The sequence below is a fragment of the Planococcus donghaensis genome, from assembly GCF_001687665.2.
GTDB lineage: Bacteria > Bacillota > Bacilli > Bacillales_A > Planococcaceae > Planococcus > Planococcus donghaensis.
Map to the genome: position 1 here is coordinate 2,364,003 of NZ_CP016543.2, position 57,671 is coordinate 2,421,673.

Sequence of the window (57,671 nt, forward strand, 5' to 3'; positions counted from 1 at the left end):
ACACTGTGAAAAAACAACTGTTTTTGTCATAGAGACATTATAGTATTATCTATTAGTTAAAACAACCCTTTTACAGACTATTAAAAAAGATGGGACTTGATTGGATGAAAGTAAGCAAATTTGGCGGGACTTCAGTAGCTAGTGCACAACAAATAAAAAAAGTGGCAGCCATCGTTAAAGCAGAGCCATCTCGTAAAATTGTCGTTGTCTCTGCACCAGGTAAGCGATTCGCTGGAGACGTCAAAGTGACAGATTTGCTGATTAACTTATCAGCAGCGGCTCTTCGTGATGAATCAACAGATGAGGCGCTTGCCAAGGTTGTGGAAAGATATGCACAAATCACAGACGAATTAGGGCTAGATCACAAGGTTACTCATATCATCGAAACAGACCTCTTAAACCGTCTTCAATCAGATAAAAGTTCTCCACCTCTTTTTGCGGATTTGATCAAAGCGAGTGGTGAAGACAATTCTGCAAAACTAATAGCTGCGTACTTAACGTCTATTGGTATGCCAGCAGAGTACGTTAACCCATTTGATGCGGGTTTATTTGTCAATGACTTACCAGAGCGTGCACAAGCACTCCCAGAAGCTTATGAGCGACTGGCTGATTTAAAAAATAAAAAAACCATTTCAGTGTTTCCTGGCTTTTTCGGATATACAAAAAGTGGAACATTACGGACATTTGAACGTGGAGGCTCAGATATTACCGGGTCTATCATTGCCGCTGCTGTAAAAGCAGAACTCTATGAAAACTTTACCGATGTTGACTGCGTTTTTGCAGCAAATCCCCAAGTTGTTGAAAACCCTGCTGCTATCGAACAAATGACGTACCGCGAAATGCGAGAACTTTCATATGCTGGATTTGCCGTCTTGCACGATGAAGCCCTTATGCCTGTTTTTAAAGCAGCTGTTCCGTTATGCATTCGCAATACAAATAACCCTTCTGCACCCGGGACAATGATTGTGGCAGAACGTGATCATTCGCTTCGCCCCGTAACAGGCATTTCAGCAGATAGCGGGTTCTCTACTTTATATGTTAGTAAATACTTGATGAACCGTGAAATTGGTTTTGGTCGCAAGCTTCTTCAAATTTTGGAAGACGAAGCGATTTCATACGAGCACATCCCGTCCGGTATCGATAACTTGTCTGTGATTTTACGTAGTCATCAATTGTCGTCTGATAAAGAACAACGCATCATAGATCGTGTGAAATCTGAACTGAACGCTGATGATGTTCATATCCGTAGCGATTTCTCAATGGTTGTTTTGGTGGGCGAAGGCATGAACAACCAAAAAGGTTTAACAGCTCGCGCAGCGAATGCTTTTGCTAGAACAGGTGTTAATATTGAAATGATTAACCAAGGATCTTCCGAAGTAAGTTTGGTGTTCGGAATTTTGAAAGAAGATGAACAAAAAATCTTGAACGAACTGTATAAAGAGTTTTTCGAACCTGCTTTGGTTCATTAATACGATTGAAACTATAAATTGAAAGCCCTTTGCTAATACTCGGCAAAGGGCTTTCAATTTTTTATGCCCAGTGTTCGGTAACCGGTCCGGAACTACCAAAAACGGGATCTGTTTTTGGCACCGGCGTATTTTGGATATCATCCAATACAAAAGGCCGTTCTTCCACCTTCCCCGTTTTTAAATTGTGAGACTTGCCCTCTGGATAAGCGCCTATTACTTGAAAGTCTTGACTCGACTCTAACAGTTTATGACCTGTCCCAGCAGGTAACAGGACAACATCACCTGTACTTACACGAAAATTTTCGCCATGGTCTCCGCCAATACGCAGCACGGCGGAACCGCTGCGAACTCCTAACACTTCATGTGTATTGCTATGGTAATGATGATAGTTAAAGACCCCGCCAGTCCAGCTATTTCGCCATCCATGGCCATTAAATACTTGTTCAATTTTTTCGGGGTTCGCTTTAAAAACTGCTGGGTAATAAATTACGCTAAGCGTTGAATTATTCGGGATACTGCCATCGTCTTTGAAATAAAAATAGTGTGCGTTAACGATAGGGATCAGCTCCTATTTACTTAAGATTAGTCACTTGAGTTTAACGTCTGAATAAACTGTTCAAGTCGATTCATCCCTTCTTCAAGAACAGTCATGCTATAAGCATAAGAAATCCGTACAAATCCTTCACCATATTTTGTAAATGCAGAACCCGGCACTGCTGCTACTCCGCCTTCTCTTAATAACCGCATCGCAAAATCAAAAGAAGTCATACCAAATTTTTCAATGGAAGGGAAAATATAAAACGCACCTTTTGGCAAAATTACGTCGATGCCCATATCCGTTAAACGTTTATAGACAAAATCCCTTCGTTCAATATATTCTTTGTTCATTTCAGCAGGTATATGACGCTGATTTTTCATGGCTTCAAGTGCCGCGTATTGACTTGGTACAGCCGCACAAATAGCATTGTACTGGTGAACTTTCAACACGTGTTTCATATACATTTCGGGTCCTAACACAAAGCCAATTCGCCAACCTGTCATCGAATGCGATTTCGATAAACCATGTACGAGAAATGTTCGGTTACGCAATTTTTCAAAGCGCGCAAACGTTGTATGCTTTTCACCATATGAATTTTCACTATAAATTTCATCGGTAACGATGAATACCTCATGTCTCTCAAGAACTGCTGCAACTTTTTCGAGTTGAGTCGATTCCATGGTGACACCTGTCGGATTAGAAGGGAAATTCATCAATACCGCTTTTGTACGATCTGTGATTAACTCTTCAAGACGCTCAGGGTCTGGTTGAAAACCAGTATCTGAAGTATCCAAATAAATGACTTTTCCTCCACAAAGCTGAATAATCGGCTCGTAGCCCGGATACGCTGGAGCAGGTATGATAACCTCGTCTCCTTCTTCTAAAATCGCTCGAAAAAGCGAGTCTAATCCTTCGCTGGCCCCGTTGGTTACAATAATTTCTGTTTGCGGATTAAATTTCAACGCATACGTATCTTGAAAAAAAGAAGCGATTTCCGCTCTTAACTCAAACAATCCTGCATTATGTGTATAGCTAGTTTGATTGTTTTGAATGGCTGTGACTGCTGCTTGTTTTACCGCTTCTGGCGTTGGAAAATCAGGCTGTCCGATTGTTAAATTAATCGCTTCGGGATAATCGATTAATTGATTTGAAAACTGACGAATGCCGGAAATTTGAATAGATTCAATGCGTCTATTAATTGAGATGCTCATAGGTGACAACCTTTCTCTTAACTAAATCGACCATAAGAAAAGAAAGCTCTTCTTTAGCTCAATTGATAGTGAAAATTTTCGTTATTCATAAAGCCCTGGTAACCATAAAGATAGCGCCGGAATAAATGTAATAATAAGCAAACAAACAATCATTGAAAGCAAGAATGGAATTACCGCAAAGGCAATTTTCTCAAAACGAACGCCACCGACACTCGATGCCACAAATAAGTTAACACCAAGAGGTGGTGTGACAAATCCAATTGCTAAGTTGGCTACTAAAATAACCCCAAAATGCACAGGGTCTACGCCCACACTCACCACAATCGGCAGTAAAATGGGTGTTAATACCACTAATGCTGAAATGGTATCGATAAACATTCCGACTACAAGCAGCAATAAGTTAATCGCCAGTAAAATAACGAGGGGATTACTCGATAACGCCGTTAAATAATCAGAGATTTCTCCAGGAATTTGTTCAATGGTCATAAAATAAGCAAATGATACAGATAATCCGATGATGATCATAGTGGTGGAATTTATCACAATCGCTTGTCGAAAGCTTTCGTAAAGACCTTGCCAAGATAATTCTTTATAAACGAATTTGCCAATTATTATAGCATAAACGACCGCTACTACGGCTGCTTCAGTTGGCGAAAAGATTCCCCCATATATCCCACCAAGAATAATAACAGGAATCAATAATGCCCATTTTGCATCCCAAAAAGTTACTAACACATCTTTAAATTTAAAAGTCGAAGCTTCCCCCGGCTCAGGCTTATAGCCACGTTTTTTAGAAATGATGTATGCAGTAAGTAATAATCCGGATCCAATAATAATGCCCGGAATGATGCCTGCTAAAAACATACTCCCCACTGAAACCCCACCAATAACACCATAAAGAACAAATGGAATACTTGGGGGAATTATGACGCCAATCGATCCTGCAGCTGCAGCAACTGCTGAAGCGAAGCCACCGTCATAATTTCTGGCAACCATTGCTGGAATCATAAAGCCGCCAATCGCCGCTACAGTTGCAGGACCAGAACCTGATATGGCTGCGAAAAACATACATGCCACAATTGTCACCATTCCTAAACCACCTGTCATCCAACCAACTAAGGACGCGGCAAATGCGAGCAAGCGTTTAGAAACACCACCTTTGCCCATCAATATTCCAGCAAGCATGAAGAAAGGAATCGCGAGAAGTGGAAATGAATCGAGAGAAGTAAAAGCTTTTTGCGTAATAATGCTAAGTGGCAAAGTTGTACCAAAATAAATCGCTGTCAAAGCTGAAACGCCTAAAGCAATCGCGATGGGTACACCAATTAACAAACAAACAAATAAAGTGCCAAATAAAAGAGCGATCGTCATGTCGGAAGGTCCCCTCCCTTATGCATCTCATAATCACCTTGCCAAATTTTAATCAATTGTTGTATTAGACGAATACACATACCAGCACCACCTATTGGAATCGCTAAAAATGGAATCCACATCGGTAATTGCATCGCTGGCGTAACTTGTCCGTTGGCAATACTGCTTAATACTAAATCTGTTCCAAAATAAGCTAAAAATAATGCCATGATAAACCAAATGACAAGCGTGATTGTTTCAAAAATTTTTCTTGGCAATCCTTCAAATCGGGTAATAAAAGCTTCTACACGGATGTGCTCTCGCAATTTCACGGCGTAACTTGCGCCAATCCATACTTGAAAAATATGTATATACCGGGCCATTTCTTCTGTCCAACTTGGCGCATTCGAAAACACATACCGACCAACAACTTGCCCGAAAATTAAGGCAACCATCAGCACTAATGTCAAAACTAGAAAGGCCTCTTCTGCTTTCTCAAACTTCTTAATCATGCATGCACTTCCTTTCATAAAACGAAAAATCAAGGAATTTCTTCCTTGATTTTTCAACTGTTATTCATTTGCTGCTAATGCTTGATCGATTAATTCTTGACCAATTTGATCTTCGTATTTTGTGTAAACAGATTTTGCTGCTTCACGGAACTCATTGCGTTGCTCATCTGTTAAGTCGTTAATTTGCATTCCTTCTTCTTTCAGTTTATCAAGGAACTCACCGTCTTGTTGCTGTGCTAATGCACGTTGTTCTGTACGGAATTCTTCTGCTGCTTCAGTCATAATTTCTTGCAGATCTTCGGGAAGGCTGCTGTACACGTCGTTATTAATCAATAACGCTGTTGCTGCATATACGTGACCCGTTAGTGTTAAGTAATCTTGAACTTCATAAAATTTATTGGTGTAGTAAAGGGAGATCGGGCAATCCATTGCATCATATGTACCTTGTTGCAATGCTGTATAAAGTTCACCAAATGCAAAAGGCGATGCATTGGCACCAAATGCATTAAAAGTATCTGTATGCAATGGGCTTTCTAACGTTCTCATCTTCAAGCCTTCCATATCTTCTGGAGATTCAATAGGTCCTTCATTGTTAGAAACATGACGGAATCCATTTTCACCAAAAACCAATCCTTTTAAGTCATTGTTTTCAAGGTCTGCCATTAAGTCTTGACCAAGTTCCCCGTCCAATGCTTTATAAGCTGCTTCGTTGTTATTAAACAAGAATGGCAAATCAAACACTTGGAATTTTTCGTTAAACGAAGCCATTGCTGCAACTGCCGGAATTGTCATTTCGATGTTTCCGAGTTGCACGGCTTCAATCGCTTCTCGGTCAGAACCGTATAATTGACCATTCGGATACAACTCGACGATTAAGCGACCATTTGATTCTGATTCTAATTTTTCTTTAAATGCTACTGCTGCTACATGGGAAGATTGTTCTTCCGGTACTAAATGAGCAAGTCGGAGTGTATAAGTTTCTTCCCCGGCTTCTCCATCTTCTGTAGTAGTTGTTCCACTGTCTGGTCGTCCGCAAGCTGATAAAATAAATAATCCAATAAGAAATAATCCAAGTATTTTTTTCATAGTTCCTCCTGTGTGCTGTATTTCAGTAGCCGGTTTTCAATATTATCCAAATGAGTACCTAACTGCTGTTTGGCCTTTTTCAAATCTCCTTGTTCTATCGCTTGGAGTATGGCTAGATGTTCTTCATATGCTTTTTTTGAACTGTCGGTTGCCGTATCAGATAGCAACAAAAAAGCTCTGCTTCCTCCGCTATTAATAGTATTTATCATTTCTTTCAAACGGTTATTGCGGTGGTTTCGATATAACAAAGCATGAAATTCTTGATCTAAATCCATAAATTCCACCACTTTTTCTTCTTGCACTGCCTGCCATTGACGTTCTATATTTATCATTAACTCATCAATATTAGGTCGCTGCTCCATATCCGTTAAATTTTCAAGACCTTTGATTTCTAATAATCGTCGAAGCTCCATAATCTCAATAATATCTTGAGAAGTAAAAGCTGCTACTACTGCAGGCTTAAGGTTTCTCAACTCAACCAATGCATCCATGGCTAACCTTTTTAAGGCTTCTCGTAAAGGTGTTCTACTTATACCCAGTTCATGTGCTAATTTTTCTTCTGGTAATTCTTGACCAGGCTTTAGTTCTCCTGCAATAATCATCTTTTTGATATATTCGTAGGCGCGATCTGCCAACGTAGCTTGTTTTGGGATCTTTTCCATAATTCCTCCTCTCTTTATATTTACTCCACAGAGTGTATACTGTATACAGAGAGTATAAAATAGACTATTTCATTTGTATAGAGGAGATCTAAATTTTCTAACTATTTCAGTTGCTCTATAAACAAACCAAAGAGTGAATAGCGAAATTTACAAGTTATTAAAAGGAGATGTGTGCACTTGACAAACCATTGGAGAAACGCGTTACAAAAAACATTGAAGGACGACCAATATTCAACCAGTGTTAGTGAATTATACCGACATAGCCACGATGAGTCTGATCATACACCTGTAGAGCCTGAAATTGTCTGTTTCCCAGAATCCACAGAAGACGTGTTAGCCATTATGAAAATTGCTCGTGAAGCCTCGGTTCCTGTTACGCCATTTGGTAGCGGCTCTGGTTTAGAAGGACAATCCATTCCAACAATGCACGGCATTTCACTAAATTTCGAGCGAATGAATCAAGTCGTGAAATTCTCACCGGAAGATTTACTAGTGACTGTCCAACCAGGCATCACTCGCCTTCAATTGAATAGCATTATTAATCGACATGGATTGCAATTCCCGATAGATCCAGGAGCAGACGCTACAATTGGTGGCATGACAGCGACAAATGCTAGCGGAACGACCGCAGTTCGTTATGGGGTTATGCGGGATCAGATTGTCGATTTAGAGATTGTTTTAGCAGATGGGACACTTCTACATACGGGAACAAAAGCAAAAAAATCGTCTTCTGGCTATCATTTAACGGGGCTTTTTACTGGGTCAGAAGGAACACTTGGCATTATTACAGAGATCACATTAAAGCTTCACGGTATTCCGGAACATACGATTGCTGCTAGCTGCACATTTGAAACACCTCACCAATGTGCAGAAGCCGCTCATATGATCTTGCTCAGCGGCATTCCTGTTCAACGCATGGAATTTGTTGATGCATACAGCATTGCGAAAGTAAACGATTATGGCAATTACGGACTTCCTGAAAAGCACTCGTTATTTTTTGAGTTTGCTGGCATGAAAAGTGCAGCCGAAGAAGAAGCTGCATTAGCACAGGAACTGTTAACAGATATGAATTGTGAAAACTGGCGAATTGCGGCGGATTCTGAAGAACGCGCATCGATTTGGAAAGCGCGTCATGAAATGGCTTACGCTTACCGGCATCAAGCAGGCATGACGATTACAGGTGGGGATGTGTGCGTTCCAATTTCTAAATTGCCCGAACTGATTGACTATGCTCGCGAACTAATTTCCGATAGTGGATTACAAGGGGGCGTATTAGGCCATATTGGTGACGGTAATTTTCATACTTCGATTGCGTATGACGCCAAGGATCCTAAACAGCAACTTGCCGCTGAAACGATTAACGAAAAACTAGCTTATCGTGCCATTGAACTCGAAGGAACTTGTACAGGTGAGCATGGTGTGGGGCTTGGCAAAATTAAGTATCAAGAGGCTGAACATGGAGCTGCCGTGGCCATTATGAAAAATATGAAGCAAATGTTGGATCCAACTAATTTACTAAATCCAGGGAAAATATTCGCATAAAAGCCAGCTGGGAAGCTCTCCTAGCTGGCTTTTATACATACTATTAGAAGCCGAGGCGTTCTCTAACACTTGCCGCATAATTTTGACTAACAGGTAAAATCGAGCCGTCTTTAAGTGTTAACTGATAGTTCGATGCAATATCTCGAGAAATTTCTTCTATATAATCGATATTAACGATATAAGACCGATGAATAGGCAAAAAATTATCTGGCAATTGATGTTTTAAGTTTTTCAACGTATGTATTGCACAATACGTTTCCTCGTCTGAATAAAACCACGTTTTCTTTTGACTGCTTTCAATATGAGAAACTTTAGATACAGAAACAGGACGCCAAGTATCTTCATACTTGCCTGTTAAAAATCGAATTGGCTTGTTTTTACGAACTAAATAATCTGGCGGCAAAATAATAACGAGTACGCCCTCTTTCTCACCTAGCTTGACCGGGTAGCCAATGCCGTAATAAGGTACACCAAAAATAGACTCTTCGACAAACATTTCAATTCGCTGTCTTTCTTTTTTCGCACGGGCAGCAATACTACCTGGAAGAACGGGCTGACCTTCTCGAATCTGCAAGTCATGAACTCCCGCTTTATAGTAGATATAACTATCTTCTACTGCAATGGCAATCGATGCTTCTTTCGGAATCCAATCCCCAATAATAAAACCCATTTGTTCCAATACGGTATTTTCCATACCTGACTCCCCTTTCAAATGTGCTTATCGCCACATAGCCGCTTTTGTCGCTGAATAATCTCTTTTATCTTATTTAGAAGACAGTTAGAATTTTCTGTTATATATTAATATACATCAAAACAAACTGTATTAATACAGGAGAATAAATTTTTTTCAGAAAGGGATGATTTATTTGTTAACAAAATCGACTATGACGATAAAAGGTGAAGAAGTTCCAGGAATGGAAACCATTTTAACTCCTGAAGCATTGGACTTTATTGAGAAGCTGCATACTACTTTTGATAAGCGGCGCGTCAAACTTTTGGAAAAGAGACAAGTACGTCAAAAAGAAATTGATGCCGGAAAAAAATTAGATTTTTTGCCAGAAACAAAGCATATTCGCAACAACAATTGGACAATTGCTCCCCTTCCTGAAGATATGCAAGATCGCCGTGTTGAAATCACAGGTCCGACAAATCGCAAAATGCTGATTAACGCATTAAACTCAGGAGCCAAAATGTTTATGGCAGACTTAGAAGACGCAACTGCACCCAACTGGTTTAACGTTATTGATGGCCAAATCAACTTACGAGATGCGGTTCGGCGACAAATTGATTTTGAAGTTGCTGAAACCGGAAAAAAATATGCGTTAAATGAAAAAACAGCAGTTTTAATGGTTCGCCCTCGTGGTTGGCACTTAATGGAGAAAAACATTCTTACTGATGGACAGCCGATTTCCGGTAGCTTAGTCGATTTTGGATTGTATTTTTTTCACAATGCGCAGGAATTGATTGAACGCGGGACTGGTCCTTATTTCTACCTCCCAAAAATGGAAAGTCATTTAGAAGCACGTCTTTGGAATGATGTGTTCGTTTTTGCACAAAACGAATTAGGCATTCCCCAAGGGACGATACGTGCAACGGTATTGATTGAAACCATTATGGCCGCTTTTGAAATGGACGAAATTTTATACGAATTACGCGAACATTCAGCCGGCTTAAACTGCGGACGTTGGGACTATATTTTTAGTGTGATCAAACGTATGCGGAATTTACCGGAATACATTTTTCCGGATCGTTCACAAGTAACCATGACGGTACCCTTTATGCGTGCATATACACAACTGTGTATTAAAACGTGTCACAGACGTAATGCACCGGCGCTTGGCGGAATGGCAGCACAAATTCCCGTTAAAGGAAACGACGAAGCCAATGCCGCGGCTTTTCAAAAAGTGGCGGAAGACAAACGACGTGAAGCCATGGACGGTCATGATGGCACATGGGTCGCTCATCCTGGCATGGTCGCGATTGCGATGGAACAGTTTGACGAGCACATGCCTACGCCAAACCAAATTGATAACAAACGTGAAGACGTTCAAGTTACTGCTGAGCAATTAGTAGAAGTGCCTACTGGTACGATTACGGAAGATGGATTACGCTCGAATATTTCAGTTGGGATCCAATACATTGCCTCTTGGTTATCTGGAAACGGTGCAGCTCCAATTCATAATTTAATGGAGGATGCTGCAACGGCTGAAATTTCCCGTTCGCAAGTATGGCAATGGATTCGCCATCCAGAAGGAGTTTTAGAGGATGGACGCAATATTGACATTCCTCTCTTCCACAAAGTGATTGAAGAAGAAACAGCTAAGATCAAACAAGCTGTTGGAGACACAAAGTATTCAACCGGTAATTATGCGGAAGCCCGTGAGTTGTTTACAAATCTTACTTTACAAAGTGAATTTGCTGAATTTTTGACACTGCCAGGTTATGAACAACTAAACTAAACTATTGGAGGAGATCAAAATGAAAAACACTCAAACTTTCGAAACGCGGACAAAAAAAGAATGCCGGGAATGTGGCTGTGTGATCAAAGAACGCCGCGAATCTATTATTTATGAATGTGAACGTTGCATTGCCAATGCAGAAGAATAATGCAAAAGAGGAAAACCAGTAAATATGGTTTTCCTCTTTTTTTCGTTAGTATGTTATTTTCTCTAATAATCTCTGTTGATTGTTAACTTGAATTTTGCCGATTTTACCTGCTGTTGGAACGATGGCCTCCCCCTCTAAATCAAACGTTTCGGGTTTACCTGTTTCGCTTTCAAACAGTACTTGGAATGTGAAAGTATACAAAGTCTTTTCGGTTTCATTTTGGATGATTTTTATATTATCCGAGCTTACTTTGTATTCACGATCCGACAAGCTATACATAAAAGCATCTGTATTCTTATATGTTTCATACGCATTATCGGTAAAATAAAGAGCATACGTATCGTCCATGTACGCAATTAATGCTTTATATTCCAGTGAATTCAACCAAGCATTATACTGTTCTTCATCCATATCACCTGTTTGACTGTCCATTGCAGCATTCCATAATTCGCGGTACTTTTCGTCTGGACCGTTAAATTGTTTTTCAATAACAGCTTGAATGGCCGCTTTGTCTTGTTCAATAGAATCACCCACTTTTTCAGTTTCTGTTTCTATTGCTTGACCATTTTCTGAACATCCAGCAATGAGTAAAAAAGAAACAATCATTAAAAATAGCCCGATAAGTCTTTTGGTCTTTATAAAGTTGTCCATGCTTTATTCCCCCTTTTTGTGTGATAAAAGTAGAATTAACTAGTATACGAAGCAATTCTCAAAAAGTTCCAGTTTTATTGTATTAATCATTTTCGTCCACTTTAACGACCATCAAGCTCTTTGTTCACAAAACAAAAAAATCACCTTTAACGTCATGCTAATGACGTTAAAGGTGATTTTCTCTTTACTCTTGGTTGGATGATTTAAAACGATAACGGTTGTCATCTTCAAGTTTGTTAAAAACTTCAATATAGCGAGTGCCACCTTGTTCGCGTGCATTTGGTGTATCTTCACCTTCTAGAATTTCGTCAAGCGGGCGCGCTTCGGGTTCAATGATGATTGAATCAAAGTCATCCATCAATCCTTGGAGTTCACTGTAATTTTCAATATTCTTATCTTTTTTTACTTCTTCAAATAGACGGTCTGATTCGTCTTGTGTTAATTCTACATACCCGACCGTGATTTGTTGTTTTTCCATCGTAAAACCTCCTGTAGCTTAATCCACTATTTCTTTTTCCATACCCGTAAAGTTAAAACACGTAAACCTGCTACTGGTATCTACTGGAAGAAAATCCGGATTTCAGCTATGATGAGAGCAATAGAAAAAATGAGAACCGGAGTTGATTTCTTTGCGCGTAGCCATATTTGATTTTGATGGAACTTTATATTCAAAAGAAACTTTCCAGCTAATGATGAGTCATTTAAAACACCATCCAGAACATAGCCTACGTTATCGTCAATTTTACCGGGCAATTATGCCTCCTTACATTGGCCATCGCTTAAAAATCTATCCGGAATGGAAAATGCGTGAACGTTCGGTTCAAGCTTACTTGTCTTCGTTGGAAACTTTTACAAAAACTGAACTCGAACAATTTTTCGGAGAGATTGCAGATCGAATGCACGGGGATATGAACCCAACGGTGGTAAAGCGTTTAAAAGAACATGTGGCAAATAATGATTACGTCATGCTCGTTTCTGGAGCCTTTACTCCATTACTTCACGCCGTGACTGAACAATTACCCATTAAAACCATTATTGGGACAGAAGTTCTCTATAACAATAATATATTAGATCACCAGACACCTTTGTCACATATACAAGGTACGCTGAAAACCAAAAAAATTAAAGAAGCACTAGAAGGCTGGGATATTGACTGGGCTAACAGCTATGCATATGGCGACAGTCCTTCAGACTTACCTGTGCTTGAACTTGTCGGTCACCCTGTTGCCGTTCAACCAAAGCCGAAATTACGTACAGTTGCAGAACGTCGTAATTGGGAAATCATTTAATCATAAAAAACGGACCGCAATTTGCGATCCGTTTTTCTATGCTTCCTCTAACACTTCAATACAAATTTGAATCCCCTTTACAAGGTCCTCATGCGACCAACTAGGAATCCGGCCATGTTGAATGGCCAATTCATGTGACGCCGGAATGTGAATAAAACCCGTTTTCAATGAGGGTTTATTATGTTTGGCATAATGCAGCCCTTCATACATCACGTTATTACATAGATATGCACCAGCTGTATTTGAAATTTCTGCGGGCAAGCCATTCGTTAATAGATGATCAACCATTTTCCGAACGGGTAAAGTAGACATATAAGCTGCCTCTCCTTCTTGTCGAATCGGCTCATCAACTGGTTTGTTGCCTTCATTATCAACATCCCCATCTTTGACATTCAAGGCGATTCGTTCTGGAGTAATTTTATACCTCCCTGCTGCAAGTCCTAGCGAAATCACAGCATCCGGATTTTCTTCTTCGATAAGCTTGAGTAAAAATTCTCCGGACAAATTAAAGTCTACAGGCATTATTTTGCCGACAACTTGGTAATTTCCGATTGTTTTCCCATCTAACACTTCTACTATTTTCATCGTTGGATTAACTGTATAATCCAAAAATGGCTCAAAGCCAGTTAACAGTAATTTTTGCAATCTAATCTCCCCTTTATCGCTATTATACGCAAACTCCTTTTTCTTGCCTAACCCTCTCTTTTACCGCTCTTGAATTATCAGAAAATATAAACATTAATTTTATCTAAAAATAGCTTTCCAAACGTTTTTCAATGTGTTAAAATTCATTAAAATGAATAAACATACATAATACAGGAGGAATATACATGATTAAGAAACTATCATTCATCACATTATTTGCATCATCTGCATTACTACTAGGAGCTTGTGGAAGTGCTAGCGAAGACGAAACTGGAGCTTCAGAGAAAAAAGAAGTATTGGAAATGGGAACATCTGCAGAATTTGCGCCATTCGAGTCGCGTAACCCTGAAGGCGATATTATTGGATTTGATATTGACCTTGCAAACCACATTGCAGATGAACTAGGATACGAACTTGAAATTACTGATATGAAATTTGATGGCTTGATCGGCGCTTTGCAAAACGACCGTGTTGATATGGTTATTGCGGGTATGTCTGCAACCGACTCTCGTAAAGAAAACGTCGATTTTTCAACAGAATACAATCATTCTGGTGAAATGTTCGTGACCGCTAAAGATTCTGAACTCTCAAGTCTTGAATCGTTAGAAGGCAAAACAGTTGGTGTTCAACTTGGAACGATTCAAGAAGAAGGTGCGAAAAGCATCATCGCTGACGAAGGCATCAATTTTGAATTAAAAGCTTTAGACGATTCGGGTGCATTAATACAGGAAATTTTATCTGGCCGTATAGATGCTGCCTATATGGATAAACAAGTTGCACTTGGTTATATCGAAGCCCAAGATCTTGGTGCATTTGATGACCCAACTACAGCTTCACCTGGTATGGCCGTTGCTTTCCCTAAAGGAAGCGAGCTTGTTGACAAGGTCAATGCAGTACTTGCTGAAATGGAAGAAAGTGGCGCACTCGATGAACTAAAAGAAAAATGGTTATCTGAAGAAGAGTAAACTTACCTGTAGAAAAGAGTTGTAATTTATGAATCTTGATTTTTCACAAATCGTTCCTTATATCCCTTTCATGTTGGAAGGGATATGGGTTACGTTAAAATTCGTGTTTTTCGCTATTATACTTGGTTCAATTCTCGGAACCTTATTGGCTTTGTTCAAAATTGGTAGCATTAAACCGTTGCGTTGGTTTGCTGACGCTTATACATCCATCTTTCGGGGAACCCCTTTAATTTTGCAATTAATGATAATTTACTATTCCATCCCCCAATTGATGGGATTTGATATTTCACCATTTTTGTCAGCAATATTGGCATTTGGCCTTAATTCATCTGCATACATATCAGAAATAATCCGTGCTGGAATTCAAGCTGTCGATAAAGGTCAAGTGGAAGCGGCTCAAGCTCTTGGCATTCCTTACAGCGCCATGATGAAAGACATCATTTTACCTCAGGCCTTGAAAAACATCTTGCCTGCTTTAATGAATGAATTTATCACTTTAACCAAGGAATCTGCCATCGTCTCTACCATCGGGTACCTCGACCTTATGAGGCGTGCACAAGTAGTTGGTGCTGATTTGTTCCGTAATTTTGAGCCTTTACTGTTTGTCGGTGTCATTTATTGGTGTCTTGTGATGGGCTTAACGATGATTGGTAGAGTGTTTGAACGGAGGTTGAAACAAAGTGATTAATGTACAAAATTTATACAAGAAGTTCGGCACGAATGAAGTACTTAGTGATATTTCAGCTACTGTTAACAAAGGAGAAGTCGTTTCAATCATCGGTCCTTCTGGTTCGGGTAAATCGACTTTCTTGCGTTGTTTAAATTTGTTGGAAGTTCCGACTTCTGGAACCATTGAAATTAACGGCAAAAGTTTAACTGCTTCTAAAAAAACAATTCATAAAATCCGCCAAGAGATTGGGATGGTGTTTCAACACTTTCACTTATTCCCTCATTTAACGGTACTTGAGAATTTAACGTATGCTCCGATAAAAGCAAAAGGGATTAAAAAAGCGGAAGCAGAAATGAAAGCTCGGCTTTTACTTGAACGTGTGGGCTTATCTGAAAAAGAAAAAGCATACCCAAACAGCTTGTCAGGCGGCCAGAAACAGCGCGTAGCCATTGCTCGTGCCTTGGCAATGGAACCAGAGCTTATGCTCTTTGATGAACCAACATCAGCACTTGATCCTGAAATGGTTAAAGAAGTTCTTGATGTTATGAAAGACTTAGCACAATCAGGGATGACGATGGTTGTTGTTACGCATGAAATGGGCTTTGCTCGTGAAGTTGCAGATCGTGTCATCTTTTTAGATCACGGTGTGCTAGTCGAAGAAGGTCAACCTGTCGAATTTTTCAGCAATCCAAAAACCGAACGTGCAAAAGATTTTCTCGATAAAGTATTGTAACAGGTGTCCTTTGGGCACCTGTTTTTTTATGACTATTCTACGTTTTTTTTATTTGTTCATTCGATGCTCAAATGTCAAACAGATTCCCCGCCTTTCACATGTTATAATCAGATCTGGCAATCTTGCAGAAAACAGAGGTGGAAAATGTGTTTAGAAAGATAATTATTTTGATAAGCGTTGTATTTTTCATGTCGCTGTTTATTTTTACAGCAGTCATGTTTTTAAAAAATGAAGTAGAACTTTACTCCGACAACAATTTAACGTTAACGCTTGAAAAACCAACATTCATTTCTCTTAAAGAGCCTGAGGTTAGTGAAAATGAATCAGACTTAACACAGCTTTACCAACTGACATTCCTCGGCTTGAATGTGGGGACCTATACCCTTGTTGACCGTTCTTTTTCGAATGGGACTTCTATTATTTTTGAAGAGATTAAAAATACAAGTTGGGTCCCTTATACATTTTCAATGAATATTAAGGGCCTAAAAGACGCAGACTTTAAATCTTGGAATCCTCAACCAACTGTCCGACTCGACGAAGACGTCTATGGTTCCGATCCGACTACCAATCCTTATGGTATTTTCACGACTCCGGATGGCGAAATGTTGATTGGGAATGTGTATGTATCACGGAACCTTCAACTGGGTAATGGCAACTGGGTGCAGGAGCTCCGCCATGAAATTACCGAAATGACAGTAGAAGAAGGTGCTCTCTCAAAAAACCTTTGGCTTCCTCCTAAGCACACAAGTCAGACTTGGTTAATGGCTTCGCCAGAACCGTTATTTGATACAGAAGAACTGGAAGAGGAGTGGATTGCCTTCACCCTTGAAAATCGTCTATCTCAGTTAAACTGGTTAACCCCTGAAGGTCCTTTAGTGAAACTGGAATTGACGGATGACCCTCGAACACAGCTGGCTTATGGGTATATTAATAAACGGACTGCAGATTTAACTTCCTTGGAATGGAATGAAAAATCCTCTGCTGCGTTTTTTGAATCCATGATATTAAATGCAGAAATCAATAAACCTTAATATAAGGTCAAGCTCTTCTTTGGATATTAAACAAAATATTCTGTATAATAGAAATGAATTAAAATTCTTGTTTTTTGTCAGGTGGCTGCTGATTATTAAATAAGGAGGTTGGTCATAATGGAACGTAAAGTACTTGATCCGCAAGAAGTCGAACGTCGACTAGATGAAGACTTTAATGCAATTCTGAATATGATTGGCGAAGGTTCACCCGATTTTGCAGCCGATGAGGAAAACGAGATATTAAAAGAACGGCGCCGCGAAGAAGTTAAAGCTAAAGATCTTCATTAACATTAAAAATCACCTCTCTATAAATAGAGAGGTGATTTTTTGTACATATTTTTTCTTAGTGCATCATTTCTGCTAGATAATCGTATGACTTCAGGCGCTCTTCGTGGTAGAAAATTGGTGAATGGACAATCACTTCATGAGCACGTGTTTTTTGGATAAAGTTTTTCAGTTTTTGTTTCACGAGCTCGGGAGTTCCGACCATCATCGATTCAGAGTTTAATTTATCTCGGAAGATCGCAATTTCGCGATCTGTCCAAACGTCCTCTAACTTATCGATTGGTGGCTGGAATGTGGTTGGCTCTCCTCTCATCAACGAGAACATTTGCTGTTGGGAGGAAGTCGCTAACCATTCTGCACGTTCTTGTGTTTCCGCAATAATAACATTTACCCCAAGCATGGCATATGGTTCCGTTAATGCTTTAGATGGCTTGAAATTTTGATGATACAACTGCAAAGCTTGCATCATATAATCAGGAGCAAAATGACTAGCAAATGAAAACGGTAATCCTTTTAAAGCAGCAAGCTGCGCACTAAAGCCACTTGAGCCAAGTAGCCACATCGGCACTTTCATATTGGTTCCTGGGAAAGCACGAACACGCCCCACCGGATTTTCTGAAAAGTAATTTTCCAACTCCGCTACTTGTTGCGGAAAGTCTTCCCCATTGCTGTGTAAGCTTCGGCGCAATGCATGAGCAGTTGCTTGATCACTTCCGGGCGCACGTCCTAACCCCAAGTCAATGCGTCCGGGATAAATTGTTTCTAACGTACCAAACTGCTCAGCAATCACGAGTGGTGCATGATTTGGAAGCATTACGCCACCCGAACCTACACGAATCGATTTAGTCGCACCAGCAATATGGCCGATTAAAACAGATGTAGCCGAACTACCAATTCCCGGCATGTTATGATGCTCAGCTAACCAAAAGCGATTAAATCCAAGTGACTCCACATGTTGTGCTAACTCCACGCTATTTTTGAATGCCTGAGCCGTTTCCGCACCTTTATTAATCGGCGCCAAATCCAGTACAGACAACGGAATATCTTCGAATTTCTTGTTTGACATAATGACTTTCACTCCTATTCCTCTCCATTGTAGCGATGTTTTACAAAAACATCCCTTTTCCTGCTCATGAAAGAAAAGCGGAAGCTGCCGTGTAGATTCGACGGGCATAAGACGCTCTGGCAAAGCGGCGTTTTTCCAGCCGCACAGCTAGAGTAGCTTATGACCCGAGAATCTGGCAGCTGGAGCTAGACAACACGAAAAGTGAAAGTGCCTGGTCAGCTCCGACAGGCATAAGACAGACCAGCAGTGTGGCGTTCTTTGCCACGCAGCTGGGTTGACTTATGACCCGAGGAGCTAGGCACTTGCAACTGGACAACATGAAAAGCGGAAGTGGCTATGTAGTCCCGACAGGCTTAAGGCAGAACACGCAGGAAATCCTGATTTCCGTAGTGGGCTGACTTAAGACCCCGAGGGACTAGCCACTAGAGCTAGACAACACGAAAAGTGAAAGCTGCCGTGTAACCTCCCTTTTTTTCTTTCAATTCAAACTAATTAAAATCTTCTCTTGCTTTTCGCCTTCAAATGTTTTATGATAAGAAACATCGAAACAGAAACACCCTAAATTTAATAAGATATTTCTTATCTAGAGAGACGGAGGGATTTGGCCCTGTGAAGTCTCAGCAACCAGTCCGACGAAGACTACGGTGCTAAATCCAATAGGCTTCGCCTAGCAGATGAGAAGAATATGTTTCCTAACAGAGGCTTTCTTCTTAAAAGAAGAAAGCCTCTGTTTTATCGTGGAGAGGATGAGCAAAATGACAAAACACAGTTTAGAAACTTTATTGGTTCAATTAGGGAATCGTAGCGATGCTGCGACAGGAGCGGTAAATCCACCTATCTACTTATCCACCGCTTATGAACATCAAGGTCTTGGGCAATCGACTGGCTATGATTACACACGGACGAAAAATCCGACACGTTCTGTTTTAGAAGAAGGATTTGCTGAACTTGAAGGAGCAGATGCCGCATATGCATGCAGCTCTGGAATGGCCGCGATTCAACTAGTTTTGTCTTTATTCCGACCAGGCGATGAACTATTAGTGCCAGAAGATATTTATGGCGGTACGTATCGCCTATTAGATCATTTCGCAGCCGCTTATAACATCCATCCAATATATGCTGAATTTAAAAACGTAGAAGACACAGAAAAGAAAATAACGATAAACACACGGGCTCTTTTTATCGAAACGCCTACCAATCCGCTTATGCAGGAAATTGACCTGGTATCTTATGCCGCATTAGCGAAAAAACACAAACTGCTATTAATAGTAGATAATACGTTTTTAACACCTTTTTTCCAGCAACCTATCCAGCTTGGAGCTGATATTGTCATTCATAGCGCCACTAAATACATCGGGGGTCATAATGACGTATTGGCTGGCCTTGTTGCTGCTAAAGGAGAGAAGATATGCGACAAACTAGCCACATTCCATAACTCGGTTGGGGCTGTTCTCTCTCCTTTTGACTCTTGGTTATTAGTTCGAGGGTTAAAGACATTACCATTACGTATGAGACAACACGAAGCGAATGCCAAAGCAATTGCAGAATTCTTGTCTCATCAGCCGGTTGTATCGGACGTATTGTATCCGGGGAAAGGTGGTATGCTATCTTTCCGTTTACAGGAAGAAGCTTGGATTGGACCCTTTCTAGAAAACATTAAGCTCATCACGTTTGCTGAAAGCCTTGGCGGTGTCGAAAGCTTTATCACGTATCCTGCCACTCAAACTCACGCAGATATTCCTTTTGAAGAACGGACAAAGCGCGGCGTATGCAACCGTCTGCTACGATTCTCTGTAGGCGTTGAACTAGCCGAGGATTTAATCGCTGACTTAACACAAGCATTTTCAAAATTGAAAGAGGAGGTTGTTGAATATGACCGATCGTATTGAAACCAAGTTTATTCACTCTACTGGAGTTGATCCACTTACTGGGGCCGTTAACGTACCGATCTATTTGTCTTCTACATTTCATCAGAAAAGCTTAGATTCTTTTGGTCCGTTTGATTATAGTCGCTCAGGTAACCCTACGCGTCTTGCACTTGAAGAAACAATCGCAAAACTTGAAGGCGGCACACGTGGCTTTGCCTTTTCATCAGGAATGGCTGCCATCTCTTCGGCATTCATGCTTTTGTCTTCTGGTGATCATGTACTTGTTTCCGAAGATGTTTACGGGGGTACTTACCGCTTTATCACAGAAGTATTGGATAAATTTAAGATTGAATATACATTTGTAAATATGACCAATTTAGATGAAATGGCCAATGCTATTCAACCTAATACAAAAGTTATTTACTTAGAAACGCCTTCAAATCCTGTTATGAACATCACAGATATTGAAATCGCTGCAAAATTAGCAAAAGCAAATGATTGTTTAACATTTGTCGACAATACTTTTATGACCCCCCTTTATCAAAACCCGTTAGAACTTGGTGCTGATATTGTGCTACACAGTGCCACAAAATTTTTGTCTGGTCATAGTGACATTATTGCTGGACTCGCTGTTACGAAGGACGAAGAGCTTGGCAATCGCCTCGCCTTTATCCAAAACACGTTTGGGTCTGTTTTAGGCGCACAAGATTCCTATTTGCTAATTCAAGGAATTAAAACGTTAGGGGCTCGTTTAGGTCAATCATCCGAATCCGCTCGTGTGATTGCTGAATACTTGCACAATCATCCGCTAATCGAAGAAGTTTATTATCCAGGATTTTCATTCCACCCCGGCAACCCTATTCACGAACGTCAAGCAAAGAGTGCAGGAGCTGTCCTCTCTTTCCGCTTAGCTGATAAAAAGTCTGCTCGAACTTTTGTAGAGCATTTAAGAATTCCCGTATTTGCAGTCAGTCTTGGTGCAGTGGAATCGATCTTGTCCTATCCAGCCACAATGTCTCATGGCTCTATGCCAAAAGAAGAACGTGAAAAACGAGGAATTACCGATGGCTTACTACGTTATTCAGTTGGTCTCGAGCATACGGATGACTTAGTGCAAGATTTGAACCAAGCACTTGTTCAAGTAGCCCGACGTAACGGATTAAGTATTGCAAATTGAAGGCGTTAATTGTTACTCCTAAAAGCATCTATTACCTTAGCTGGTAATAGATGCTTTAGCTTTGCAAAAAAATGAAATTAATCATCTCATTTTTTAGACACAATTCCAAAAAAAATAAGATAGTTGGCTGTTTCTGATTGACATTCTCAATTAGCTCTTTATAATTGAGGTTGAGAATGATTTTCATTTAACTTCTCAATTATATACTAAAGGGAGAGACATCCATGAAGAAATCTTTATATCTCATTTTAGCATTACTACTTCTTGTTTTAGCAGCATGTGGAAACGATGATGCAGCTGAACAAAAAGATGAAACAGATGGTAATGAAGTTAATCTATATACAGCAAGACATTATGATGTCGACGATGAACTATATAAAAAGTTCGAAGAAGAAACAGGTATTAAAGTCAATTTGATCAAAGGTGACGCTGACGAACTACTTGAGCGCATCAAACGTGAAGGCGACGCTACTGAAGCAGACTTATTTTTAACTGCTGATGCCGGCCGTCTATACCGTGCTAAAGAAGATGGCTTATTGCAATCCGTAACAAGTGACCTATTAGACGAGCAAATTCCTGAAAACTACCGTGATACCGATCAAATGTGGTACGGCTTAACAAAACGTGCTCGTGTAATTGTATACAACCAAGACACCGTAACACCTGAAGAATTATCTACGTACGATGCATTGACAGAAGATCAGTGGAATGGCCGCGTATTAATCCGTAGTTCTGAAAACATCTACAATCAATCGTTACTTGCTTCATTTATCGAAATTGACGGTGAAGAACAAGCAAAAGAATGGGCTGCTGGATTAGTTAAGAACTTTGCACGTGACCCTGAAGGTGGAGATCGTGACCAAGCAAAAGCGATTGCAGCTGGAATCGGTGATGTGGCGATTATGAACAGCTATTATTTTGGTCAAATGTTAAATTCTGAAGACGCTGCTGAAGTAGAAGTTGCAGAAAATCTTGGGATTTACTTCCCGAACCAAGACACAACAGGAACTCACGTTAACGTTAGTGGTGCAGGCGTTGTAAAATCTGCGGCTAACAAAGACAATGCCATTAAATTACTTGAATTCTTATCTGCACCTGAAGCACAAGGGACATTTGCAGAAGCTAACTATGAGTATCCAGTAAACTCAGCTGTTGAACCGTCTGAGCTACTGAAATCATGGGGCGAATTCAAAGAACAAGACATCCCACTTTCTTCATTGGGAGACAACAACGCCAAGTCGATTTTAATCTTTAACGAGGTAGGCTGGAAATAATCAAAAAGCTCTTCCCTTGCTGTGTTCCAAAACGGCAAGGGATTTCTGACGATTGGAAAGGTGACTAATGCTATGCAACGAAGACTCGCTAACATAAATATTTGGACGGTCGCAGCCATCGCGATTATTGCTGCACTGTTTTTGCCGAACATGACAATTGTGACAGGTTTATTCACCCCCTCTAATGAAAATTGGGAGCATATGAAAGAATTCGTCCTATGGTCGTTTGTCAAAAACTCTTTGATCCTCGTTGTTGCCACAGCAGGTTCAACGATTTTCATCGGTCTGAGTTTAGCTTGGCTGATTGCTCAGTACCAGTTTCCTTTCCGAAAGTTTTTAAAATGGGCTTTGATTTTGCCTCTATCTATCCCTCCTTTTATCGGAGCATATACCTATCACGGAATCTTCAATTATACCGGAGTGATTCAGTCCACACTTCGCGGACAGTTTAATATGGAACTCAACCCGGTATACTTTGACATCATGAATTTGCCAGGTGCAATCTTTATCTATACCGTTTTCTTATATCCTTACGTTTACACCATTACACAAGTGTTTCTATCTCAACAATCTGCGTCGCTTATTGAAAGTACACGACTTCTCGGAAAAGGTCCGTGGCGAACGTTTTTCCAAGTGGTTGTCCCAATTTCACGAATTTCGATTATTGCAGGTGCTAGTTTAGTCATTTTAGAAGTATTAAACGATTACGGTGTGGTGAAATACTATGGCATCCAGACATTTACGACAGCAATCTTCCAAAGCTGGTTTGGGTTAGGCGATATTGAAACTTCGATTAAACTTGCAGCTTCTTTAATGGGCTTTGTTATTGTTATTTTGCTGATTGAGAAAATCCTGCGTGGTAAACGTCAATACAGCTACTCATCCACTAAAGTACGCCCGTTGCCGCTCATTCGGTTAACCGGATGGAAAGCATTTGCAGCAGCCGGCTATGGCTTTACAATATTAGCATTAGGCTTTTTCATTCCAGTTATTCAACTAATCGACTGGACAATCTTAACTTTTGGTACAATTCCGTTAGATGAGTTTATGTCTTATATCAAAAACTCAGTGTTTGTAGCAGGCATTAGTGCTGCTACCATAATTGTATTCTCATTAATTGTTGGTAATTTTGCCCGTCTAGTACACGGCAGGTTAGCTAAATTGTTGCCAAAATTGACTGTTCTCGGTTACTCTATTCCTGGAGCCGTTATTGCAGTTGCTGTTGTAACTGCCTTTGTGGCATTAGATAATTTTTTAGCGCCACTCTATCAGTTAGTGGGCACAAAATCGACGCTCGTACTCAGCGTTAGTCTTATCTTACTCGTTACTGCCTATATCATTCGGTTTTTTGCCATTGGCTATAGCTCGATCGAGACTGGTTACGATAAAATCGGGACGGATTTCCAAGACGCTTCTCGCCTTTTAGGAGCAGGATTAACCAGAACTTTCTTTAAAGTAGACATGCCGATGATGAAAGGCGCCATTATTAGCGGATTTATTCTAGTCTTTATCGATGTATTAAAAGAAATCCCATTAACTTTAATTTTAAGGCCATTTAATTTTGATACACTTTCAACGAAAGCCTTCCAATATGCCAGCGATGAAAAAATCATGGAGGCTTCTCAAGCTTCCCTATTGATTGTTGGAATCAGTGCTCTAGCGATTGTGGTCTTCTACAAGTTTTTGGAAAAGGAGTTGGATTAATATGTTCGTAACCATTGAAAATCTTTGTTTTTCTTATCCAAATACAAAAGCTGTTGCACTTGATAATTTCTCTTTGCAAATTGAAAAAGGTGAAGTTATTTCGATTCTTGGACGAAGCGGTAGCGGAAAAAGCACGGTTCTTCGTCTTCTTGCCGGACTTGAAAATCCTTCAGTTGGAAAAGTAACGATTCAAGATCAAGTTCTCTGTGACAATAAAACATTTATACAGCCCGAAAAGCGTGGCATTGGCATGGTATTTCAAGATTATGCACTTTTCCCTCATATGACGGTTGCTGATAATATCTTATTCGGTCTGTTTCGTATGAAAAAATCTGCCAAGCAAAAACGTCTCCACGAAGTGTTGGAGCTTGTGGAATTAGAAGGGTATGAAAATCGTTATCCTCACCAATTGAGCGGTGGACAACAACAGCGTGTAGCGATTGCTAGAGCACTTGCGCCAAACCCGCATCTTCTCTTGCTTGACGAACCTTTCAGTAACTTGGATGCAGAATTACAGGAAAAGATACGGAAAGAATTACGTGATATTCTTAAAAAAGCCAATATCACTTCTATCTTTGTTACACACGATGAAAAAGATGCTCACATTTTGGCTGACCGCATTGTCAAAATTAAAAATGGACAAACTGATTTTATCGGTCGTCCATGTGACTTGCTCGATGTTTACCGCCAAGAAGGTCACAGTGAACCTTTCCCCGTTATAGAAGAAAAAGAATTAGTTCATAGTTAAAAACAACCAACACGCCTTCTTAAAAGAAAGCGGTGTTGGTTATTTTTTTGGAACTAAAACAAATTACAAAAAAACCATCCGGTGTTTCGGATGGTTTCAGCTTTTAGACAAAAGAATTATTATGTTAGTTAACGAATGAATATTCATCTTATCCTATATACTGGATCCTTCGCTCCATGCGGACGCTTTCCGCGGACGAAGCGCTGAGCCTCCTCGTCGCAAGCTCCTGCGGGGTCTCATCACTCCGTTTTTCCGCAGGAAAGTCAGTGACCGAAGGGACTTCGGGCAATGGCTTTGCGACGAAGCTAGCGCAGCGATGCAGGAGCATATCTTTGCCCTTCGCCGCATTGCGCTTCGGATCCTTGTGTGATTGCTCATTAATTCTCTTGAAAAGTGGAATCACTGGTTACTCTCTCTAATTAGAGCTATATCCTAACAACCGTTCTGGCCACGAAGACTCCTATGGGACAGCGAAAGCTGAAGACCCCGCAGGAACGCAAGTGACGAGGAGGCTGAAGCTGAGCCCATGGAAAGCGCAGTGGCCAGAACGGTTGTGGTTATACACAACTATACATTTTCAATAGACTTTGTCTACAGTCTGAAACCATCCGTTGTTTCAGATGGTTATACGTTTAGCTTTGATTTTCTCCTACTGCAGATAAACTGATCGTTTTTTGTTTTAAATCATCTGTTGAAATTGCCTTGCGTGCTACTCCCGTTTCAGTAGCCGCTTTTGCCACAGCAGCAGCTACAGCAGAGGCTACACGTAAATCAAATGGTTTTGGGATAACGTAACCTTCGTGTAATTCATCTGTCTCTAGCAAGCCTGCAATCGCTTCCACTGCAGCGATTTTCATTGCATCGTTAATATCAGTAGCCAATACATCTAAGGCTCCCCTAAAAAGACCTGGGAAAGCCAGTACATTATTGACTTGATTCGGAAAATCAGAACGCCCTGTCCCCACCACTCGTGCTCCAGCTTTTTTCGCCAAATGCGGAAGAATTTCAGGGTTCGGATTTGCCATAGCAAAAATAATTGCATCGCTATTCATCGACCGGACCATGTCTTCAGTCAATGCCCCTTCAGCTGATACGCCAATAAAAACATCTGCTCCTTGTATCACATCCGCTAGTAAACCTTCTTTCCGTTCGTAATTGCTCATTTCAGCCACTTCCGCTTTAAATGGATTCATGCCATTTTTGCGTCCTTTGAATATAGCCCCTTTTGTATCACACATAATCAGGTGGGCAAAACCAAATTTACTAAGTAGTTTTACAATAGCAATTCCAGCAGCTCCCGCCCCATTTACCACAACTTTTGTTTCTTGAACGTCTTTCCCAACCAATTTCAACGCATTGATCAAACCTGCAAGGGTGACAATAGCGGTGCCATGTTGATCATCATGAAAAACTGGAATGCCCATTTCTTTTTTCAGACGTTCTTCTACTATAAAACACGTGGGGGCAGCAATGTCTTCAAGATTGACGCCGCCAAACCCTGGTTCAAGTAATTTTACAGTTTGAATAATGGTTTCGGCATCTGTTGTATCCAAACAAATCGGGAAAGCATCCACACCTGCAAACTCCTTGAACAAAATAGCTTTTCCTTCCATGACTGGTAACGAGGCAAGAGGTCCAATATTTCCAAGACCAAGAACGGCGGTACCGTCTGTTACGACAGCTACCATATTGCTTTTCATCGTATAATCGTTAACTTTCGAGGGATCAGCTGCAATTTCTCTGCACGGTTCCGCTACCCCTGGAGAATAAGCGAGACTCAAGTCCCTTTCGTTTTCTACTGCTACTTTTGAACGGATCTCCAATTTCCCTTGATTCGTTCTATGCAATTGCAGCGACTCGTTTTTTAGATTGGACATTTTGCCTCATCTCCCTATCTTCATAATTGTTCATTATATAGGGTATTGAGATAATTGAAAGACTTTTCAACCAATTCCGACAATATTCAGACTTTAGGCGGATAAAGCATTAAAGCCCGCCAGTTTTGGCAGGCCCATATTTTCGTTTACTCTGTTTCAACACTTTCTAACACAGAAGTGACCACAAACTCATCTTGTCCTTCTTCTTGCATCCTGAACTCACGTTTTACCTCACCGTATCCTTTGCTAAAGTAAGTTTTGTTAATCGTATTTTCAGTTTCTTCATTTTCAATAACAATGACATTTTCAAAGTTTTCAAAAGGCGTTTCAACGCTTGCATTTGTTTGTGTCACTGTCCAATCATCCATGACTGTACCTACTTCTAACGGAAAAGTTAAATACGTTCGAATCGGTTGTAATGCCTCTAATTCTTCTGAACTGGCTGCATATTCTTCGTAAAATTCAACTTGTTCTTTTACCACTTCAACTGAGCTTTCGCCGATTCTAAAAACTTTTAACATCACTGTCCCACCATTGTCCTCATAGGTAGCAATGTGCTTATCGTCCATAAAAACCGTCTGTAAAGTAAAACTCGCATACTCATTTCCTTCTCCAAGAAAAGTAGCCATAGAATTATCTGGCATAAAAAAATCATAAGGGTCTATATCGATAGTTTCTTCATCGACAGTTGGCTCTTCTTCCACTTTCTCGGATTCCTCTTTAGTTAGATTACTATCCTCCTCTGGAGACTGTTGTTCCTCTAAGCTTTCACTACTACAGGCTGTCAATAGCAACAGTATAGCTAAAGTAAAACTCATGAATTTCAGCATACCGAATCTTCTCCTTTAGGAAAGTCATGTGCATGATCGACTCCTTTTAGAGATGGAAAGAATCGTCATATAAAGGCTTCATATGCAAATCGTATTCCTTTTTCACATCTTCAATATCATAAATAGTCCCCGCGTCTGCAGCGCTATTCATATGTTCGACTTGTTCATGAACTAAGTCGGCAAAATACTTTCCACAAGCAATATTATTTGGATATTTTGCTTTTACTTTTTTCACCAGTTCTTCATCTAGTATTTGATTGAAAGCATGATACATTGCGGCGTTTACGATAGTCAACGACTTTTTAGAAGCATAAGATACCATGTAATAATTCCCGTAACGGTCTTTTAGTAAATCCTTTTTCGGCACAATCTCCATAACTTCGACCTCCTTGAGTTCTATAGTATTCCATACCCGTCCACTCTTCTAAAAAAACAGGTGGCGCCCATAATACAAAAAACCCCCTGCCCATAGCAGAGAGTTCATGTGGTGAAGTGTAAAATTATAAGCGCCATAACTGAATCTTTTCTGGTTTTTTTGCTTCCTCTAGCACCCCTTTTATATCAAATACGATTCCCCGTTCTCCAATAAACAAGCCGTCAAACTGCTTCCAACTGTTGTCTTTATATGTTTTATGTGGAACTGCTAAAACAACAGCATGAGCTGGCTTTAATTCATGGTAAGATAACAAGTCCGCTTCGTAATGACTTTGAGCATCTTCTGCGGAAGCATAAGGGTCCGCTAACTGAACATTAATCCCATGCAACTTTAATTCTTTAACAATATCTACCACTTTAGAATTCCGTAGATCTGGAACATCTTCTTTAAAGGACAGCCCTAAAATAATGACTTTTCCCTCGCTCAACAAAATATTTTCTTGCTTCATCTTTTTCATTAATGCTTGTGCAATAAACTGCCCCATACGGTCATTAATTTTTCGTCCAGGCAAAATCACATCAGAGCTATGGCCAAGCATTTTTACTTTATCCGTTAAATAAAAGGAGGCAAGTCCAATTTCTTGTCCGCCTACTAAGTTTGGCATCGTCTTCACGAAATCTCGTTTACTTCCTGCTGTAGCTAATACTTCCTGTGTATCAATTTCTAAGCGCTCACAAATTAATGCTAATTCATTCATCAAAGCGACATTAACATCACGTTGAATGTTCTCAATCAACTTCGCTGTTTCAGCAACTTGAATAGAAGGTGCTTTGTAAATCCCGCCATTTACTACACTGCCGTATACTTGCGCTAAAAACTCTGTTACTTCCTCGCTTTGACTAGCAACCACTTTTTTCATTGTTTTAAAATTATTTTTCTTATCCCCAGGTACAGTTCGTGCAGGAGAATAACCGACAAAAAATTCTTTGCCATTTTCGTAGCCCGAATACTTCTCTAGTAAAGGAATACAAATTTCTTCAGTCATTCCAGGCCCAACTATTGTTTCATAGACCACTACCGCACCTTTTTTTATTTGTTGACCCACACATTTACTCGCTGCTTTTAAAGCAGATAGCTCCGGCAAGTGGTTCTCATCGAGAGCAGATGGAACAGCGATGATGATAAAACCGGCATCTTGTAGATCGGCTGGATCCGATGTAAAGGCAATTGTGGTTTTCGCAAGTTCTTCACGACTTACTTCGTGCGTCTTATCTACCCCTAACAGCAATGCCTGTATTCTGGCTGTACTTATGTCGTAGCCTGTAACTGGATATTTTTGATTAAATGCAACCGCTACGGGCAATCCGACATAACCCAATCCAACTACTGCTATTTTCAGATTGTGCAACATAGTGACAGTTTTCCCCCTTTTCCTACTTTTCCATCGAGCTATTCGGATTGCCCATTCTCTTTGTTCAGCTTGCGCCCAATTTTTTTGTAGGTATACATTCCATAAAACAGTATGTGATAAAAATGATTTGTATTGACGTGCTAAAGTAAGTTTTCTTTTTCCATTAACCACGTAATCAAAATAGCTTGTCCTTTTGAATCCAAAGCAAACTTCCAAGAAATCACATCATCTACTTTATTTTCAATGTGTAAGTTAATAGCTAACGCCTTTAGTTGATCAAAATGTGGAATTTTACTACCTGCAAAAACAAAGCGTGTTTGGGGATGCTTATCGATTTTTTGAAGAGTTTTCAAATTATAAGCATACGGTTTCATATTGCCTTCCTGATCAAGACCACATGAAACTTCTCCAATCTGCTCTTCAAATCCAGCGTTGCTATCCACAGTACCAATTTCTAAACTGCCAGACAGCAATGCCACAGTATTGTTTTCACAATAAGTCACCAATTGAACGATATTCAATGCATAGGGATAAATTTTGTTCAAAAAGGGATGTTGTTCTATCATATCGTCATTTTGAAATGGCACATTCCTTTCAAAAACTTCTTCAAAAAGATATTCATTATGATATTTTTCCGTTCCCATTTCTCCCACCCTTTCTTTTATTGCTTGATAATTGATATCACCAGTTCTTGTACTTCATCCTCAGAGGCTGTTTTCAGCTGTTTTAATAGACGTGCCATTTCTATTTGACTAAGCTCTTTCTGCTTTTGAAGTTCGGTATAAACAAATTTATTTTTATGTTGAGTTAAATCTCCTTTATCAAACGCAGTAGTTGCGCCGCCAATTTGAAGAATCTTTTGCACGGCGGAAATAACTTCTGTTTGCTGCTCATATACTGGATAAAACTTTGATGCCAATTGCTCTGTAAAGAAAAATGCTGGTAGTCGAATAATGATGTACTTTGTTAAACTGGTTTGCGAAATACTTTCGACAATCACTTCCGCTAGCCTTTTGTTAACTTCTATTAAATTAATTGGTTTTTCTGCCTGGTCAGAAGATACTAAAACAAATACACCCACATGATAACGGTTTGCTGCTTCTGCGATATTACTGGTTCCTAGAGCATTTGAGTAAACAGCTTCAGCATATTGTTCTTCTGTAAAATCAATTTGATGATTGTCCTCGGTATGATAAATAACGTCTGGCCTGAATCGTTCAACAACTTCAAAAACTCTTTTTTTATCTTGAAGATGAATAATAATCGGAATAATTTCTGCTTGATAGCCTAAATGCTTTCTTAGCTCATACTCAATTGTATAAATCGATTGTGGACCATGACCAACTAGTAAAATGTGCTCAGGAGAAAGTTCCAACAATTGACGACTTATTTCAGAACCAATCATTCCTCCTGCTCCGGTAATCATCACGACTTTTCCTTTAAGATGTTCTTTTTTCGACAAGCTTTTGTGCTCAATTATTTGTTCGAAATTTTCAAATCCTTCTAACACAGCTGTACGTGCGTGCCGAAAAGCCATTAGGAAAGTCTTCTGAGAACGATGAAGAATTTTGCGCATATGCCTTTTATTGATCTTCATACGTTTTCTTCCTTTCCTTTAAATCAGCTTATTCACTCATTGTAGTTATGATAATAATAATTTTCACTAGTTAATGGATAATTGTTTAAAACGACCCCTAAAATAAAAGCCTTCGCCGTCGCTAAAGAATCCCTGGCTTTTTCAACACTTACTTTTTCCGATTTTCCTGTATTTACTACTAATACAGTCCCGTCACATCTGTTGGCTAAAATTTTAGCATCGGTTACAGATAAAATTGGTGGTGAATCAAAGAGCACGTAATCGTACAATCCTCGCATTTCTTCCATTAGTTCATCCAAAGTATCGGATTCTAATAGCTCAGCTGGGTTTGGGGGAATTTGTCCACTCATCAGTAAGTCCAAGTTAGGAATTCCACTAGCTTTTACTGAATGCTTTAAATTACCTTTCCCCAATAATAAATTAGATAAGCCTGTATTATTGCCTAATTGAAAGGTTCTAAATAATGTTGGACGTCGCATGTCTGCGTCAATTAACAGGACTCGTTTTCCAGTCTCCGCAAAAACAATTGCCATATTCGCAGCTGTAGTAGACTTCCCTTCTTCTTTTGAAGCCGATGTAAATAAAATAATTTTCGAAGTTAAATCAGGTATTGAGAAGTTAATATTCGTTCGAATTGTTCTATATTGTTCAGCTGCAATCGAATGTGGATTAGTACGAACCACCAATTTTCGTGGCATTAATCTTTTTGTCTTGTTCGCTGTCCGCATAACTATCCTTCTCCCATCTATCTGATAAATTTAATGGCTTCTCCATTTTCATGTTGCTATCTACAGGACTCACGATGCCTAACACTTGCAGTCCTGCCATTTCTTCAATATCCTCTTCGGATCGAACCGTCGTATTTAGTTGATCCAAGATTAACGTAATGCCAACTCCGAAAACCAATCCAACAACTGCCCCAATTGCCATATTAAAAATTGGATCTGGACGAATTGGTTTTGGATTCGCAGTCATCTCTGCTGTAGCTAATATGCTGACATTATCAACTTTCATCATTTGTTGAATTTCTTCTTGAAACACCTTTGCAATGGTATTAGCCAATAGCACGGCTTGTTCCATAGAAGAGTCTTCAACGGATACGGTAACGACTTGTGAACTTTCAATATTGGTAACCGTAATTCGCTCTGTTAGTGATTGAGCCGTTTCATCAAGTTTTAATTCTTCAATTACATTCTTTAAAATTGCTGGGCTTTTAATAATGACATTGTACGTTCCGATTAGTTGGAGATTGGTATTGATGTCAAGACTGTTAACATCTTGACTATTGACTGTGTTTTGATTGACCAAAATTTGTGTGGTCGCTTTATAAACGGGGTTCATAATGGTATAGCTCGCTACTGCAGCAAACACCACAAAAGCGAGCGTAACAAAAATAATTAAACCCTTTCTTTTGTGCATTGCTTTTAAGAATTTATTCAGATTGAATGTACTCTCCATAACTAAATCCTCCTAAGGTTCATCCTTTGTAACTAGTATATTAGAAGTTCAAGGTTAAATAAACGTTAAATAATCTAAAAATTCAAATATAAAGGAAAAACTTAGTCAGCAACACGAATGATGTAGTTCTTTAGAATTACATCATTCACTAAAAACTTAGGAAAAACAAAAAAAGCACTCGGTTTTTGCAAACCGAGTGCTTTTACTCCCATATAAACTTATAACCAAAACCACGAACTGTTTGAATAAATTCTGGATTCGCCGGGTCTTTTTCAATTTTTTTCCGTAATTTGCTAATATGCACTTTAACTGTTTGCACTTCACCTTCTGAGTAATAGCCCCATACTTGATCATATAATTGTTCAGCCGTCCAGACTCGATTGGGTGTCTGAGCTAGCAGCAACAACAACTGAAATTCTTTATGGTACAACTTTACCGCAGTCCCTCCTACATATAGTTCACGAGAATCTACATGAATATGAAGGTCTTTGTATTTTAAGATGGTCAATTGATCATCTGCGCTATTTCTCCAACCGTTTCTTCGAAGAATTGCGCGTATACGCGCATCCAACTCATTAAAATCGAAAGGCTTCGTTATATAATCATCGCCACCCGCTTCGAGCCCTTGAATCTTGTACACCAGTTCTTTGCGGTAACTGACAAATAAGATTGGCAAAGTGGTTTTCAGACGAATTCTCCTACACACTTCCAATCCATTCATCCCTGGCATTTCAACATCAAGCAAAATAAGGTCAGGCTTATCTTTTTCCAATAACTCTAATGCTTGAAACCCATCTTCTGCTTGGATAACTTCATAACCTTTTTTAAGAAGAAATAAACGTGTTAGTTCACGGATTCCTTCATCATCCTCTACAATCATGATCGTAGCAGCATTCATCTGTCTTCCTCCTTTCCTTTATTGAAAAGTTAACGGCAATACAATGATAAATTCGCTTCCTTGCCCTACTGTACTATCCGCCCATATTTGTCCGTTATGCGCCAAAATAATTTCTTTAGCAATGGCTAATCCAAGTCCGCTCCCTTTATAGTTAGCAGAACTGTTGATTTTATAAAAACGTTCAAATATATGGGGCAATGAATCTTTTTTAATTCCGCAGCCGTTATCGGCAATTCGAATAACAAGTTCTCCGTCACACTCTTCATCTAAAACGATATTATTATTATTTTTCGCTAAAATGTCTATTGCCAATGTAATCATTCCCTCCTCTGCAGAAGTATGCTTTACAGAGTTCCATAGAATATTAGAAATTACTTGGTCTAGACGATCTAAATCTATTCTTAGCAAAGACTCGTTAATGTCATCTTGGTTATCTGTCCCTAAAAATTTAAAAGCACGTCCACTTTGCGTAACGTCTGATTCCATCGATTCTATTAGCCTTGTTACCCAATTATTCATGTCGTATTCTACAAAGCGCAAAGTCATGTGACCTGACTTGTATTCGGTCAATTCGACTAGGTCCTCTGTGAGACGTTCTAGGAGCAATAATTTTTTATGAATCATATCCAAGTATCGAGGATTGTTTTCTTCAATTAAACTTTCTTTCACGGCCTGGATATAACTATGGATTAACGTTATTGGAGTTCCTAATTCATGTGAAATTGCGGATAACATTTCATTTCTAGATTTCTCAATTTCTTGGATTTCATCATTAACTGTCAACAAATTTAAGTTTGTAATTTCCAGTTCCATGGTTCGTTCTTTAACATTCCGCTCAAGAAAATAATTCAAGTTGGTGATTTCTTGCGTTAAACTGCTCGTATTCGCTAAAGTCCGGACACGGAGTAGAAACTCTTCTTTATCACAAGGCTTTAGTAAATAATCATTGGCTCCAGCTCTAAAAGCTTCCTTCTTTTCCTGAAGGCTATCAACGTTCGACAACATTAAAATGGGCAGCTCCGTCAAAGTAAATTCTATACGAATTCGTCTGCACAATTCATCACCGGTCATATCGGATAAACGTCCATCCATCACTATCAAATCCACTGGTTTATACGACAACAGGTGCATGGCTGTTTGGCCATTCTCTGCTCCTATTGCATGATAACCTTCCGATAGCAGTTGGCGAATGAGCACAATTCGATTAATTTCTTCTGAGTCGATGACAAGAACATGCAACTCTCTTTTAGTCGCATGTTGTTTTAAAATCGAATCGGCTAACTGTGGTGCGGTCATTTCCTTCGTAATGGACTCGTAATTATTTAGAAATTGTACAGCTCCATCATCTTCATATATCGGCACAGTAAAGCTAAACTGTGAGCCTGTTCCTTCTTGCGATTCAACTTTTAAATTTCCACCTTGAAGTTCAACTAAATTTTTAGTGATTTTCAACCCCATGCCCTGATTCTCCAACGTTTTTTCTTCTGTACTATTCCATTCAAATAACGTTGGTATTTTTTCTTCTTTTATACCTACTCCTGTATCTTTTACCGATATCTCTAGCTCTTTCCCCAAAACGTGAGCTGACACAACAATTTCGCCCTCGTATGTGTGCCGAATAGAATTGTCGAGCAAGTTATACAAAATTTGCTGTAAGTGATCTGCATCTGCAACTACTTTAGGCAAAGAAGACGGGATAGTATGATAAAGAGTTACTAAATCTGTTTGAATTAACGGGCGACAAAGCGCTAAAACATCATTGCATATTTTATCAACGACAAGAGCTTCAACTTGAATGCGCGAAGAAGCTTGGTTGCGCTTTGAAAAATCGAGAATGTCATTTACTAAATGGGCCATGTTTCTTCCGTTGGCCACCAAATCATTTAATTGGTTTACCATAGTAGGGGTGATTTTTCCATTAGCTGATTCTCGGATTGTTTCTGCTAGGCCAATCATGCCATAAAGAGGGGTTCGCAGGCCATTTGAAGTATATGCCAATAATTCCTCTTTTCGTTTATTAGCACTTTTGAGCGCTTCTATTTTTATCAATTGACGTTCGTTTGCTTCCCGTTCAAGTTGTTCATTTTTTTCAAGTTGCACTTTTTCCTTCGCAAACAAGGTTTTTGCCGTCAGTAAGAGAACAATATAACTGCTGAAACAAAGGAGGTATTGAACGGTTTCAACATAAGGTATAAGAGCAGCAGCAGTTAAAAAGGAAATAACGAGGATAGCGACGGACAATAATAACGCTGCAGCATATGAACTCACATAGGAAATTCTTTTATTCCAAGCATATAAAGCGATACTCAAAGATAACAATACCGCTAAGGTTACTAATACAAATAGCATGGCATTTGCAACTGGATAAGAAAAGTAAGAAAGGATCCATGATAAGAGAACATAAGCACCTGTCACCTTGGTTACTTTCGAAAGCCAAAACAATTCAAGAGCGTTTGTTAAAAGTTCTTTTGTGATTAATACAAACAGGAGACTGACTACACCGAACGTAACCAAGAGAGTTTGTCCATACCACCATTCTACATCCGGCCAAATATAGGAAAAGCTCCACCCTTTCCATGAAGAAGAAGCTACTAACACTGAAAACGCCAGGAAAATTAGGTAAAGAAAACTGACTTGGTGAGAAGATCTATACCATTTGATACACCATAAACAAAAAATAAGACATAACCCACCGATTAACCCAATTAACGCCATGGTCTGATTAGATTTTGTGTTGTAAGCTGTATGGTCCCAAATTGTTAAAGGAAGATGCATGGCTCCTTGCGACTCTACTCGCATAAAAAATGTATTTCTGCCATCGTTCGGCAAAACTAGCTTGAAAACTGGCGGATGTTTTGAATAAACACCTTCCGACTCTGACTGATCATTACTTAACTGAATAGAAGAATATTCTCCAGATGGTTCTGGAGAATAGAGGATCGCTTTATCGATAAAAGTATTTGCAAGTTCCAACAGCCATTCTTCGTTTTTCGAAGTATTTTCTACAGTAAACCTTATCCAATAAATATCCGAAGAAAATCCGCCATTTGGGACCCCTTCTTCATTTTGAACAAATTTCCAACTTTCAGGAGGTTCTACTAATTCATCGAGTTCGTATGAGCCTTCTGTATCTTTAAGAATCTGTACACTTTCGGATAAAGAAACCTTACTACTATTGTTATCCAATTGAATAATTTCTTTCGTATTTTCTGCACTACTTGTTTTTTCAGTTTCGAGAAAAAAGAATACAATCCAAAAAACACAAAAAAGCTGAATCATCATGGAAGTTTTCGGATGTAATTTCTTCATTTTCTCACCTCATATATTCAAAAAGACTTATTATTTTGGTCATATAGTAAAATTTTTCTCAGTTCTTAACATCAAGAATGAATATCACACCTTATTATTATAAAAGAGAAAGAACAAGGTATATGTAATTACGTAAGAGACCATTATTTGTATTTTAAATAGGATGTATGATTTAACAAAATCATACCATTTTTCATATTAAAAGAAAACTTATTTCGTTTCTGAAAATTCAAACACAATTTACGATCGACTTTCTTTTCACATATAATGGTAATGACAAAAAAACATGAACCAATAGGGTTCATGTCAGACTTAAATGATAGGTATTTTTTTCTTTTCGTTTCGCTTGATACATAGCTAAATCCGCTCGCTTCATCATAGTAGATATAGAGGTACCTTCATCAGGAGCCATTGTAATTCCCATACTAATTGAGATTTCAAAAGACAAGTCACACACGTTAATTGGCATTTGCATAGCCTGGTATATAGCTTCCGCTTTTGTTGTCACTTGTGCCTCATTTTCAATCTCTGTCAATAGAACCACAAATTCGTCTCCACCTAAACGGGCAGCGATATTATCTCCTTGAATGCAGCGATTTAGGCGATGCCCAAACTCTTGAATAACACCATCGCCAATTTCATGTCCCCATTGATCATTAATCTGTTTAAAATCATCTATATCTAAAATAAGAACGGCCAATCCTTTTCGACTTTGTTCATCCATATTCAACTTTTCTGTCACGTACTCCTGGAAATAACGACGGTTTGGCAATTCCGTTAACGCATCGAAATAAGCAAAATGTCTGAGTCGATTTTCGTATTCTTTTTGAGTAGAAATATCTCTTGCTACAATTACCATATGATTGAACTTTTTATCTTCTCCTAAAACAGGTGTACCAGCTACTTCTGTCCATATCCAGCCTCTATTTTTATGCAATAATCTAAGTTGCTCACGAAAAGTAGTACTATTTTTAGCAGCATAATCAAAGCTATTGCGAACCCGTTTAATATCCTCGGCATGTATTTGATAATAAGCTTCTTTTTGCACAATCGAATCTGCTTTAAAACCAAATATATTTTCAGACGATGGCGAGACATATAAGTATTGTCTATATTGATCCATCAAGACAATAACATCGTGTACGTTTTCAGCAATAATTTGAAAATTCTCTTCCCCAGCTTTGTAAAGTCCTGAGATTGCATCTAATTCCGTCATATCTTTTGCGCTCATATAAAAACCAGTAATCGTTCCTTTTACATTAATCGGGATAAACTTCACTAAACAAGATAGTAGCGCACCAGACTTCTTCACGATTTGAAGACGTATATCGTCTACTTCTCCTCTCTTTGACAATAGAAAATGTTCTTTTGCTAGTTTTTGATCTGTCCCTGTAATAAAACATACAAAGTTTTCTGCTAACAACTCTTCTTTAGAATATCCACTAATCTCTAGACTTGCAGAATTTCCTCCTATAATGCTGCCAGTAAAGTCCAAAGTGAATATGGCACTCGCATTGCTATCATACAAAGATTGATAACGTGCGCTACTTATCTCCAGTCGCTCACGAATTTTCTCACTTTCTAGCTTTGCTTGCTTTTCATTCGTAATGTCTTTTACTAAACTAACAATATGCGTGCATTTTCCCGTTTCATTATATAGCGGAGTCAACAACGTTTCCGAATACAACAATCTATTTTCTTTTGTATAAAAAGAGTCTTCATAACTCTTTTTCTCATTTGTTTTAATCACTTCTCTATATCTTTCATACAGAAAATTTGCCATCTCTTCAGGATAAACTTCACTAAATGTCTTTCCTTTAGAATCAGGAGTTAGTACAGTTTTCTCTAATACTGCCTGGTTAAAAAAATCATATGTGAAAGAACCGGCTTCATCAACTTCTACAACGAATACCATTTCTTTAATTCCTTCCATTAATATGCGCATAAATGATAATGAAGTTGCTTCTTTCTCCATAGCTTGCCTCCTGAATACATTAAAATTTCTTATTCCTTTGAATTCTCTTTTAATAGTATAACAGAGTAAACTTTCAATTGAATCTTTAGACCTGATTATTTTCATTTATATATACAATAATTAGTTTTATTGAATTAGTAAAAAACAGTTTTCTCGATTTAACTTTCGATACTTTTCTGCTATTCCACCATTTACCAATCTATTCTTCTCACAAGTTACTCTTCTGTCATTGACCTCAACTATTGTATATAATAAAACAAAAAGGGGAAAAGTTATGTGCTTAATAAACCTGCAATTCCGAAATCACCCCAGCTATAAATTAATCATCGCGGCGAATCGCGATGAATTTTATAGTCGTCCTGCTGCATCTGCTCATTTTTGGGATGATGAACCTTCCATATTGGCTGGCCGAGATTTGACGCAATTAGGGACTTGGTTAGGCGTTACAAAGCAGGGGCGCATTGCCGCTTTAACAAATTTTAGGGATCCTACAAATTTGGAAGCTGGGCCTTTGTCTAGAGGCGCTGTCGTCAAAAATTTTTTAGCTGCTACAAGTTCTCCCGAAGAATATCTTCAGTCGATTGACCCAAAGCAATATGCGGGCTTTAATCTGATTGTAGGAGATGCGGAAAAATTAGTTTACTACAACAATATTCAAAATGAATCATACGAAATACCACCTGGAACCCATGCACTTAGCAATCACTTTTTGAATACACCATGGCCTAAAGTGACAAAAGGAAAAGAAAGACTTGCTTCCTACATGGCTCAAACAGAAAAGGCGGATTTAGAAGAGCTCTTTACAATTTTGGCCAATGCAGAACATGCACCCGATACGCACCTTCCCGATAGTGGAGTTGGCTTAGATTTAGAACGAATGCTATCACCCATTTTTATAAAAACACCCGATTACGGCACACGTTCTGCGACTGTTGTTTTGGTCTCCCATGATAATACACTGACCTTTGCCGAAAGAAATTTTGATAAAGGTCAATATAAAGAAGATCATCAATTTGATTTTAAAATCAACTGATTTGCACTTAAGTTAAAACACAGCGCCAATCGGTTGATTGGCGCTGTGTTTTAACTTAGCTCTTTATACATGTAATAATGCGTATATCCTTTAGGGAAATCATCTAATTTCCCCATTTCTTTAAATCCCAATCGCTTATAAAATTCCGGTGCTTGAAAGCTGAATGTTTCTAAACGAATAAAGCGACAGCCCTTTTTGATCGCAAGTTCTTCAGCTTGCTGTATTAATTCTTGTCCTTTTCCTAACCCGCGTAACAACTCATCGACCCATAAAATATCGATAAAAAAACATTCCCAATCGATATGACCAACAAGACCTCCAAGTATATTTTCTTCCGCATCTTTTAAAATAAGGTTGATTTTTTCTTCTTCGGTATAAGCTACTTTACTTTTGTTATGTTTAATTAATTGGTACTTTATAAAACACGTTTCTTCTTCTTGATACCCAGTATGCAAGGTTAAATGAGTCATGTTAATCACCTCTTCTTTATAATTGGCGTTTCTATCTATTAGTATACCTAGCTGATGGCGTTAATTCCTAGAACCCTCTAAATTTATCGGAAGAACAGGAATGCAAGATACATAGAGAGGGTATACGTAGAAGAAGGAGTTGAAGTTGCATGAGATTAGGTTATGCCTGTATGAACACGGAATTGAAAACCGTATTTAAAACATTACGAGTAGCAACTGCAGAAGCAGAAGGTACTGATAAGATAAAAGAGCTGACGCTAAAAAATCTACACACGACACTTGAAGTCATCCATTGGAATTTGGAGCACGATATTTATTTTTACCGAGCTTCAAGTTCCATTGTCCCACTCTCTACTCATCCGATTAACGACTGGATATGGTGGGAAGATCCGGACGTATTAGCCATCACTGAAGAAATCCGGTCTTTTGTCGAAATGCACAACATGAGAATTTCTGTCCATCCTGGACAATATACAGTCATTAATTCACCAAAACCCGAAGTTGTCCGAAAATCTATTGAAGACCTTGAGTATCATGACAAACTCATTCAATTGCTCGGTGGTACTGACATTATTCTTCATACCGGTGGTGCATATGGTGATAAAGAAGTCGCAAAAAAACGCTTTGCTGATGTTTATTTAGAGTTATCACCTAGTATTCGCCAGCGATTGCGTTTAGAAAATGACGATAAGACCTACACCGTACGTGACGTTTTAGACGTTCACCATATGTGTGGTGTCCCTATCTGCTTTGATATTCATCATCACAACTGCAACAATGATGGAGAGTCTGTAGACTTTGCAGAAATCCTTAAAACTTGGCAAGGTTTTGGTAAACCAAAAGTCCATATTAGTACCGGAAAAGAAGGTTTTACAGACCTCCGCCACCACAATTTAGTGGCTGAAACTGACTTTCAAGAGCTATTACGTGTGTTAAATGGCATCGATGTTGACATTATGTTTGAAGCTAAACTAAAAGAACAATCTGTCCTTCCTTTTGTTCATCAATATACTAACAAATAAAAGAGCATCCCAAAGGATGCTCTCAAACTGTAGACAAAAGAGGTATTGGTAAAACTTGATCCAATACCTCTCCTCTTGTATACACATCTTGATAGTCTTAGATATGCCTATTTAACGTAGACACTAGCGATGGCGCGTCCACGGGGTAGACGAAGCAAGAAGACAGTTGGTTTTTCTGGCTTCTTGCGGGAGTCATCCCCAAAGCGACCAGCGCGGTTTTATGGTTTCACATACTGAGCAAATAGGATTTTTCTACAGCCTGGAGCATTCCAAAGGATGCTCTTTTATTTGGTAATTGAAGTTGTAAGATTAGGGAATTCCAATCGAAATTCGGTGCCTTTGTCCTTTTCTGATTCCACAAAGATTTGGCCGTTCATTTGACTAACAATGCTATACGTGACCATCATCCCAAGCCCCGTTCCTTTTATTTTACTTGAGAAATAAGGCTCTCCTAACCGGCGCACCTCTTCTTTTGTCATCCCAATACCTTCGTCGATTACATGAACACTTACTCTAGTAGCAGTCGATTTAATCGCAACAGCCAACTTCCCCCCGTTTGGCATCGCCTCTATCCCGTTTCGAATAATATTGACTAAGGCTTGTTGAAATTTATGACGATCCATTAAAATTTCAGCATTTCCATCCATTTCCGTAATATGCATTTCTACACCTTTTCCATTTGCATAGGGCATCATGATTTTCAATACATGTTGGACTTCACAAGAAACACTAGAAGCCTCTAGCTGACCATAGGTAGGTTTTGCATACACTAGGTAATCATCGATTAAGTCTTCTGCAGACTCGATTTCATTTAAAACCATTTCGTGAAACTCGATTTGTTTATCTCGACTATAATCGTATTCTTTCATTAATTGAACAAACCCTTTAATACTTTGAAGCGGATTTCGCAATTCATGAGAAACGGCTGCTGCAAAATGGCTAACTGTTTCCATCTTTTCATGCTTTAACAAGGAATTGTACATATATTCTTGTCGTTGTATATGTTCAATCAGTAATGCCGCCAAAGCAGTTATCGCTCCTTGATTAAGCATTAACATAAGCCAAATCCCAATGATATTTTGAATGGGATCCCCGAAAAAGAAATAGCCTGCAAACATATTAAAAAGTAGAGAAACAATCGATATGCTAAACACTAATACAACTTTCTTTGTTCGATTAATACGCATATACATCGGACGTAAAAATGGTACTGCTACTGCAATAAGCAATTGATTTAACACAGCAATATACATACCATGTCCACCAATGATAATTCGACTAATCGCCGCAACCAAAAATAAAACAGCAGAGACGATTGGTCCTCCGTAAAGCGCGCCTAAAATCATCGGCACTTGACGCAAATCAAATATATAATCTTCTGAGACAACTTGATATGGAAATGTCATACATAGAACAATTGAAATAGAAAATAGAATGGTCAAACTAAGACGGTGACTGACAAAAAAGTTTCTTTGACCTGTTGTCGTCAACATTTGATACACAATAATTGGAAAGATAATGAAGAAGATATTATTGATCATGCCGGTCATCATTGCTTCCAAATTTCCCATCTCCACTTCTTTCCATCAGTTTCTATTAGTATACAATTCCCCTTTGTTCCCTACCACCTTTTTTGTTGTCCACTTTCTACTTCTTAAAAGGATGAAGCGTGGTCTCTTTCAGCTTATTCACTAGACGTTCGCGTCTCTTTTTCATACCTGCAAGTGAAATATTTTCAATAAGTGCTAGTTCTTTTAAGCTATACTCTTTCACATAAAATGTATCTAACAACCATATTTCTTGCTCGGTTAACATGCTTACATCCAGCCAGTCTGGCAAACTTTCTTCGATTTCTTCTAGACTCTCTTCTTTCATGTCAGCACCGAGGTAACTTATCTGCTCATTTCGTTTAGCTTCCCGTTTTAATTCGTCAAGCATAGCACCTTGAATACTGCGATAGGCAAACGGTGTGAAATTTCCTTTTGTCTCATCAAATCGCTGCCACGCTTGCCATAAAGCTATATTCCCAAGTTGACGAAAACTTTCATAATCACGATAAATGTGGAGCTTGCGGATCATCGCTGAAATCATTGGTGCATATTGGTCGGCTACTTCTTCAAAATTTTTCACTGTCTTATCCTTCTGAACGTTCGTAGATTCCCGGGTCAGCTTAGAATAAGGCATAAAAATAATGAGAGCCACTCAACGATTAAGCAGTTTGGTCTGCTAAACCACCTGTTTCACGTAACTAAACAAACTGTTCAAATAGACAAGTAGTCAGAACAGTATTTATTTTCTAAAAATAGATTGTCACTGAAAGTTTGAGGTGGTAAAATTTTCATGTGTTGAGAAAGGGGAGCTTTTAATAGTGAAGAATTATGATGAAAATTTACTTGATCGATCGGTACTGTTTATAGAAAGCTATTTTGAAAAAGATAAAAAATCTCAAATCACGACAAAAAATGGCGTGTTTTATTCACGTCATTCTGTTTTGGCTTTAATCGATAAAACGTGTATGATGTTTGCCTCTACATACGAAGGCCGCGTAAAAGCAACACGCCATAACCTCAAACAACATAAAAAAACAACACTGCTCATCTCAGAAGATGGACTGGCTGCCTATCCCACTAAGTCTCCAGATCATCCAGACTGCGTATGGATTTTCAATCATCATTACCGCCTCGAAACTATCGCTCCAAACCGGACCCGTATCTTGTTTGATGAGTTCAACGTCTCGACAGAAGTTAATGTCTCCGTTGGCATCCTACAAAAACAGCGAAGCCGTATGTACGAAATGATTTATTATTATTCCAACGTGCGTGAAAAAAATAAATCTTAAAGAGATAGTAAAGACACCTCTCTTTGTGCTAGATATCTTCCAGTACAAAGAGAGGTGTCTTTTATACTTTTATGCCGCGTCATCACCTAATAATAAAAATGCAATTTCAATAGCCCAGTTGTTTAAATCTTCTTCTGCCTCAAAGTCGCTTACATAAAATTCAAAACGGCCGTTCCAAATTTCTGCATCCCCTTCCCAACGTTTGTCGATCTCTAGTCCTTCCTGCACCGCCCATTGCTCTAAGGCCGCAAGTGATTTATCCAAATTCTCAGGATGACCTTTGTGCATTGCGGTTACATAAGAGCCTCCCGGTATATACCCGACAACTACCCGTCGATCTCCCGCAACCATGCGCTTGACCGGTACACCGACTTCCATTTTGTACTTCCCTTCAAAATCCCCCATACACCAATAGCGAAAAAATGGTGCACCTGCTGGTTTGGTACCTTGCATTTTCAACCATTCAAACAATTCCCCTACAAGTCCATTGACCTCTTCCCATTCTGATAGGCCTGCTAGAATAGAAATTCCTACATAAGGTTGCTCTGTCCGTTCTTCAACAAATGGCTCCGTAATGTATTTCTTTAGCATCCGACCCTCTCCTCTTTGAACGACTAAAGGCACCACTTTCTCTTCTATACCCGCTAGAGTAGCTTTGTTAATCGCTTAGTAAGAAATAACTAGTTCTAAATGTTAAAGAAATTTACGAACCTTCACTAAATATGTGATAAATCCAAGACATTCAAATTGACTTTACCTATTTTTTTATATAATCTAAAACGGCTGACCAATCAGTCACTTTTAGTGACTACTTAGTTTTAGGAGGATCTAATGGATAAAAAAACAGAGTTGATGAAACATGCGGTACGACTATTTTCTTTAAAAGGTTTCCACCAAACTTCTGTGCAGGAAATAGCAGATGCTACTGGAATTTCAAAAGGTGCTTTCTACAAACATTTCGATTCTAAGGAAATTCTCTTTGTTCATGTGTTAAAGCTACATCATCAAGAAATCATGACCGAAATTTCGAATTCACAAGCTAGTTTCGCGGATGATAGCAAAGATATTTTCAAGAAAAAATTAGCAATTGAAATAGAACGCACACTTTCCAATCATGAGTTTTTTATGATGGTATTTAAAGATTTCACACTCACTGAAAGCGAAACACTTAAAGACGTTTTTATGGAATTGAGACAGTCCACCATTACGCTACATAAAACTATTTTACTAGACACTTATGGAGCAAGTATCGACCCGTTCCTCCCTGATTTAGTCGCAATTCTAGAAGGGTTGATGCAACAATACATTTTCGTGCTGGTATTTGAAAAAAAACAAGTATCTATCTCTAAACTTGTTAATTTCATTACCACTACGATTGATGCAGTGGTAAATAATTTAGATTGCATGGAGCCGGTTTTAACTGATGCTTATTCTCCAGCGTCAACCATCGCAGAAGGATTTCAACAACTTACTAAAAAAATTAAAGCTTCCGAAACACATCAAGAAAAACTATTGGCCACTCTGGAATTACTAAAAGAACAAGTCGAACAAGAAAATCCTCAAGAATTTTTAATTGAAGCTTTATTGGTTTACTTAAAGCAGTTTGCGTTTATTAAAAACGAAGTCATTTATTTAGAAAACTTTCTATAAAAAGGAGCAATTTACTTGAAACAAGTCATTAATTTTTCACTAAATAACAAATTTGCGATTTGGATTTTAACGATCATGGTCGTAGTGGCTGGTTTATATGCCGGCTTGACCATGAAACAAGAATCCATCCCAAGCATCACCCTTCCTGCAGTTACAGTCGTTACTGTATATCCAGGGGCAGCACCTGATGAAATTATGGAAGAAGTTACAGTTCCTATGGAACAACGAATTCAAAACATGAATGGTGTGGAATTAGTGACATCCACTTCAATGGCTAATGCTTCAACTATTCAAGTCCAATATGACTTTGAAGTAGACATGGACCAAGCAACTCGTGATTTGGAAGATGCTTTATCGAAAGTCCCCCTTCCTGAGGCCGCAAATGATCCTCAAGTTTCTCGTCTAAGTTTAGATGCCTTTCCAGTCTTGACGTTAAGCATTAGTAATTCGGAAAGTTCACTAGAAGAACTAACAGATACAGTGGAAAACAATGTCTTGCCTGCGCTTGAAGGTGTACCTGGTTTGTCAGAAGCCCAAGTTTCTGGACAGCGTGTTCAAAAAGTCACCATGACTTTTGATCAGCAAGCCTTAACGCAATACGGTTTAACTGAAGACACCATTCAACAAATCATTAAAGGGTCCAATTTGACATTCCCATTAGGGTTAACAAATTTTGATGGCGAATTGAAAAATTTAGTTATTGATGGAGATATCACTTCTGTTGAGGATTTGAAAAGCTTACAAATTCCAGCCATCCCTCAAGCTGCAGCTCCGACTCCAACTGAAGCACCCGGCGCACCACAAGCACAACCACCTGTTGCTGCACCGACTGCGATTCCGACGATTGCACTGAGTGAATTAGCGGACATCCAAGTTGTTAGTGAAGCCGAGTCCATTTCACGGACTAATGGTGAAGAGGCAATTAGTATTTCCATTATCAAGTCCCCCGATGCGAATACTGTTGAAGTCGTAAATGGCGTGCAAGAAATCGTTGCCGATATGGCAGACGAATACAATTTGATCGTTTCTTCTTCATTCGACCAAGGAGAACCAATCGAAAAATCGGTTGAAACAATGCTTAGCAAAGCCTTATTCGGTATTTTATTTGCAGTCGTAATCATTTTGTTATTCCTACGTAGCTTCAAAACAACATTAATTTCGATCATCTCAATCCCGTTATCGTTATTAATGGCGATTTTCTTATTAAACCAAATGGATATTACGTTAAATATTATGACACTTGGTGCATTAACGGTGGCCATCGGTCGTGTGATTGATGACTCGATTGTTGTCATTGAAAATATTTATCGTCGTATGGCCTTACCTGGCGAAAAATTACGCGGCAAAGCCTTAATACGTGAAGCGACACGCGAAATGTTCTTACCGATTTTTTCTTCTACTGTGGTTACAATCGCAGTGTTCTTGCCACTCGCGCTTGTTAGCGGACAAATCGGAGAATTATTTTTACCATTTGCATTAGCAGTTGTTTTTGCACTGTCAGCTTCTCTATTAGTCGCTGTTACGATTGTGCCAATGATGGCACATTTAATGTATCGCAAACAATTAACGAATATGGATACTGTTACATCCACGCACAAAGAACACAAACCAGGAAAAATGGCCGCAAGCTATAAAAGGATTTTGGAATGGTCATTAAATCATAAGATCATTACTTTTGGTGGAGCTTCGCTCGTACTTGTCGCTAGTTTATTCTTAATACCAATCATCGGTGTAAGTTTCTTACCTGAAGAAGAACAGAAGATGGTTATGGCTACTTATAGCCCAGAACCCGGTCAAACACTCGAAGATGTAGAAGCTATCGCACTTGAAGCAGAATCTGCTATTAGCGATCGTGACGGCGTGACGTCTTATCAATATTCGCTTGGTGGAGATAATCCAATGTCCGGAATGGGCAGCGGTGGAAATAACTCCGCATTGTTCTATATTGAATACGATGATGATTTTGAAGACTTTGGTGATGAAAGTACGAAATTAATCGAAGACTTGAACAGCTCAACAGAATTTGGCGAATGGGCGAGCATGGACTTTGCACCTACTGGCGGAAACGGCTTAGAATTATTCGTCTATGGGGATAATGTTGAAGATATTCAATCGGCAATCAAAGAAATCCAGCCATTCATGGAAGATAACGATGGCCTAGAAAACACAGAATCTAGTTTGACGGATGCTTATGACCAATTCACATTAGTCGCAAATCAACAAAGTTTAAGTGAAAACGGTCTAACTGCCGCACAAATTGGCATGGCTTTAAGTAATGTCGGTGATGCGCCCGTCTTAACGACCGTTACTTATGAAGACAAAGACATTAACGTGTATATCGAAACAGCAGAAACCGAATACGCTGGAATCGAGGATGTTACTGCTGTCGAAATCCCAACAGCTCTTGGAACTTCTGTTAAAGTCAGCGATGTAATGACTGTAGAAGAAGGTAAATCTCCAGACACCATCAATCGCAGAGACGGTCAAATGTTTGCTTCTCTGACGGCAGATGTTCTAGGCAATAACGCTGCTGAAATTACTGCTGAAATTGATGAGCAAATTGCTGAACTTGATTTGCCAACTGGTGTTACAACAGATCACGGTGGTGTCACAGAACAAATTAATGAATCGTTTACGCAACTTGGTTTAGCCATGCTTGCAGCGATTGCTATTGTTTACTTTGTACTAGTTGTCACATTTGGTGGCGCATTAGCACCGTTCTCCATTTTGTTCTCACTACCATTCACAGTGATTGGTGTTCTTGTCGCATTGTGGATTACTGGTGAAGCGTTGAGTGTGAACGCATTGATTGGTGTGTTGATGTTGATCGGTATCGTTGTCACAAACGCGATCGTCTTGATTGACCGAGTGATTCATATGGAAGACGCTGGACTCAGCACTCGTGAAGCACTTCTTGAAGGCGGTGTGACTCGCTTGCGTCCTATCTTGATGACTGCTTTAGCTACAATCGGTGCATTAATCCCTCTTGCTCTTGGTGTCGAAGGCGGCGGCGGCGGATTGATTTCGCAAGGTCTCGGCATTACTGTAATCGGCGGGTTAATCAGTTCGACTTTATTAACATTGGTCATCGTACCAATTGTTTACGAAGTCGTAGCGAAATTCCGCAAGAAAAAAAAAAATTAATTTAAAACAGGCAGCTCACGCGGATGAGCTGCCTGTTTTTTCATACCTATTTTTAGCTAAGCGCACCTGAATTGGTCAAAAGCGCACCTCAACTGGCAAAGTCCGCACCTCGCAGCGCGATAACCGCACCCCAATCAGCAAAGTCCGCACCTCACGACGTAATAACCGCACCTCACGAATAAAAGCCTGTCCAGTTAAACTGAACAGGCTTCCTCTTTATTGTTTCTTCAAGTATTCCAATACCGATTCATCAATCAATGCTTCTTCTGACCAATGATCGTCAAAATTTTCGCGGAGACAAAACGTTTTCAATGCCTCTTTTACTTCCGAGTCATAACTGCTGTGATCTACAGATGCCAATAAATCAAGCTTGACCAGTTGCTCAACAATCACCATCAGTACGTCTTCTTTAATAGGTAACTTTTCTGCTGACGGCGCAGCATACATTTTATGAAGCTCATACAACCGCTGTAACTCTTTAATTGGTTCTGGGTGATCGTCGACACGTAAATCTACTTTCACATCGTTGTAGCCACCGTATCCCGCCTCTTTTTGCAAAACATAAACCGCAGCAGACTGTTTGCCTCTGCTGTCGCCTCCGGCATGTTGAGCCGCTGATATGGCTTGCAGCAAGCGTTCAGCAAGTGGACCTGATGATTCTTCAAATGTTTTACTCATTTCGCTGACTGTTTTCTCACTGACGAGAATATTGCCTTGGCATGAGTGGTGTTTCCCTATTTTATGTCCTGCCCAATCGTAGCATTCGTGACCGGTGAAGGCACTTGCTTCGCCATCTGCATTAATGACAGCCACTTGACGCAAACTTCTGCCTGGATCATCAGCAATCAATTTATCAATCACTGCCTCAGGCGATAAACCTTTTTCCAATAACGCTAGTCCTTCTGGTCCGTAAGCCGTATTGGCCCACGATTGCGTGGCAACTGCCCCGACACCTGCTTTAGCCCATGGTACGACTGAACCAACCGCCAAAAATTTTGATTGTACCGCCACGCCCACTTCTCCCGTAGCCGGGTCCGCAGCAACAATTGAAAATGTCGCCACCAATTGGTCTTTTTTCACTTTGTTGTTCATGTATATGCCCCCCTTTCTTCTACTGTAATTCAATCAAGCAAAACTTTCCTGTTTCACAAATCGTATTTACAAAAAACCTGTAGAAATCCTAAAGGATTTCTACAGGTTTCAGCTTGTAGACAAAAGAATACTTACTCATTTTTTTGTATGCAGATGGGATTCTCCGCCCCCAGTGGACGCTTTCCGCGGACTCCGCGCTGAGCCTCCTCGTCGCAAGCTCCTGCGGGGTCTCATCACTTCGTTTTTCCGCTGGAGTCGCCACTGGCTGCTCCGAATCCTTTAGTGAGTAGAGAAAAATCTTTCCATAAGTTACTTTTAATATGAAGCGTCTTAAAGGATCTCACTTTATTTGTAGCAAGAAGCCTTCAACTGGGCTGGTCCACGGAGACTCCTGTGGGACAGCGAAAGCTGAAGACCCCGCAGGAACGTCAGTGACGAGGAGGCTGAAGCTGAGCCCACGGAAAGCGAAGTGGCCAGCCCAGTTGAAGAGTATGCATCACTATTTAGTTTAATAAACTTTGTCTACAGTCTGAAACCTGTAAAAATCCTAAAGGATTTCCACAGGTTTTTCATTTTTCTTGGATTGGCGATTGAGCGCGCTCGTTCTGTATTTCTTTTTATCCGTTTTTGATAATGCCTTGTACTCTTCTAAGAAAGTTTCGTATTTGGCAATGACATCTTTTGTGGGGCCATATTCTTTAACGACGCCAAATTCCAGCCATAAAATCTGATCACAGAACTTTTTCATTTGCGCAATGGAGTGACTAACAAAAAACATCGTTTTTCCTTTTTTCTTAAACTCCATCATTTTGTCTAAGCTTTTTTCAGAAAAGGCTTTATCGCCTACTGATAAGGCTTCATCTACGATTAAAATATCGGGATTCACACGTACCGAAATCGAAAAGCCTAAACGTGATTTCATCCCACTGGAATATGTTTTTACCGGCTGATCAATAAATTTTTCCAGCTCCGCAAATTCGATAATTTCATCTTCCATTTCAGAAATCTCTTTTTGAGAAAAACCAAGCATCAACAATTTGAGCTCAATGTTTTCACGACCTGACAACTTGCCATCTAGTCCTGCGTTTACTGCGATTAAAGCTACGTCACCGTTGCTTGTCACATCACCATTAGTTGAAGGAATAACACCTGCAATAATGTTCGCTAAAGTCGATTTCCCAGATCCGTTAATGCCAACAAGTCCGACAATCGATCCCTCTTCCACCGTGAAAGAAACATTTTGCAAAGCATAAAAATTCTCCCCATAGTCTTTATAAGGAACTAACAAATCAAGAAGTCGTTCAGATTTTTTCTTATATAATTTATAACGTTTTGAGACATTTTTCACTTCTACTGAATTAACCAAGATTTTCACATCCCATTTTATAAGAAGTCAATAAACTGACTTCTGAATTTCACGTGAAGATAAGAACCGACAAGGAATGTTAATGCGACGACTCCAACAAAATAAAGGGTATACGTTGGATTTTCAACAAAGTACCAGCCTTCGCCAAGTAGTGAATAACGATACCCTTCTATAACGTAATAGAAAGGATTGATTTTCAAGAACACTTGCCATGACTCTGGCAGCAACGTTGGCGGCCATAAAATCGGCGATAAATACAGCAGCATGCGCATAACTGATTGCAGCAGCATTTGCACGTCTCTAACAATAGTTGCCAGCGTCGATGTAATGAGCGAAAGGCTGAATAAGAAAACAAGAAGCCCGATGATATAAATCGGCAACTGCAAGTAATAAATGGAAACCGGAAAGCCAATAAATTGCAATACCAACATGCCGATAGCTAATAAAATCAGATGCGGATAGAACTGTGCAAAAATAGTATAATTTGGAATGACACTCATTGGGAAATTCATCTTGGCTAGCATCCTAATCTTGGTGTAAATCGACTTAGAAGCTTTCATGACACTACCGTTGATAAAGAACCATACGAGTATTCCAGCAAACATCCATTGGAAATAAGGAATATCACCAATTGCTTCCCGCTGCCTAATTCCAAATCCGAAAACAAACCAATAAATCATAATTTGGATAGCAGGGTTAATAATCTCCCAAGCTGCACCTAAATAATTTCCTCTTGTTAAGCTCCGTAATTCATAAACAGACAGTCGATTAATTAAATAAGAGAATTTCACTTGCTCTTTAAGAACTTTTATCGCTGATTTCATAGGTATCCTCACTTAATCACTTTTTATCTTATAGACTAACTTGCATCAATTACTTTAAAAAGGTGTTTACCACACGCTCCGTCGCTCGTCCGTCTTCAAGAGAAGAAAAGCGTTTTTTAAACTCAGCGAAAGCTTGATTTGATTGGACATCAACGTCTTTCAACTCACTAATTGCTTGAAACAATTCGTTTTCTGTTTGGACAATCGGACCAGGTGCCTCTTTTTCAATATCGATATAAAAACCACGCAATTGATCACGATAGTTTTCCAAATCGTACATAAAGAAGATAATTGGACGATTTAAATTGGCATAATCGAAAAACACCGAAGAATAATCTGTAATCAACATATCCGATGCCAAATACAAATCACGAATATCGGGGTAACGCGACACATCATAAACGATTCCCTCATACGCTGAGAAATCAAAGTTTTCAGCAACTAAGTAATGCATACGGGACAAGAGCACCCAGTCTTCACCGAATTCTCTTTCCCAGTTTTTCAAGTCAAATTGGAATTCAAATTTATACTTACCTTTTTGGTAAAATTCATTATCTCTCCAAGTAGGAGCATATAACATTATTTTCTTATGCTCAGTAATTCCTAAATCTTTCTTCAAATTGCTGATCAAAGTAGGCGAACTGTTGCTTAAAATATCGTTACGAGGATACCCCGATTCAATCACGTTTCCACTATAGTGGAAAGCACGTTTAAAAATGTCGGATGAATAGGCGTTAGGAGAAATCAAATAATCCCACTTCTCCGACTCCAACACGAAATTCTTTTTATAGGAATCTGTTTGGGTATTCGGCATATGAACTTCTTCTATATCTAGTCCAAGTTTTTTCAAAGGCGTACCATGCCAAGTTTGCAAGTATACGGTTCCTTTAGGTTTTGGCATCCATAAAGGCAACCTAACATTGTTTACCCAGTATTCCGCTCTTGGGAACGTCCAGAACCAGTTTAACGTAAACCTTTGAATATAAGGGACATTAAATTCTTCAAAAAGCTTCTTTGCACTTTTGTCGACACTCCATATAAGCGTATAGTCCGGGTGATGCTCTTTCATATATTCATATATAGCACGCGGATTATCACTAAATTGCTTGGCATGAAAACTTTCAAATACGACCAACTTTTTCTTTTTTGGAAGTTTTCCTAGCACAACAAAAACTGCGCGAAAAGCTCTTCTTGTATAATTACTATCTTTTAACTTTTTTATTTTTTGGATGAAACTCAAATTTTTCACCTAACTTCTTTCTAGTTAAATGGAGTGGACAAAATCTATTATTCTAAATAGCATCCAATCTCTTTTTATTTTATACTAACTATAAGCGTTTCTGCGGAACTTATGAATGCAACTTTTCTTCTATAAAGGCGTCTAATCACTCATACTTCTCCCATATTTCCAATAGCTATTACACATGATAACATATAAGATGGTATCATAGCATATTGTGAAAAAATCGAAAATAAGCATTTTTGGAGTGAATACATATATGAAGAAAGTAATAACTTACGGAACCTTTGACTTGATTCATCATGGGCATATAAACATTTTGAAACGAGCAAAAGAAAACGGAGATTATTTAATCGTCGGCTTATCCACCGATGAGTTTAATGCGATTAAAGGCAAAGCTGCCTATCACTCCTACGAAGAGCGAAAACTTATACTAGAAGCTATCAAATACGTTGATGAAGTGATTCCTGAAAGCAACTGGGGCCAAAAGGTGTCGGACATCACAAATAACAAGGTTGACTTATTTGTGATGGGATCTGATTGGGAAGGCAAATTTGACGAACTGATGGACTATTGTGAGGTTATTTATTTGCCGCGAACAGAAGGCATTTCAACTACTAAAATCAAGACAGATCTTTTTAATCGCAAATGATCAAAGAATTTGGAATTTCCATCTACCTCTTTCTGTTTAAAGTCCTGTTTGCCCTGTTCAAACTATTCCCGCTAAAAAACAAAACGGTCTTTCTTTCTTCTTTTGGTGATAATGCATTTTTTATTGCGAATGAGCTATCACAATCACAGAAACACCAAATGATTTTTATCAACCAAGCCAAATGCAAACTCGATTTCACTACCATTCCAACAGACAATAAAAAAATCTATAGCTTTGAAACATCCAATATTTTAGATACTTTTTTATCCATCTATCATTTGGCCACTTCAAAATATGTGTTTGTAGATAATTATGCCGGTGTTCTTTCCGTCATTAAATTTCGACAGGAAGTAAAATGCATACAATTATGGCATGCAGCTGGCGCTATTAAGAAATTCGGCTGGAGCGATCCTGAAACTTCGGCAAGAAGTGAACGAGCAAAGTTGAGATTTCAACAAGTGTATGATCGTTTCCAGTACATTCCTGTAGGTTCTCAACAGATGGCAGATATTTTTTCTGAATCTTTCCATGTGGATCAAAGTCACTTTATCCATACTGGCGTTCCACAAACAGATTTTTACTTTGATCCTGTCGCTAAAGAACAAGCACATACTAGATTGCAAAACTTTTACCCTGCCATTACTGGCAAAAAAGTTGTGTTGTATGCTCCTACTTTCCGTAAAAATTCGCTGAATAGTATGGAGCTCCAGTTGAATGTAGAAGAGCTTCTAGAAAGGTTAGACGAGCAGTACGTAGTATTGATTCGCCTTCACCCTTCTGTTCACGAGGTCACCAACTTTACTGAGCACCCACGTGTTTTGTTAGTAACTGATTACCCACACCTTAGCGAATTGCTTATTATTAGTGATATTTTAATTACAGATTATTCATCTATCCCGGTGGAATTTTCATTACTTGAGAAAAAAATGATTTTCTTCACATATGACCTTGAAGAGTATGGGAAAACGCAAGGCATATGGGCGGAAAATAGTCTATACTTCCCCGGTCCAATTGTAAAGACCACAAGCGAAGTACTTGATCACATTTTAGATCCGTCAATTGACTATGAAAAAATCGATCAATTCCGCAAGCATTGGAATACGTATTCGACAGGTACGAGCACTTCTCAACTAATTACCGTAATTTACGACCCCAATGACCTATAATTCAATTACCAGCAGTTCCTTAGATGGGATTGCTGGTTTTTTATTTTAAACTAAGTCGTTCATTTAAATTAATGTAAATTCACTATATTATTTCAAAATATTCAGTCATTAATAAGGCGAATCGACTAATTTTGTGGTATATTAAAAGTATAAAACTCACATTTCCCCTCCATATTGCCCCCTCTCCTATACATACGCTGACGCAATTTCAGCGCACTAACCAAAGGGGTGAGAAAGGTGCTTTCTTCAAAATGGGTAAAAGTCACAGCAGCGTTGCTTCTAATCTTATTTACCGTTTTTTCTTTCTCTAGTCAGTCACAAGCAGCAAGTTCCACATATATCTCAAAAGGCAATACAACGAGTAAAGTGGTTGCTCTTACGTTTGATGATGGTTCAGACGGTACTAACATTAACAAAATTTTAGATGTCTTGTCTGCCAACAAAGTAGATGCTACGTTTTTTTTAACAGGGTCTGGCGCGAAAAACCATCCTTCATGGATCAAAAATATTTCAGCTAAAGGTCACCAACTTGGCAACCACTCTTATTCACATCCTGACTTCACAAAACTGTCAGCTGCCAAAATCAAAAGTGAGCTTGATACGACAGAAGCAACGATTAAAGACATTACTGGACAAACAACCAAACCAATTTTCAGAGCTCCATTTGGGGCATCTAATTCAGCTGTTTTAAAAGCTGTTGGGGATGCTGGATACTCTCACACCATTCAATGGAACATTGACACTGTCGATTGGAAAGGCGTTTCTTCCACACAAATCACCAATAAAGTTATGGATAATATTGTGCCTGGATCTATTGTGTTAATGCATACAGGTGCAGGAGCCTCCGGAACTCCAGGAGCTTTGCCTAGCATGATTAGCAAATTGAAAGCAAAAGGATACACATTTGTTACTGTGTCCGAATTATTGAATTTACCTTCCACTCCTGTCAGCGGTACTAAATATACAGTTAAAGCTGGCGACACCCTTTACGGCATCGCGAGAAAATTCAATGTCACTGTTTCTGAACTGGCTAAAGCCAATAACATCACCAACTATAACTTGATCCATGTCGGTCAAGTACTTACCATTCCAGGAAAAACCACACCCCCTCCGGCTACAGCTGTTAAATACACAGTTAAAGCTGGTGATACGCTTTACGGCATCGCCAGAAAATACAATGTTACGGTCTCAGCATTGGCTAAAGCCAATAACATTACTAACTACAACTTGATCCATGTGGGTCAGGTCTTAACGATTCCAGGAAAAACTACACCTCCTCCAGCTACGTCTATTAACTACACGGTTAAAGCTGGTGACACGCTTTACGGCATTGCACGAAAATACAACACCACAGTTGCTAAAATAGCCGCTGCCAATAATATTTCGAATGTCGATGCAATTCGCGTAGGTCAAGTGTTAGTAATTCCACAATAATTTTTCTCTACGCATTTAAAGAAGCTGGAAGTTATTTCTTCAGCTTCTTTTTCGTGTTTACTAATTTCTTCAAATTTCAAGTTATATGAATATTTATACCTATATTATAAAATTAAAGCCAAATCTATAATAGTATAGATATTCCATTTTTTATAAACAGGAGGAAGAAAATGAAGCGTTTAGTTGGATTTTTAGTCGTTTTTGGGTTTGTACTTAGTACATTGCCGCTATCTGCATTTGCGATCAAGTCGGATGAGGCTGAATTTAATGCATTTTTAGTAGAAATCAATTGGGAAAAGCAAGATTATCTAGACTACTTAGCAAGCAAAGACTGGTCTTTAGATGAGTTTGAAACAATTGATGAACTAGGGACACCTTTAACTGAAAAAGGCATTCAGCTTTTAACAGAAAAGCTAGAGATGACCCGTACAGAATTAAATGAGTTGCTTTATGAATACGGTGACCTTGAATATGGCGAAGATGTACTTGATGGTGTCTACTTAATTTTCATTGAAGATGTTGAATACTTTAGTGAATTTTATTTAGATGATTACACAGGTACACCGATTGACGATGAAAACCTACAAGAATTAATGGATAACTTTGGCTTTGCATCAGAACAAGAGTTAGAAGAATTTTTACAAGGTTATTCTGATTCTCTAGAAAACTACGACTTTATCGAAGACTTAGAAGAATCCCTTCTTTTTTATACAGAAATGGATGATTACGAGTTAGATTTCAACGGCCTTTTCACTGAACTTGGATTGACTGAAGAAGAAGTGGAAAGATTGATTGCTCATTTAGAAACCTTAAATTATGAAGATCCTGCATTTGAAGAACAATTAACACAATTAAGTGATCGCATGATGGCCATGGAAGATTTTGAAACAGCTGACGAATTAACAGCCGAACAAATTGCCGAAAT

54 protein-coding genes and 1 riboswitch (1 of these 55 only partly in view) are annotated in these 57,671 nt (G+C 39.1%); of the genes, 24 read left to right on the forward strand and 30 right to left on the reverse strand.

Features of this window, described 5'->3' with window-relative positions:
• The first annotated feature begins 104 nt into the window (after positions 1–104).
• Entirely contained in the window at positions 105–1,469 is a 1,365-nt protein-coding gene (locus tag BCM40_RS11850) for an aspartate kinase (protein WP_065525737.1), read from the forward strand.
• Between the two features lie 61 nt (positions 1,470–1,530).
• Here the strand turns inward: BCM40_RS11850 and BCM40_RS11855 are convergent, their stop codons facing one another.
• The 6 genes from BCM40_RS11855 to BCM40_RS11880 all read right to left on the reverse strand — a co-directional run bounded on the left by BCM40_RS11855 (position 1,531) and on the right by BCM40_RS11880 (position 6,828).
• Positions 1,531–1,983 (reverse strand): cupin domain-containing protein, encoded by a 453-nt coding sequence (locus BCM40_RS11855; protein WP_420330060.1) that lies wholly within the window; start codon positions 1,981–1,983, stop codon positions 1,531–1,533.
• A gap of 68 nt (positions 1,984–2,051) precedes the next feature.
• Positions 2,052–3,218 (reverse strand): aminotransferase class I/II-fold pyridoxal phosphate-dependent enzyme, encoded by a 1,167-nt coding sequence (locus BCM40_RS11860; RefSeq protein WP_065525735.1) that lies wholly within the window; start codon positions 3,216–3,218, stop codon positions 2,052–2,054.
• Positions 3,219–3,299: 81 nt separating this feature from the next.
• The gene (locus BCM40_RS11865; RefSeq protein ID WP_065525734.1) at positions 3,300–4,589 is read right to left on the reverse strand and encodes a TRAP transporter large permease; all 1,290 of its coding nucleotides are present in this window, start codon (positions 4,587–4,589) and stop codon (positions 3,300–3,302) included.
• A complete protein-coding gene (locus BCM40_RS11870) occupies positions 4,586–5,080 on the reverse strand; it encodes a TRAP transporter small permease (RefSeq protein ID WP_065527676.1) in 495 nt (164 codons plus the stop codon). Before BCM40_RS11870 ends, BCM40_RS11865 begins: the two co-directional genes overlap by 4 nt.
• A gap of 60 nt (positions 5,081–5,140) precedes the next feature.
• A complete protein-coding gene (locus BCM40_RS11875; RefSeq protein ID WP_065525733.1) occupies positions 5,141–6,166 on the reverse strand; it encodes a TRAP transporter substrate-binding protein in 1,026 nt (341 codons plus the stop codon).
• Positions 6,163–6,828, reverse strand: coding sequence for a GntR family transcriptional regulator (locus BCM40_RS11880; RefSeq protein ID WP_065525732.1), 666 nt, complete (start codon positions 6,826–6,828; stop codon positions 6,163–6,165). The genes BCM40_RS11875 and BCM40_RS11880 overlap by 4 nt, the downstream gene beginning before the upstream one ends.
• A 177-nt stretch (positions 6,829–7,005) precedes the next feature.
• Here BCM40_RS11880 and BCM40_RS11885 point away from each other — a divergent pair, with 177 nt between their 5' ends.
• Positions 7,006–8,370 (forward strand): FAD-binding oxidoreductase, encoded by a 1,365-nt coding sequence (locus BCM40_RS11885; RefSeq protein ID WP_065525731.1) that lies wholly within the window; start codon positions 7,006–7,008, stop codon positions 8,368–8,370.
• A gap of 43 nt (positions 8,371–8,413) precedes the next feature.
• Here the strand turns inward: BCM40_RS11885 and BCM40_RS11890 are convergent, their stop codons facing one another.
• A complete protein-coding gene (locus BCM40_RS11890; protein WP_065525730.1) occupies positions 8,414–9,064 on the reverse strand; it encodes a LytTR family DNA-binding domain-containing protein in 651 nt (216 codons plus the stop codon).
• 163 nt (positions 9,065–9,227) lie between these two features.
• On the opposite strand from BCM40_RS11890, the gene aceB reads away from it, so the two are divergent.
• Both aceB and BCM40_RS16525 read left to right on the forward strand, forming a co-directional pair.
• Entirely contained in the window at positions 9,228–10,829 is a 1,602-nt protein-coding gene (aceB, locus tag BCM40_RS11895; RefSeq protein ID WP_197681394.1) for a malate synthase A, read from the forward strand.
• Between the two features lie 19 nt (positions 10,830–10,848).
• Positions 10,849–10,977, forward strand: a complete 129-nt coding sequence (locus tag BCM40_RS16525) for a YhfH family protein (RefSeq protein ID WP_197681395.1) — start codon at positions 10,849–10,851, stop codon at positions 10,975–10,977.
• A 45-nt stretch (positions 10,978–11,022) separates the two neighbouring features.
• Here BCM40_RS16525 and BCM40_RS11900 read toward each other — a convergent pair whose 3' ends face one another.
• The gene (locus BCM40_RS11900; protein ID WP_065525729.1) at positions 11,023–11,628 is read right to left on the reverse strand and encodes a hypothetical protein; all 606 of its coding nucleotides are present in this window, start codon (positions 11,626–11,628) and stop codon (positions 11,023–11,025) included.
• Positions 11,629–11,812: 184 nt separating this feature from the next.
• Positions 11,813–12,106 carry a hypothetical protein gene (locus tag BCM40_RS11905; RefSeq protein ID WP_065525728.1) on the reverse strand — a complete coding sequence of 98 codons (294 nt, stop codon included), beginning with the start codon at positions 12,104–12,106 and terminating at the stop codon, positions 11,813–11,815.
• 151 nt (positions 12,107–12,257) lie between these two features.
• Between BCM40_RS11905 and BCM40_RS11910 the strand changes: the two genes are divergently transcribed.
• Positions 12,258–12,917: an HAD family hydrolase gene (locus BCM40_RS11910; RefSeq protein WP_065527674.1), complete on the forward strand. Its 660-nt coding sequence runs from the start codon at positions 12,258–12,260 to the stop codon at positions 12,915–12,917.
• A 36-nt stretch (positions 12,918–12,953) separates the two neighbouring features.
• Here BCM40_RS11910 and pcp read toward each other — a convergent pair whose 3' ends face one another.
• Positions 12,954–13,562: a pyroglutamyl-peptidase I gene (pcp, locus tag BCM40_RS11915; protein ID WP_065525727.1), complete on the reverse strand. Its 609-nt coding sequence runs from the start codon at positions 13,560–13,562 to the stop codon at positions 12,954–12,956.
• Positions 13,563–13,747: 185 nt separating this feature from the next.
• Here pcp and BCM40_RS11920 point away from each other — a divergent pair, with 185 nt between their 5' ends.
• From BCM40_RS11920 to BCM40_RS16500, 5 genes are all read left to right on the forward strand, one after another.
• Positions 13,748–14,527 carry an ABC transporter substrate-binding protein gene (locus BCM40_RS11920; RefSeq protein WP_065525726.1) on the forward strand — a complete coding sequence of 260 codons (780 nt, stop codon included), beginning with the start codon at positions 13,748–13,750 and terminating at the stop codon, positions 14,525–14,527.
• 28 nt (positions 14,528–14,555) lie between these two features.
• Positions 14,556–15,215, forward strand: a complete 660-nt coding sequence (locus BCM40_RS11925) for an amino acid ABC transporter permease (RefSeq protein ID WP_065525725.1) — start codon at positions 14,556–14,558, stop codon at positions 15,213–15,215.
• Positions 15,208–15,930, forward strand: coding sequence for an amino acid ABC transporter ATP-binding protein (locus BCM40_RS11930; protein WP_065525724.1), 723 nt, complete (start codon positions 15,208–15,210; stop codon positions 15,928–15,930). The genes BCM40_RS11925 and BCM40_RS11930 overlap by 8 nt, the downstream gene beginning before the upstream one ends.
• Before the next feature lie 146 nt (positions 15,931–16,076).
• Entirely contained in the window at positions 16,077–16,961 is an 885-nt protein-coding gene (locus BCM40_RS11935; RefSeq protein ID WP_065525723.1) for a hypothetical protein, read from the forward strand.
• Positions 16,962–17,078: 117 nt separating this feature from the next.
• On the forward strand, positions 17,079–17,249 hold the full coding sequence (locus tag BCM40_RS16500; RefSeq protein WP_169818722.1) for a hypothetical protein: 171 nt from the start codon (positions 17,079–17,081) through the stop codon (positions 17,247–17,249).
• A gap of 55 nt (positions 17,250–17,304) precedes the next feature.
• On the opposite strand, the gene BCM40_RS11940 is transcribed toward BCM40_RS16500, so the two are convergent.
• Positions 17,305–18,312 (reverse strand): LLM class flavin-dependent oxidoreductase, encoded by a 1,008-nt coding sequence (locus BCM40_RS11940; RefSeq protein WP_065525722.1) that lies wholly within the window; start codon positions 18,310–18,312, stop codon positions 17,305–17,307.
• A 576-nt stretch (positions 18,313–18,888) separates the two neighbouring features.
• A riboswitch (SAM riboswitch) is annotated at positions 18,889–18,993 on the forward strand.
• 74 nt (positions 18,994–19,067) lie between these two features.
• On the opposite strand from BCM40_RS11940, the gene BCM40_RS11945 reads away from it, so the two are divergent.
• From BCM40_RS11945 to BCM40_RS11965, 5 genes are all read left to right on the forward strand, one after another.
• The gene (locus BCM40_RS11945; RefSeq protein ID WP_065525721.1) at positions 19,068–20,201 is read left to right on the forward strand and encodes a methionine biosynthesis PLP-dependent protein; all 1,134 of its coding nucleotides are present in this window, start codon (positions 19,068–19,070) and stop codon (positions 20,199–20,201) included.
• Positions 20,185–21,357, forward strand: coding sequence for a cystathionine beta-lyase (gene metC / locus BCM40_RS11950; protein WP_065525720.1), 1,173 nt, complete (start codon positions 20,185–20,187; stop codon positions 21,355–21,357). The genes BCM40_RS11945 and metC overlap by 17 nt, the downstream gene beginning before the upstream one ends.
• 224 nt (positions 21,358–21,581) lie before the next feature.
• Positions 21,582–22,631 (forward strand): Fe(3+) ABC transporter substrate-binding protein, encoded by a 1,050-nt coding sequence (locus tag BCM40_RS11955; protein ID WP_065525719.1) that lies wholly within the window; start codon positions 21,582–21,584, stop codon positions 22,629–22,631.
• Between the two features lie 72 nt (positions 22,632–22,703).
• A complete protein-coding gene (locus BCM40_RS11960; protein ID WP_065525718.1) occupies positions 22,704–24,335 on the forward strand; it encodes an ABC transporter permease in 1,632 nt (543 codons plus the stop codon).
• 1 nt (position 24,336) lies between these two features.
• Positions 24,337–25,083, forward strand: coding sequence for an ABC transporter ATP-binding protein (locus BCM40_RS11965; protein WP_065525717.1), 747 nt, complete (start codon positions 24,337–24,339; stop codon positions 25,081–25,083).
• 632 nt (positions 25,084–25,715) lie between these two features.
• On the opposite strand, the gene ystJ is transcribed toward BCM40_RS11965, so the two are convergent.
• The 11 genes from ystJ to BCM40_RS12025 all read right to left on the reverse strand — a co-directional run bounded on the left by ystJ (position 25,716) and on the right by BCM40_RS12025 (position 38,814).
• A complete protein-coding gene (gene ystJ / locus BCM40_RS11975) occupies positions 25,716–26,960 on the reverse strand; it encodes an NADP-dependent malic enzyme (protein ID WP_065525715.1) in 1,245 nt (414 codons plus the stop codon).
• A gap of 146 nt (positions 26,961–27,106) precedes the next feature.
• Positions 27,107–27,790 carry a hypothetical protein gene (locus tag BCM40_RS11980; RefSeq protein WP_065525714.1) on the reverse strand — a complete coding sequence of 228 codons (684 nt, stop codon included), beginning with the start codon at positions 27,788–27,790 and terminating at the stop codon, positions 27,107–27,109.
• 46 nt (positions 27,791–27,836) lie between these two features.
• A complete protein-coding gene (locus BCM40_RS11985) occupies positions 27,837–28,166 on the reverse strand; it encodes a hypothetical protein (protein WP_065525713.1) in 330 nt (109 codons plus the stop codon).
• A 124-nt stretch (positions 28,167–28,290) separates the two neighbouring features.
• Positions 28,291–29,577, reverse strand: a complete 1,287-nt coding sequence (locus BCM40_RS11990) for a nucleotide sugar dehydrogenase (protein WP_065525712.1) — start codon at positions 29,575–29,577, stop codon at positions 28,291–28,293.
• Positions 29,578–29,717: 140 nt separating this feature from the next.
• On the reverse strand, positions 29,718–30,221 hold the full coding sequence (locus tag BCM40_RS11995) for a sugar-transfer associated ATP-grasp domain-containing protein (protein ID WP_065525711.1): 504 nt from the start codon (positions 30,219–30,221) through the stop codon (positions 29,718–29,720).
• A gap of 17 nt (positions 30,222–30,238) precedes the next feature.
• Positions 30,239–31,174 (reverse strand): polysaccharide biosynthesis protein, encoded by a 936-nt coding sequence (locus tag BCM40_RS12000; protein WP_065525710.1) that lies wholly within the window; start codon positions 31,172–31,174, stop codon positions 30,239–30,241.
• Positions 31,175–31,206: 32 nt separating this feature from the next.
• A complete protein-coding gene (locus BCM40_RS12005; protein WP_065525709.1) occupies positions 31,207–31,902 on the reverse strand; it encodes a CpsD/CapB family tyrosine-protein kinase in 696 nt (231 codons plus the stop codon).
• Positions 31,844–32,632: a YveK family protein gene (locus tag BCM40_RS12010; protein ID WP_065525708.1), complete on the reverse strand. Its 789-nt coding sequence runs from the start codon at positions 32,630–32,632 to the stop codon at positions 31,844–31,846. Before BCM40_RS12010 ends, BCM40_RS12005 begins: the two co-directional genes overlap by 59 nt.
• Positions 32,633–32,834: 202 nt before the next feature.
• Positions 32,835–33,530 (reverse strand): response regulator transcription factor, encoded by a 696-nt coding sequence (locus BCM40_RS12015; protein ID WP_065525707.1) that lies wholly within the window; start codon positions 33,528–33,530, stop codon positions 32,835–32,837.
• 18 nt (positions 33,531–33,548) lie between these two features.
• The gene (locus BCM40_RS12020) at positions 33,549–36,839 is read right to left on the reverse strand and encodes an ATP-binding protein (protein ID WP_065525706.1); all 3,291 of its coding nucleotides are present in this window, start codon (positions 36,837–36,839) and stop codon (positions 33,549–33,551) included.
• Between the two features lie 301 nt (positions 36,840–37,140).
• A complete protein-coding gene (locus tag BCM40_RS12025; protein WP_065525705.1) occupies positions 37,141–38,814 on the reverse strand; it encodes a sensor domain-containing protein in 1,674 nt (557 codons plus the stop codon).
• A gap of 274 nt (positions 38,815–39,088) precedes the next feature.
• Between BCM40_RS12025 and BCM40_RS12030 the strand changes: the two genes are divergently transcribed.
• Entirely contained in the window at positions 39,089–39,847 is a 759-nt protein-coding gene (locus BCM40_RS12030; RefSeq protein WP_065525704.1) for an NRDE family protein, read from the forward strand.
• A 50-nt stretch (positions 39,848–39,897) separates the two neighbouring features.
• Here BCM40_RS12030 and BCM40_RS12035 read toward each other — a convergent pair whose 3' ends face one another.
• On the reverse strand, positions 39,898–40,317 hold the full coding sequence (locus BCM40_RS12035; RefSeq protein WP_065525703.1) for a GNAT family N-acetyltransferase: 420 nt from the start codon (positions 40,315–40,317) through the stop codon (positions 39,898–39,900).
• A gap of 149 nt (positions 40,318–40,466) precedes the next feature.
• Between BCM40_RS12035 and uvsE the strand changes: the two genes are divergently transcribed.
• Positions 40,467–41,339, forward strand: coding sequence for a UV DNA damage repair endonuclease UvsE (uvsE, locus tag BCM40_RS12040; RefSeq protein ID WP_065525702.1), 873 nt, complete (start codon positions 40,467–40,469; stop codon positions 41,337–41,339).
• A gap of 284 nt (positions 41,340–41,623) precedes the next feature.
• Here uvsE and BCM40_RS12045 read toward each other — a convergent pair whose 3' ends face one another.
• Both BCM40_RS12045 and BCM40_RS12050 read right to left on the reverse strand, forming a co-directional pair.
• Complete coding sequence (locus BCM40_RS12045; RefSeq protein WP_238323782.1) at positions 41,624–42,892, reverse strand: sensor histidine kinase; 1,269 nt, start codon at positions 42,890–42,892, stop codon at positions 41,624–41,626.
• Positions 42,893–42,986: 94 nt separating this feature from the next.
• A complete protein-coding gene (locus BCM40_RS12050) occupies positions 42,987–43,469 on the reverse strand; it encodes a sigma-70 family RNA polymerase sigma factor (RefSeq protein ID WP_065525700.1) in 483 nt (160 codons plus the stop codon).
• 238 nt (positions 43,470–43,707) lie between these two features.
• Between BCM40_RS12050 and BCM40_RS12055 the strand changes: the two genes are divergently transcribed.
• Positions 43,708–44,178: a competence protein ComK gene (locus BCM40_RS12055; protein ID WP_065525699.1), complete on the forward strand. Its 471-nt coding sequence runs from the start codon at positions 43,708–43,710 to the stop codon at positions 44,176–44,178.
• Between the two features lie 69 nt (positions 44,179–44,247).
• Here the strand turns inward: BCM40_RS12055 and BCM40_RS12060 are convergent, their stop codons facing one another.
• Positions 44,248–44,769, reverse strand: coding sequence for a GyrI-like domain-containing protein (locus tag BCM40_RS12060; protein WP_065525698.1), 522 nt, complete (start codon positions 44,767–44,769; stop codon positions 44,248–44,250).
• Positions 44,770–45,009: 240 nt separating this feature from the next.
• On the opposite strand from BCM40_RS12060, the gene BCM40_RS12065 reads away from it, so the two are divergent.
• Positions 45,010–45,828: a TetR/AcrR family transcriptional regulator gene (locus BCM40_RS12065; protein WP_065525697.1), complete on the forward strand. Its 819-nt coding sequence runs from the start codon at positions 45,010–45,012 to the stop codon at positions 45,826–45,828.
• 15 nt (positions 45,829–45,843) lie between these two features.
• Positions 45,844–48,972, forward strand: a complete 3,129-nt coding sequence (locus BCM40_RS12070; protein ID WP_065525696.1) for an efflux RND transporter permease subunit — start codon at positions 45,844–45,846, stop codon at positions 48,970–48,972.
• 216 nt (positions 48,973–49,188) lie between these two features.
• On the opposite strand, the gene BCM40_RS12075 is transcribed toward BCM40_RS12070, so the two are convergent.
• From BCM40_RS12075 to BCM40_RS12090, 4 genes are all read right to left on the reverse strand, one after another.
• The gene (locus BCM40_RS12075; RefSeq protein WP_065525695.1) at positions 49,189–50,064 is read right to left on the reverse strand and encodes a DUF1028 domain-containing protein; all 876 of its coding nucleotides are present in this window, start codon (positions 50,062–50,064) and stop codon (positions 49,189–49,191) included.
• Positions 50,065–50,611: 547 nt separating this feature from the next.
• A complete protein-coding gene (tagH, locus tag BCM40_RS12080) occupies positions 50,612–51,430 on the reverse strand; it encodes a teichoic acids export ABC transporter ATP-binding subunit TagH (protein ID WP_065525694.1) in 819 nt (272 codons plus the stop codon).
• 17 nt (positions 51,431–51,447) lie between these two features.
• Complete coding sequence (locus BCM40_RS12085; RefSeq protein ID WP_065525693.1) at positions 51,448–52,254, reverse strand: ABC transporter permease; 807 nt, start codon at positions 52,252–52,254, stop codon at positions 51,448–51,450.
• A gap of 49 nt (positions 52,255–52,303) precedes the next feature.
• Positions 52,304–53,503, reverse strand: a complete 1,200-nt coding sequence (locus tag BCM40_RS12090) for a CDP-glycerol glycerophosphotransferase family protein (protein WP_238323725.1) — start codon at positions 53,501–53,503, stop codon at positions 52,304–52,306.
• A 250-nt stretch (positions 53,504–53,753) separates the two neighbouring features.
• Between BCM40_RS12090 and tagD the strand changes: the two genes are divergently transcribed.
• From tagD to BCM40_RS12110, 4 genes are all read left to right on the forward strand, one after another.
• Positions 53,754–54,146: a glycerol-3-phosphate cytidylyltransferase gene (tagD, locus tag BCM40_RS12095; protein WP_065525692.1), complete on the forward strand. Its 393-nt coding sequence runs from the start codon at positions 53,754–53,756 to the stop codon at positions 54,144–54,146.
• Positions 54,143–55,312 (forward strand): CDP-glycerol glycerophosphotransferase family protein, encoded by a 1,170-nt coding sequence (locus tag BCM40_RS12100; RefSeq protein ID WP_065525691.1) that lies wholly within the window; start codon positions 54,143–54,145, stop codon positions 55,310–55,312. The genes tagD and BCM40_RS12100 overlap by 4 nt, the downstream gene beginning before the upstream one ends.
• Before the next feature lie 237 nt (positions 55,313–55,549).
• Positions 55,550–56,746 carry a LysM peptidoglycan-binding domain-containing protein gene (locus BCM40_RS12105; RefSeq protein ID WP_065525690.1) on the forward strand — a complete coding sequence of 399 codons (1,197 nt, stop codon included), beginning with the start codon at positions 55,550–55,552 and terminating at the stop codon, positions 56,744–56,746.
• Between the two features lie 170 nt (positions 56,747–56,916).
• Positions 56,917–57,671, forward strand: partial view of a processed acidic surface protein gene (locus tag BCM40_RS12110; RefSeq protein WP_065525689.1) — the 5' portion only. 433 nt of this gene lie beyond the right edge of the window; the window shows 755 of its 1,188 coding nt (coding positions 1–755); the start codon lies at positions 56,917–56,919; its stop codon lies beyond the right edge, outside the window.

Coding starts and splice junctions, on each gene's coding strand:
- BCM40_RS12020 (WP_065525706.1), bottom strand. CDS start 36,839: ATGAAGAAATTACATCCGAAAACTTCCATGATGATTCAGCTTTTTTGT.
- BCM40_RS12065 (WP_065525697.1), top strand. CDS start 45,010: ATGGATAAAAAAACAGAGTTGATGAAACATGCGGTACGACTATTTTCT.
- BCM40_RS11960 (WP_065525718.1), top strand. CDS start 22,704: ATGCAACGAAGACTCGCTAACATAAATATTTGGACGGTCGCAGCCATC.
- BCM40_RS12015 (WP_065525707.1), bottom strand. CDS start 33,530: ATGAATGCTGCTACGATCATGATTGTAGAGGATGATGAAGGAATCCGT.
- BCM40_RS12000 (WP_065525710.1), bottom strand. CDS start 31,174: ATGAAGATCAATAAAAGGCATATGCGCAAAATTCTTCATCGTTCTCAG.
- BCM40_RS16500 (WP_169818722.1), top strand. CDS start 17,079: ATGGAACGTAAAGTACTTGATCCGCAAGAAGTCGAACGTCGACTAGAT.
- BCM40_RS12100 (WP_065525691.1), top strand. CDS start 54,143: ATGATCAAAGAATTTGGAATTTCCATCTACCTCTTTCTGTTTAAAGTC.
- BCM40_RS12035 (WP_065525703.1), bottom strand. CDS start 40,317: ATGACTCATTTAACCTTGCATACTGGGTATCAAGAAGAAGAAACGTGT.
- BCM40_RS11875 (WP_065525733.1), bottom strand. CDS start 6,166: ATGAAAAAAATACTTGGATTATTTCTTATTGGATTATTTATTTTATCA.
- BCM40_RS11860 (WP_065525735.1), bottom strand. CDS start 3,218: ATGAGCATCTCAATTAATAGACGCATTGAATCTATTCAAATTTCCGGC.
- BCM40_RS12030 (WP_065525704.1), top strand. CDS start 39,089: ATGTGCTTAATAAACCTGCAATTCCGAAATCACCCCAGCTATAAATTA.
- tagD (WP_065525692.1), top strand. CDS start 53,754: ATGAAGAAAGTAATAACTTACGGAACCTTTGACTTGATTCATCATGGG.
- BCM40_RS11870 (WP_065527676.1), bottom strand. CDS start 5,080: ATGATTAAGAAGTTTGAGAAAGCAGAAGAGGCCTTTCTAGTTTTGACA.
- uvsE (WP_065525702.1), top strand. CDS start 40,467: ATGAGATTAGGTTATGCCTGTATGAACACGGAATTGAAAACCGTATTT.
- BCM40_RS11920 (WP_065525726.1), top strand. CDS start 13,748: ATGATTAAGAAACTATCATTCATCACATTATTTGCATCATCTGCATTA.
- BCM40_RS11865 (WP_065525734.1), bottom strand. CDS start 4,589: ATGACGATCGCTCTTTTATTTGGCACTTTATTTGTTTGTTTGTTAATT.
- BCM40_RS12025 (WP_065525705.1), bottom strand. CDS start 38,814: ATGGAGAAAGAAGCAACTTCATTATCATTTATGCGCATATTAATGGAA.
- BCM40_RS11995 (WP_065525711.1), bottom strand. CDS start 30,221: ATGGGAACGGAAAAATATCATAATGAATATCTTTTTGAAGAAGTTTTT.
- BCM40_RS11955 (WP_065525719.1), top strand. CDS start 21,582: ATGAAGAAATCTTTATATCTCATTTTAGCATTACTACTTCTTGTTTTA.
- BCM40_RS11965 (WP_065525717.1), top strand. CDS start 24,337: ATGTTCGTAACCATTGAAAATCTTTGTTTTTCTTATCCAAATACAAAA.
- BCM40_RS11890 (WP_065525730.1), bottom strand. CDS start 9,064: ATGGAAAATACCGTATTGGAACAAATGGGTTTTATTATTGGGGATTGG.
- aceB (WP_197681394.1), top strand. CDS start 9,228: ATGATTTATTTGTTAACAAAATCGACTATGACGATAAAAGGTGAAGAA.
- BCM40_RS12005 (WP_065525709.1), bottom strand. CDS start 31,902: ATGCGGACAGCGAACAAGACAAAAAGATTAATGCCACGAAAATTGGTG.
- BCM40_RS11980 (WP_065525714.1), bottom strand. CDS start 27,790: ATGCTGAAATTCATGAGTTTTACTTTAGCTATACTGTTGCTATTGACA.
- BCM40_RS11990 (WP_065525712.1), bottom strand. CDS start 29,577: ATGTTGCACAATCTGAAAATAGCAGTAGTTGGATTGGGTTATGTCGGA.
- ystJ (WP_065525715.1), bottom strand. CDS start 26,960: ATGTCCAATCTAAAAAACGAGTCGCTGCAATTGCATAGAACGAATCAA.
- BCM40_RS16525 (WP_197681395.1), top strand. CDS start 10,849: ATGAAAAACACTCAAACTTTCGAAACGCGGACAAAAAAAGAATGCCGG.
- BCM40_RS12085 (WP_065525693.1), bottom strand. CDS start 52,254: ATGAAATCAGCGATAAAAGTTCTTAAAGAGCAAGTGAAATTCTCTTAT.
- BCM40_RS12010 (WP_065525708.1), bottom strand. CDS start 32,632: ATGGAGAGTACATTCAATCTGAATAAATTCTTAAAAGCAATGCACAAA.
- BCM40_RS11945 (WP_065525721.1), top strand. CDS start 19,068: ATGACAAAACACAGTTTAGAAACTTTATTGGTTCAATTAGGGAATCGT.
- BCM40_RS12060 (WP_065525698.1), bottom strand. CDS start 44,769: ATGCTAAAGAAATACATTACGGAGCCATTTGTTGAAGAACGGACAGAG.
- BCM40_RS11985 (WP_065525713.1), bottom strand. CDS start 28,166: ATGGAGATTGTGCCGAAAAAGGATTTACTAAAAGACCGTTACGGGAAT.
- BCM40_RS12045 (WP_238323782.1), bottom strand. CDS start 42,892: ATGATGACCGGCATGATCAATAATATCTTCTTCATTATCTTTCCAATT.
- BCM40_RS11880 (WP_065525732.1), bottom strand. CDS start 6,828: ATGGAAAAGATCCCAAAACAAGCTACGTTGGCAGATCGCGCCTACGAA.
- BCM40_RS11905 (WP_065525728.1), bottom strand. CDS start 12,106: ATGGAAAAACAACAAATCACGGTCGGGTATGTAGAATTAACACAAGAC.
- BCM40_RS11900 (WP_065525729.1), bottom strand. CDS start 11,628: ATGGACAACTTTATAAAGACCAAAAGACTTATCGGGCTATTTTTAATG.
- BCM40_RS11925 (WP_065525725.1), top strand. CDS start 14,556: ATGAATCTTGATTTTTCACAAATCGTTCCTTATATCCCTTTCATGTTG.
- BCM40_RS11940 (WP_065525722.1), bottom strand. CDS start 18,312: ATGTCAAACAAGAAATTCGAAGATATTCCGTTGTCTGTACTGGATTTG.
- BCM40_RS11850 (WP_065525737.1), top strand. CDS start 105: ATGAAAGTAAGCAAATTTGGCGGGACTTCAGTAGCTAGTGCACAACAA.
- metC (WP_065525720.1), top strand. CDS start 20,185: ATGACCGATCGTATTGAAACCAAGTTTATTCACTCTACTGGAGTTGAT.
- BCM40_RS12075 (WP_065525695.1), bottom strand. CDS start 50,064: ATGAACAACAAAGTGAAAAAAGACCAATTGGTGGCGACATTTTCAATT.